Source organism: Coprococcus hominis (ex Arizal et al. 2022) (assembly GCF_040094675.1).
GTDB lineage: Bacteria > Bacillota > Clostridia > Lachnospirales > Lachnospiraceae > Coprococcus_C > Coprococcus_C hominis.
In genome coordinates, this window is record NZ_JBBNHG010000030.1 from 1 (window position 1) to 46,583 (window position 46,583).

A 46,583-nucleotide genomic window follows, 5' to 3' on the forward strand; every position below is an offset into this window, starting at 1 on the left:
GGATTGCTCTTTTTGTTTGCAAACTCCCTAAAATAAAGGTTTTAGAACAAAAAAGAGGTAGTCTTTTGACACTACCCAATAGATGGATGGAGGATAGAAAATGAAAAGTGTAAATGCAGTAACAATCAAGGAATTATATGATCTTTCCCATACGGAGGCAAAACCTTTGATGGAGCAGTATACCTATCCGTGGGAGGTGCTTCCACATATTGGAGAATTTATCGTTAAGCTTGGGGAGTCTCTTCCGAAGGAAGAGTATACCGAAGTAGCGGAGCATGTCTGGGTGCATAAGACAGCGAAGGTATTTGCATCAGCATATCTGGCAGGACCGGCAATCATCGGCGCCGAGACAGAAGTGCGCCAGTGTGCGTTTGTCCGCGGAAATGCGCTGGTTGGAAAAGGCTGTGTGATCGGTAATTCCACAGAGCTGAAAAACGTGATCATCTTTGATAATGTGCAGGTGCCACATTATAACTATGTTGGCGATTCTATCTTGGGATTTAAGTCGCATATGGGAGCAGGTTCGATCACATCGAATGTAAAGAGTGATAAGACACTTGTCCATGTGAAAGGAATTGATCCAGAGACAAATGAGAAGTTTGATCTGGAAACTGGTTTGAAGAAATTTGGAGCAATGCTTGGAAATCATGTAGAGGTTGGTTGTAATTCTGTATTAAATCCTGGTACAGTTATTGGCTCAAACAGTAATGTCTATCCGCTTTCCCCGGTACGTGGATTTGTACCGGCAGAAAGCATCTATAAGACGGGTGGCGTAATCGTAAAGAAACACGCATAAGTGGTTAGTTTGTATCAATCCGGGCAGATTGTGCTGCCTGGCGGGCGGCTTCCAGTATGAGCAGTGTGGTGTACTGGTTGTCGCTTGCATATGTAACAGAATCCAGATCACCGGTGATCTGTAGCTGCTCATTGATGGCATCCACGGAAGGTGTTAAAAGCGGATACATGGCTGTGACGGTTTCGTTTGTGTTTGATACTTCGATGTGTGTGACTGCATGTTTGTCGATGGTCGTCTGTAATTCCAGTGTGGTGCCACCAAGATTTAACTGCGAGGTATAGACACCTGGCTGGTATGTGGCAAATGTTTCCGTTGAGATGCTTGTATCTGTGGTATCCTTTTCGTCCTCCTTTGGCGAGAACATATACCAGAGCAGCAGGATCAACAGGATGCCGAGGACGATAAATATGCCAGTGTAGATGAGTTCTTTTGATTTTAAGACGATAATTTTCGTTTTGGATGACATAATAAAAAACTCCCTGTTCAGAATTAGTATAATATATTCTGAATAGGGAGTTTTTATTACTTTAGAATTAGGAAAATCAACACTTACAGGGAAGAATATCCGTGGCTGTTGATGATTCCCTTGATTGGTATGCCGGCTTTGCAGAGTGGGCAGTCAGCAGCAGAGTGTGTTTCGTAATTCGGGATATCCTCGGTACGGAAGATGGTGTTGATCTGCTCGTCGTGAATTTCATCGGCTGCGGAGAAAATCGAAGATACACCGACCACTTCACCACCGTAATATTCGATACACTCGAGTGCGGTCTGCAAGGTCTTTCCGGTTGTAGCAGTTGCTAACAATACAAGGACATGCTTGCCTTTGATCATGGAAAGATAATTCTCACGAAATATAAGCTGTCCGCCAGAGTGCTGCTCCGGGGAAATGATGTATGCAGTATTGTGCAGGTTCGCAGATAAGATACCTGTGTTAAGAAGTTCGTCTGCAAGATAAGCACCGATCACATTTGTACCGTCCAGACAGACGATCGTATCAATGATCGTTGTAGCAGCGTAGCGGGTAGCCAGCACTTTGGCAGCGGCATGTGCTTCGCTTCGACGGCTCTTCAGACTTGTCATATCAATATAGTAGTTGATATGAGAAGAAGATGTTGCGTAGTGACCAGGTGTTACATTCAGTGAGATTAAGTTGCTGGATGTAGACTGTACCTTGAATGTATTTGTGTTTTCCATAAATAGTACCCCTCCTGTGCGTTTTATGACATACTGATATTATAAATGGTATACGGGATTTATGCAAGCAAAGTAGCACAATACACAGAAAATTCACCGTATATTTTCTCCGATTTTTGAGACACCGACATAGATCTGGGAGATCTTATACCACGTTGGAAAATCGACGATTCCACTTACCGGAAGGTTAAAAATAGACTGAAAGGCACGCACGGATTCTGTAGTTGCGGAACCGAAGATGCCATCGACTGTGACAGTTGGAATCGCCGGATAATTCTGCGCGATGCGGTTTAACTGCTCCTGAATCGTAATCACCGGTTCGCCGGAACTTCCAATTGTCAGATCATAGCCCGGATAAGAGGACGGGATTCCGGAGACAATTTCTGCTTCATTTACATACATATCGGATCCGTAATAGTAGTGGATGATATCTATGGCAGAGAAACCATCATCCCCGAGTGCTTTAGAACCCCACTGTGTCATCCAGTTTGGACAGGAGACGCGCTTGCCATCGCAGTATTGTGTGAGAATCGGCTGCTTGACATTTGGACGGGCGAGATAGCGGTTATAGAGCCGGTCCGCAATCTGTGAGATATTCTCGTAAATGGTCTTGCCGTAGATCCATTTGTGATCGTAAGCGGTGGAGGATGTAATAGTGAAATTATAGCCTTTGTTTCGATACCATTCTGTATATACCCGGTTTAAAGTGAAGGACATGATTGCCAGAATATTGGCTTCGATCGTGCTTTCTGGCCAGGTGGAGTAGATCTCGCAGCAGGCGACATTTTTGATGTAGTCGATGTATGGGACATAATAATCGGTAGCAGTGGAGTCGCCGGGGACACCATCATGTACAACGATCGTCTCCGGGACGACGACGCGTGAGAGGACGATCTCGCCACTTTCGGATAAAGGCTTGATCTCCGGCTCGGCGATTTTCGGTGGATAGTATTCCCAGAGCGTGTGTCCGCCGATGACGATTGGGTTATAGACATAGTCGGGTGTCTGCTCGGATGGCTGCAATACGATGGACTGCAATCCGTTTTCGCCAGAGAATATCTGGACGCCCGAGACAAGCCCTTCCTGATAGCCGGGAGCGGAGATCTTTACATTGTATTCAGAATAGGGCTGGTTGTCAGTTGGCTCCATGCTGTATTCACGCGGTGGTGCGGAAAGCTCGATATTTCCGGTCTGTCCGTTTCGGTCTGTGTTGACGGATTCTAAGATCCGGTTTGGCTCTCCTGTGTTTGCGATTTCAATAGTAGCAGAAGAAAGCGGAGAGTAACTGTCTGTGCCTGTGACTATGACATTTAAATTTCCTGTATCACTAGAATATTGATCCATACGAGATACCTTGATTTTTCGTCCATATAATATATGAAAAAGCGTGGAGAATTATGTAAATAAAAATTATACATGTTAAGAAAAAACACTTGACAAGCAGAGAAAAAGCATGTATGATGCAAAAGGTTTGTAAATGAAAAATACTTTACAGGTGATTCAGATGGAGAAGTTTGTACGTCAGTCATTGCTCTATGATTTTTATGGAGAGCTGTTGACGCAGACACAGAAAAGTATATACGAAGATGTTGTGATGAATGACCTGTCCTATTCGGAACTGGCAAGGGAATATGGAATCTCCAGACAAGGCGTGTTTGATATGATGAAGCGCTGTGACAAGAAGCTGGAGGACTTTGAGAAAAAACTGAAATTAGTAGAAAAATTTGAGAATGCCAGAGAGAAGGTAGCCACGATACAGACTGAGATTCAGGCATTGCGGGAACGCAATGAAAATCCGACGCTGGATGGAGCGTTTGCGGATATTGACACGAATCTGACCGGGCTGCTGGATGATTTTTAAAAGTTCGATGTTTGGTTTTGTTTGGGAGGAGACGCATGGCGTTTGACAGTTTAACAGACAAATTGCAAAACGTGTTCCGGAAGTTGAGAAGCAAAGGAACGATTACGGAAGCGGATGTAAAGGAAGCGATGAAAGAAGTAAAGCGTGCGCTGTTGGAGGCGGATGTAAACTTCAAGGTCGTAAAACAGTTTATCAATTCGGTTAGTGAACGTGCGGTTGGAGAGGAAGTCTTGAAAGGATTAAATCCCGGACAGATGGTAATCAAGATCGTAAAAGAAGAGATGGACAAGTTGATGGGCTCAGAGACAACCGAGCTGAAGCTTCTGCCATCCAATGAAATCACGATTGTGATGATGTGTGGTCTGCAGGGTGCAGGTAAGACAACAACCGTTGCAAAGCTTGCAGGCAAGTTTAAAAACAAGGGTAAAAAGCCGTTGCTTGTTGCATGTGACGTTTATCGTCCGGCGGCAATCAAGCAGTTGGAGATTAACGGTGAAAAAGTCGGAGTTCCTGTATTTTCGATGGGAGATGGACATAAACCGGTAAATATTGCGAAAGCAGCGATTGAGCATGCCGCAAAGAATGATATCAATTTAGTATTTTTGGATACTGCAGGTCGTCTGCATGTCGATGAAGACATGATGAACGAGCTGGCAGAGATCAAGGAAAATCTGAATGTGACATACACAATTCTGACTGTCGATGCGATGACTGGTCAGGATGCAGTCAATGTAGCGACATCATTTAATGATAAGATTGGCATTGATGGCGTGATTTTGACGAAGCTCGATGGTGATACCCGTGGCGGTGCCGCACTTTCCATCAAAGCGGTGACAGGAAAACCAATCCTGTATGCCGGAATGGGAGAGAAGCTCACGGATCTGGAGCAGTTCTATCCGGATCGTATGGCGAGCCGAATCCTCGGCATGGGCGATGTGGAGAGTCTGATCGAGAAAGCACAGTCAGCAATCGATGAGGAAAAGGCAAAGGAGATGGAAGAGAAGTTTAAGAAGGCTTCTTTCGATTTCAATGATTTTCTTGATCAGATGGAACAGATGGAAAAGATGGGTGGCATGAATGATATTTTGAAGATGCTGCCTGGATTTGGAAATAAAAAACAACTCCAGAATCTGGAGATTGACGACAATGCGATGAATATGCCGAAGGCAATCATTTTGTCGATGACGAAGCAGGAACGTTCGCATCCGGAGATCATCAATCCGAGCCGCAAGAAGCGTATTGCAGATGGTGCAGGCGTTCCAATCAGCGAAGTAAATAAGCTGATTAAGCAGTTTGAACAGTCCAGAAAAATGATGAAGCAGATGTCCGGTATGATGGGTGGAAAGCGCCGCGGCGGATTCAAGCTTCCGTTTGGATTTTAATTTTTGATAATAGTATAACTATTATATATAGACGAAAGAATTTTAAGGAGGTGAAATTTAACATGGCAGTTAAAATCAGATTAAGAAGAATGGGATATAAGAAGCATCCTTTTTATAGAGTTGTAGTAGCTGATTCCAGATCACCAAGAGATGGTAGATTCATCGATGAGATCGGAACATATGATCCAAATCAGGAGCCAGCATCTGTAAAGATCGACTCTGATGCAGCTAAGAAGTGGCTTGCTGATGGTGCTCAGCCTACAGATACTGTTGCAAAGCTTTTGAAGCAGGCAGGCATCGAGAAGTAAGACTGATGTGCAAGGGAGGTGCAGGTTATGAAGGAATTAGTAGAACTGATTGCAAAATCCCTCGTTGATTATCCGGATGAAGTTGTTGTAAAAGAGACAATCGATGGAGATACCATAACAATCGAACTGAACGTTGCAGGAGATGATATGGGTAAGGTGATCGGCAAACAGGGCCGAATTGCCAAATCCATTCGTACTGTGGTGAAGGCGGCTGCATCAAAGGGTGATAAAAAGGTAATTGTAGACATCAAATAATTCTTAGATTCCCGGTGCCATATGGCATCGGGAATTCTTTTATCGGAGGAATGAATGAACGAAGATATGTTTCGAATTGGCGTTATCACGTCGACACATGGATTAAAGGGTGAGGTCAAGGTATTCCCGACGACCGATGATCCGGCACGATTCAAGAAGCTGAAAAAATGCTTTATTCGTACAAAAAGTGGCGATGTACCAGTGGAGAAAAAATCATGCAAGTTCTTTAAGAACATGGTGATTCTTTCTTTTTCGGAATTTAATGATATAAATGAGATAGAAAAATACAAGGGCTGTGAACTGTATGTAACACGGGAAGATGCAGTTCCACTCGAGGAAGATGAGTTTTATATTGCAGATGTGATCGACGCAGAGGTGTTCGAGGATAACGGCAAAAAGCTTGGGACACTTGTGGATGTGATGCAGACAGGTGCGAACGATGTGTTTGTCGTGAAGATGGAGAATGGCAAGGAAGTGTTGCTTCCGGTCATTAAGGATTGCGTGTTGGATATCAATGCAGAAGAAAAAAAGATTGTTGTTCACATGATGAATGGACTGCTGGACTAACGATATCGGAGGCAGATATGTATTTTCATATTATGACATTATTTCCGGAGATGGTGCTTGGAGGATTAAATGAGAGCATTACCGGAAAGGCAATTGAAAAAGGACTAATCGGTGTAGATGCTGTGAATATCCGTGATTTTGCAGGTAATCGGTATGGGCACGTTGATGATTATACCTATGGTGGCGGTGCAGGTATGCTGATGCAGCCGGGACCGGTGTATGATGCGTACCAGCATGTGCTTGCGCAGATTGCAGTACGTAAGGAAAAGAAAGGGACATCGGCACAGGCGAAAAAAGTACGTGTGCTTTATATGACACCGCAGGGACAGCCGTTTAAACAGTGCATGGCAGAAGAGTATGCGAAAGAAGAAGATCTTGTGCTTTTGTGTGGACATTATGAGGGCATTGATGAGCGTGTGCTGGAGATGATTGTGACCGATTATGTGTCGATTGGCGATTTTGTACTGACGGGTGGCGAACTTCCGGCGATGATGATTGTGGATGCAACAAGCCGTCTTGTGCCGGGCGTGCTTGGAAGCGATGAAAGTGCGGTATATGAAAGCTTCTATGATGGCTTGCTGGAATATCCGCAGTATACCCGTCCAGAAGAATTTATGGGGAAGAAAGTACCAGAGGTGCTGCTTTCCGGACATCATAAGAACATCGAAGAGTGGCGGTATGAACAGTCGATGCAGCGGACACAGGAACGGCGCCCGGATCTGTATGAGATCTATGTGGAGGCACACCGGGAAGAGCTGGAAAAACGCAGACGAAAAAAAGAAGAAAAAGAACGAAAGCGGCTCCGTCGGGAGCAACGTGCAAAAATGCAGACAAATGAATAACTACTGCTTGTCTTGCAGAGAAATATGGTATATAATTTTTATAATATCGAAAGAAAAACGGGAGAGAAAAACCATGAAAAAAAGAGTATATATTGCAGTTGTTACACTGGCACTTGCCAGTCTGTTTGCAGGCTGTGGAAAGAAATCTGCGGATGCAGCCGTTTCGGTAAAAGATGATGTTGTGGAATTCGTAAATGAAGAGCTTCCAGCAGCAAAGGCAGATCATGACAATGCGATTGGCATTTACAATGCATATTTTACAGGAAGCAGTGATCAGGATCTTGATGCATTTAAGACATCTTTGCAGGATACCGCAATTCCAGCAATGGAGAATTGTATCACAACGATTTCTAATATCGAGGTTGCAACAGATGAGGTAAAAGCGTTAAAGGATTCCTATCTGCAGAGCGTACAGAAAGAATGCGAAGCCATGAAGATGGTTGTCTCAGCGATTGATGGAGAAAATGCAGACTATCTGACACAGGCAGACAGCTTGATTGCAGAGGCAGCTACACTTCGGAGTGACTACCAGACAAAACTTCAGGCAATTGCGAATGAGCAGGGAATTGTAGTAAATCAGTAATGGTAAGAAAGCTGTCGGTGAAACATCCGGCAGCTTTCCTGCGTTATATGAGGAATTTGCGTATGGAACAGACAGAACGTGAAAAGAAAGAACAGGCATATATCACACAGTTAAAGAAGAATATGAACCCGGAGGATGTCGCTGGACTGTATCACCTCTATCAGAAGCTGACAGAGAAAAGCTATTTTCGGACAGATGTGGGATTTGGATTTTTGGCGGAGCTGCGCGATTATCTGTTGAAAAATGGTTACCAGATTGATGCTTATACAATGCCGCAGTTACAGGCAAATAAAAAGGTATCAGAGACGCACACAGATGCACATTTGCGCAGGAAATATGAGCGGCTGTGTGAGAAACAGGAACAGACGGAGAAGGAAGTGGAACGTTTGAATCTGCTTCGTATCCGGCTGACAATCGCGGTTGTCGCACTTGCGGTGGCTGTGATTGGTATGATATTTATTGCAGTGACAAATAAAAATGTTGGATACTTTCATGCTGAACAGAAAGTGCAGGATAAATACGCATACTGGGAGGAACAGTTGGATGCACGCGAGAAGGAATTGCAGGAGTGGGAAGAAGAGCTGAGTGAACAGGCAGAAAAAAACAATGACGCAAAGACACAAAATTGACAAAAATACATGCTATAATCGGGTACAATAAATGATAGAAAATGGTAGTTAGGAGGAACTGGGATGAATGATTTAAAAGTACTGGTCGTGGATGATGAGAGTCGTATGCGGAAACTGGTTCGTGATTTCCTTGTGAAAGACGGATATTCGGTTGTGGAGGCTGCGGACGGTGAAGAAGCGGTCGATGTATTTATGTCGGACAAGGACATCTCATTGATTATTCTGGATGTTATGATGCCGAAGCTGGATGGATATGGTGTTGCGGAGGAAGTACGGAAAATGTCCGATGTGCCGATTATCATGCTGACGGCAAAAAGTGATGAGAGAGATGAGCTGCGTGGATTCGATCTTGGAATTGACGAATATATTACGAAGCCGTTTTCTCCCCGGATTCTGGTGGCAAGAGTAGAGGCAGTGCTTCGCAGAACGCAGGCAGATGCAGATTCAAATGTGATCAGCGTAGATGGAATCGAGATGGATATTGCAGCCCATCAGGTAAAGGTGGATGGGGAACCAATCGAACTTTCCTATAAGGAATTTGAACTGTTAAATTATTTCTTACAGAATCGTGGCGTAGCTTTGTCCAGAGAAAAAATCCTGAACAATGTCTGGAACTACGATTATTTTGGAGACGCCAGGACAATCGATACCCATGTGAAGAAGCTTCGTAGTAAGCTTGGAAGCAAGGGTGACTATATCAAGACAATCTGGGGTATGGGTTATAAGTTCGAAGGCTAAGACCCGAAACTCAATTCGGGTCAAGATATCCATGATGGTTGTTTTTTTCTCAGTATTTATAATTGCGGCATCCTGGCTGCTTTGCAGTTATGTACTTGGAGGAGTATTTCGTTACAGCATCAAAAACAACTTGATCACAACGTACAATTCCTGCAATGAGTTGTTTCAGGATGAGAGCGGAGATTTGTTTGAAAATGGTGATCTGTTTGGACAGATTAAAAATCCGCAGGATGCAGTTGTGATGATCGTGGATTCAGATAATGGAAAATTATATACATCTATCAACGACGAAGGTCAGATGATGGAGGGTATGCGCAGTCTTATGAACAGCATCCGCAGTGAGGATAACGAAAGTCAGTTTGGCACGGGTGAATATATCATCCGAAGAAACCATGATACAATAACGAATGCGGATTATTATGATCTGATTGGAAGACTGAACAATGGATATGAGGTTTTGCTGCGTACACCGATTGCACGTGTCGAATCGGTTATGCAGGTTATGACGCATTTGTTTATCTATATCTGTATCGGGCTTATGGTATTTGGAACATCCTTTATGCTGTTGTTCAGCAATATTTTCGCGGCACCGATCAAGCGGATGTCCAAGGCTGCAAAAAGGATGAGTGAACTTGATTTTGACGTAAAGATTCCGGTTACAAGTAATGATGAGATCGGAGAACTTGGCAACAGTATGAATGAGATGTCCGAGAAGCTGGAACAGACAATCTCGGAACTGAAAGCAGCCAATATCGAGTTGCAGCGGGATATTGCAGAACGTCGTAAGATCGACGATATGCGGAAGGAATTTCTGTCACATGTATCGCATGAATTAAAGACGCCAATCGCTCTGATCCAGGGCTATGCAGAAGGTTTGAAAGATGATATGTGTGACGACAAGGAAAGCCGTGATTTCTATACGGATGTTATCATTGATGAGTCACATAAGATGAACACAATGGTCAAGCGTCTGCTTACGTTAAATGAGATTGAATTTGGCGATACGAAGCTGAATATCGAGCGGTTTGAACTGGTTGGTTTTGTGAATTCGATTCTGGCATCCACCAAGATTCTGGCAGAGGAAAAGGGTGCGGAGATTATATTCGAGGAAGAACCACCTGTGTATGTATGGGCAGATGAGTATATGATTGAGGAAGTCTTTACGAACTATCTGACAAATGCAATCCATTATGTACGAAAAGATGGTGTGATCCGTATCTCATTTAAACCGATGGGCAACGATATCCGTGTCTGCGTTTACAATCAGGGTGACTGGATCGCCGAGGAAGATATTGGACGTGTGTTTGAGAAATTCTATAAGGCAGATAAGGCACGGACAAGAGAGTACGGTGGTAATGGAATCGGTCTTTCCATTGTTGCGGCGACGATGGAAGCACATGGAAAGAAATATGGCGTGGAGAATGTAGCAGACGGAGTGCTTTTTTACTTTGATTTGGATGCTAATGTGCTTGCCGATAAGTAAAATAAGTGGTAAAATTATTTTATCCTTGTGGGTAAAGAAATAGGCAATGCATATGACATGAGAAGATAGAGTATGAGAAAAAAGCAGGAAGCAAAACACGCAAATAAAAAAATATGGAAACGGCGGCTACTGGCAGGGCTGATCGCATGCGGCATATTTGTGACAACTGGTTGCGGACAGGTGATTGACCTGACCGATGAAGAGAATCATCTGATCGCAGAATATGCGGCAGAGCTGTTGCTGAAATATGACCGGAATTATGATACCCGTTACAATCCAGATGAACTGGAGGATACGACGGAGACTATGACCGAGACCGATGCGACGACAGAAGCAACTACAGAGGTGGTGTCGACAACGGAGGCTGCAACTACAGAGCAGGATGCACCTGCGGATGGTCAGACGACGCAGGCACAGCCGGTGACAGACGAAGCAGTTAAGGAAGACATCGGAGCAACTGTGGATTCGGATTTTGATATCGCTGCATTTGTCGGGGAGAGCCGCATCTCTGTCCGGTATGCATATTACATGGTGGTGGACAGTTATCCATCGTATGATCAGGATGGTATGTATATCGAGGTGCAGGCACCGGAAGGGTATAAACTGTTAGTATTGAAGTTCGAGGTAGAAAACAAGACAAACGAAGAACAGGCTGTTGATCTGTATAATAAAGATGTCAATTATAATATTGTCGTGGATAACAGCCGGACAACCAAGCAGATGCTGACGATCTTAGCAGACGATCTGTATACTTATGACAAGACGATTCAGGCGAGCAGCCGGGAAGAAGCGGTGCTTTTGTATACGGTTTCTGATTCCGTGGCAAACAAATGGACGGACTTGAAATTACAGATAAAATATGGCGGAACAAGTGCTGTGTTACAGCTTGAACAGTAAGAGCGGTCTTACATAGAGGGCTTGCATAAAGGAGGGTACATATGGATTCAAATATTTTATTGGAGAGCGGTACAAACGAACTTGAGGTTCTTGAGTTCATCATAAATGGCAATCATTATGGAATCAATGTAGAAAAGGTGCGGGAGATTCTTCCATATCAGGAGATTACACCGGTTCCAAATTCACACCCATGTATTGAAGGAATCTTCATGCCACGTGGGGATATCATTACAGTTATTGATCTGTTCCAGACGCTGGGATTCCCGAATCCGGATAAGCAGAATAACTTTTTGATTGTGACGAACTTTAACAACTTAAATATTGCATTTGATGTACAGGCAGTGCTTGGTATCAACCGTGTATCATGGAAGGATGTTGTGAAGCCAGATGCAACGGTCAGTGGCCCGGGAACTGGAATCGCGACAGGTATTATTAAGAATGCGGATAATCTGTTGATCATTCTTGATTTTGAGCGGATTGTGGAGGGTATCTGTCCGGAAACAAGTTTGAAGATTTCTCAGGTGACAGAGTTGGAAGATCGTGAGCGTAACAGCATTCCAATTCTGGTTGCAGAGGATTCTATGATGCTCTGTAAGCTGATTGAGGATGCACTGCACAGAGCCGGTTATACAAAGCTTACAATCAAGAACAACGGACAGGAAGCATGGGATTATCTGTGTGAACTGAAGAAGAATAATGGTGTAGAATATGGCGCGAAGTGTCTGATTACAGATATTGAGATGCCGCAGATGGATGGACATCATCTGATCAAGAAGATTCGTGAGACAGAAGGATTAAAGCAGATTCCGATTGTGATATTCTCGTCTTTGATTAACGATGATATGAAGCGGAAGGGTGATCTGCTTGGCGCAGATGCACAGATCAGCAAACCGGAAATCGGTCAGTTAGTAGGAATTCTGGACAGTCTGGTGGCAAGCCAGATATACGGAACAAATAAGTAATATTATGCCGGCAGGTTTCCTGTCGGCATCTGAAATTTATAGCATATGAGGTGAGAGAGATGGATTTGAAGAGTACCGGAAAGACAAAAGAAGAAATCAAAGAGATGTATAACAAATACTTCTATGAGACATTTCAGCGTTTTGATTTCATTGCAGAAAAAGGCGAGGATGACTATGTCATCGATGAGACTGGAAAACGGTATCTCGATTTTATGGCGGGTATTGCGGTTAATTCAGCCGGACATTGCAATAAGAAGGTTGTGGAAGCAATCATGGAGCAGTGCCAGCAGATGATGCATGCGTCCAACTATTGTTACACGATTCCGATGGTTATGCTTGCACAGCGTATCTGTGATGCTATCGGTATGGAGAAGATTTATTTCCAGAATTCCGGGGCAGAGGCAAATGAAGTTATGATCAAGCTTGCCAGAAAATATGGAAAAGATAATTTTGGACCAAACCGTTATCATATTGTAACAGCCAAGAACAGCTTTCATGGACGGACACTTGCGACTCTGGCAGCAACCGGACAGCCGGGAACAGCAATCCAGAGAAACTATGATCCGATGATTCCTGGATTTTCTTATGCAGAGTTTAACAATGTACAGGCATTTGCAGATGCGTGTACGGACGATACGATTGCAATCATGGTAGAGCCGGTACAGGGAGAAGGCGGTGTGATTCCTGCAACGAAGGAGTTCTTACAGGGCTTGCGCAAATTGTGCGATGAGCGTAATATGCTGTTGTTATTTGATGAGGTACAGACTGGCTGGGGAAGAACCGGAAGTCTGATGGCATATATGGGATACGGTGTGAAGCCGGATTGTGTCAGCATGGCGAAAGCAATGGGCGGCGGAATGCCGATCGGTGCAATGTGTACAAGTGCGAAGCTGGCGCTTACATTTGGACCAGGTGCACACGGAAGCACCTATGCAGGAAATCCGGTTGCCTGTGCGGCAAGTTATGCACAGATCGGAGAAATCATAGATCAGAAGCTTCCGGAAAATGCAGATAAGATCGGTGCATATTTCCGTGAGAAACTATTGAAACTTCCATGTGTGAAAGAGGTACGTGGACGTGGACTTATGATTGGCGTTGAGTTCAACAAGGATATTGCAACTGACGTGAAGTATCAGTCTGCCGACGAAGGTCTTCTGATCACAGCGGTTCGACCAAATGTGATCCGTCTGGTTCCACCACTCAATATTACAGAGAAAGAATGCGATGAAGCATTTGCAATTTTACATAAGGTTGTATCAAAGTTGGTATAATGAAGGTAAAGTGTTTTTGACAGGAGGCTATGACAATGAGACGTAAAAATGCATGGACAACGTACAATAAAAAGCAGTTAGATGAGCTGGAGAAGCTTTGTAAGAACTATCTGAAGTTTCTGGATAAAGGAAAGACGGAACGTGAGTGTGTAAAGCAGATTGTAAAGCAGGCAGAAGAAAAAGGCTATGTGAATCTGGCAGATATCACAAAGGATAAGAAAGCACTCAAGGCAGGTGATAAAGTATATAGCGTCTGCATGGACAAGACAGTTGCCCTGTTCCAGATTGGAAAGAAGAAGCTTGAAAAGGGTATGAACATCTTAGGTGCACATATTGATTCGCCTCGTATGGACGTAAAGCAGAATCCGTTGTATGAGAGCGAAGAGTTTGCATATCTGGATACACATTACTATGGTGGTATCAAGAAATATCAGTGGGTAACATTGCCACTTGCATTGCATGGTGTGGTTGTAAAGAAGGATGGAACTGTGATCACAGTCAATGTCGGTGAGGATAAGAATGATCCGGTCTTCTGTGTGACGGATCTGTTGATCCATCTGGCTGGTGAGCAGATGGAGAAAAAGGCAAACAAGGTAATCGAGGGAGAAAACCTGGATGTCCTCGTAGGCAGTAAGCCTTTGGAAGGAAAGGAAAAGGATGCAGTGAAAGAAGGTATCCTTGAGATTCTGAAAGAGAAATATGATATGACAGAAGAGGACTTCATGTCTGCAGAGATCGAGGTTGTTCCAGCCGGACATGCACGGGAGGCAGGTCTGGATCACAGTATGGTTATGTCTTATGGACAGGATGACCGTGTCTGCGCATATACATCTCTGGCAGCGATGCTGGAAGTGGAGGAAGTAGAAAAAACAACCTGTTGTCTGCTTACAGACAAAGAGGAGATCGGAAGTGTCGGTGCGACAGGTATGCAGTCCCGTTTCTTCGAGAATTCCGTGGCAGAGCTGATGGATGCAATGGGAGAATTCAGCGAGTTATCGTTGCGCAGATGTCTGGCAAACTCCAGCATGCTTTCATCCGATGTAAATGCAGCGTATGATCCTTTATTTGCAAATGCATTTGAGAAAAATAACGCGTCTTATTTTGGACGTGGTGTTGTATTCAGCAAGTTTACCGGTTCCAGAGGAAAATCTGGAAGTAACGATGCAAATGCAGAATACATTGCGCGTATTCGTAAGATGATGGATAAAAATGAGGTCTGCTTCCAGACGGCAGAACTTGGAAAGGTCGATGTCGGTGGTGGCGGAACGATTGCCTACATCCTGTCATTGTATGGCATGGAAGTGATCGACTGTGGAGTTGCGGTTTTAAATATGCATGCACCTTGGGAAATCACATCCAAGGCAGATATTTACGAGGCGTACAAGTGCTATAAAGTCTTCTTAAAAGAAGCATAAAAAATGAAAGATAAAGATTGATACCAATATGATAAAGAATAAGTGGAACAATCATAAATTGGCAGCAGAAAGTATGGCATTCCTTATGGTATGCCTTTTTCTGCTGTTTTCTTTTTGGAATCCGGTTATGTCCTATGCGAAGGATTCTTTTCTGGCTGGTTATATGCAGTCTGTATATAATCAGAAATCAGGCATCGGCAGCAATGAGGTAAATTGCTTGTTTCAGTCGTCGTCTGGATATATATGGGCAGGAACCGATGGCGGACTTTATCGTTCCAATGGTTCCGGATTTCAGAGCATTGACCTGTGGGATACGGATCGTACGGATCTGTATTCGATCAATTGTATCATGCAGGATCAGGATGGACGGATGTGGATTGGCACGGACAACTATGGATTGTTTTATATCGAGGATGGACAGACCCATCATCTGCAGGAAGAATATTACAATGGAAATAAAACGATTCTTGCAATCACGGAAGGACAGGATGGGACAATCTATGTGGCATGTACAAGTGGCTTGTTTGTGGTTGCGCAGGCAGATCAGGATAAACGTTCAGATACGTCGGCGTATTGTCTCGCTGCGTATTCGGATGCAGTGCTTGCAAGTATGGAATTCCGTGGGCTGACTGCAAAAGACGATGAGATCTGGGGACTTGCTGCAGGTGGAAAAATCTATGTATTTAATCAGGAAGGTGTGCTGCACGAGATTACAGAGCAGGAAGAGTCGGGAGAAGAATGGAACACGATTCAGACCTGTCAGGATTATGTCTATGTAGGAAGCAGCGGCAGGGAAGTCCGTGCGTACCGGACAGCAACAAGCAAACGGACGCTGGCAGCCGGTGTTGAGGGCATTAACAATTTCATGCAGGATGCAGAAGGCAGACTGTGGGTGTGTGCAGATAACGGGTATGGATATTTTGATAAGCAGTCAAATTTTGTACGCATCAATGACAGCCAGATTGATACGTATATCTCCGATATGATTCAGGATTACGAGGGAAATTATTGGATTGCATCTTCTCGTCTTGGACTGCTGCTTTTGACGAAAAGCAAATTCTCTGATTACAATATGGCAAGTGGCATGGCTGAGAGCATGGTAAATGCTGTATATGAATATCGTGGGAAGAAATACATTGCAACGGATGATGGACTTTATATCTACAATGCAAAGGAAGAGCAGGAAGTCAATGATCTGACAGAACTTCTGAAGAATGTTAGTGTACGGCATATCACTGCAGACGATTCTGGTACATTGTGGATATCGACCAATCGAAAATATGGCGTTGTGAAATATCAGGCAGACGGAACGATCACGGTGTACGGAAGATCGGATGGATTGCCGGGTATGGCGGTGAATTGTACGCTGCCATTGTCTGATGGCAGGCTTGCGGTTGCTACGACAGAAGGACTTGCAATTCTGGATGAGACTGGAAAAGTGGAACAGGTTTATCATAGCGGGGAGGAACTTGCTGAGGTTAATATATTGTCGCTGTTTGAGACACGGGAGGGCGATATACTGGCAGGAACGGACGGTGAAGGAATCTATGAATTGGAAGCTGGAAAGGATACATTACTGCATTACAGCACCGAGGATGGTTTGAATTCGGATGTTGTATCCTGTTTTGCACAGGGCGATCAGGGTGTCTGGATTGGGACAGACAGTGGTTTGTGCTTCTATAGCGAAGCGTTTCGTATGATCAGTAATGTAGAATATTCAAACAGTGTGTATGATATCGAGATCGCGCGTGGGTCTGTCTGGCTGATTGGTTCGATGGGCGTGCTTCGCTCTTCGGAAGATGAGCTGCTTGGAAGTAACGGAATATCCGGGCGGTATTTTGCGACAGGAGACGGTCTGACGAAGACGATCAATACGACCGGAAATGCATGTATTGATACAAAAGGAAAACTGTATATTTGCTGTAATGAGGGCATTTCAGTTTTAGATACGGAACATATCTGGTACAACGAAGTGCAGCCGATCATTAAGGTTACACGGATTGATATTGATGGAACTTCCTATGAATTTGATGATCTGAATGATGGTCTTGTGATCAAAAGTGATGCATCGAAGGTGACAATTGATTTTGCGGTATTTTCCTATACAAACCGGTCGAATATCAAGGTGGAGTACCGGTTGGAAGGATTTGAGTCCAATCCGACCGAACTGCACGGTGACGATGTGCTGCAGGCCGTTTATACGAATCTGGACGGTGGTGTTTACACATTTACTGTGAACGCGTATAATGGCGACGGAACTGCGTGTGCAGAGCCACTTTCGTTCGTGATTGAAAAGGAGAAGAGCGTCTTTGAAAGTCCGATGGCACGTATTATCCTGATATTCAGTCTGGTAATTGTATTTTTACTTCTGTTCCTCACGGTGATCCGTGTCAGACGGATGCTGAAATCCAAGACCTCTGCGTTGGAGCAGTTGTCGAGAGAGCATGAAGAAGCGGTCAAGACAAGTACCGCGAAGAACGATTACTTAGCAAACATGAGTAATGAGATCAAGACACCAATTCATGCGATGATGGTGAAGGCAGATGAACTTCTGCATATGGTAGATAAGGATTCTCCATATCGAAAGGATATCCGCGGTATCTATGATATCGGAAATGATATCCTGGCGAGTGTCGATGATATTATATTGCTTGCCAAACTGGAATCTGGACGTTTTGAGTTGGAGGAGAGTAATTACGCAATCTCGGATCTGGTAGCGGATATGTCGGAACTTGCATTGCAGGAGCTTGCCGATAAGGATAAGTCTGTAAAGTTCTTTGTAGAGCTTGGTGAAAATGTAACAGACAATCTGATCGGCGATGTTGATAAGATCCGAAATATTCTGGTGCGTCTGCTGGACAATGCGATTCGCTATACGAAGCAGGGAAGTATTACCCTGTCTGTGGACAGCTATGGGTATACGGATCATGCACATCAGGATATGTTAAATATTGTATTTACGATTGCAGATACTGGTATTGGAATTCAGGAAGAGCGGCTGGATAATATATTTGATCTGTATGAGAGTGGAGACAGCATGAAAAACAGTACCCATCCGGGACATGGCGTTGGACTTGCAATTGCGAAGGGTTACGCGGATATTCTGGATGCGGAGTTATCTGTGGAAAGTGTATATGGCGCTGGTTCGACCTTTGTTTTGTCATTGAACCAGAAGCCGGCTGTAAAGCTGAGCAGTGGACAGGTTGTATCGAAGATCGAGGATACCGTATCCAAGGAGGATGCGGAGAAGCTGTGGCTGCCGGAGGTATCCGCACTGCTGGTCGATGATGATGAGGTCAGCATTGAGGTTAGCCGCAAAGTGCTTACATCCTTTGATATGAAGCTGGATGTTGCGACATCGGGACTTAGCGCAATTGATATGGTATTGAATCATGAGTATGATGTTGTCTTTATGGATTTGTCAATGCCGATCATGAATGGTATTGATGCAATGAAGGAAATTCGGGAACTGGATGATATCAGGTATGCGATGTTACCGATTATTGCGCTTGATCCAGATGCTATTGAGGGAAATCGTGGCAGTCATATATCGGCTGGATTTACAGACAGTATGGTAAAACCGATCGAACCACGACGGGTGGCAGCCATATTAAAGGATTGTCTGCCAGAGGATAAGTTACAGGAGCGTTCGGATGATATCCGCCTTTTGATCGAGGGCTCACGGTTCCGGGAAGGACTGCTTCGCCTACAGGAATCGCTGGATGTGGAAGAAGCAATTCAACGTATCGGTGGAAGTATCGAAGTGTATAATAAGCTGATACAGGCATTTTATTCACAGAACAAAGATGTAGCGAACACCCTGGCAGAGAAGTCAACGCGGGATATCCGGGCATTTAAGACGAAGATTCATTCGATTCGTACGTTATCGAATAGCATTGGCGCATATGAGCTTGCAAGATATGCAGCAAGAATGGAGACGTCAATCAATGTTGGAAAGCGTGACCAGCTGCGGCAGAATCTGCGAGGATTCATTGACGAGCTTGTATATCTGCTTTTGATCTTGGAGGATTATGAGCGGTTTGTTGATGAGGTATCCGGTATGACGGATGAAGAGTATGCGGCAAAGATGGCACAGCAAAGTGAAAAGGAAGCCGTCGTGGAAAATGAAGATGCTGACCAGGCAGAATCCGACGAAGCTATGCAGATACCACAGGATCTGACGGTAATTTCAATCGCGGTGCTTGATAAGATGACGGAATTTGCCAAGACAGGGGATTTTGAACAGGTAAGAACACATCTGGATCGCCTGAAAAGCTATGGCTATGATGGAGATAATCTGGAGTTTTTACAGGCACTTTCTGAGGCGGCAGAATCAGAAAATGCCGATATGATCACAGAGCTTGTGAACACATACCGGGATTTGAAACTGTAAATAAAAAGGGGATGAAAAAATGGAGCATGAACAATTTGATGAGGCTTTGATGCAGTGTATCCATACACTTCGTGCGGGAAGTGATATGGATCACGCAATTCAAAATCTGCTGGAAATCATTGCGGAATTTCACGATGCAGATCGTGCGTACATTTTCGAGTTTGCAGAAGATGAAATTCATATGGATAACACCTATGAATATTGTAAGGCTGGAATCACACCAGAGAAAGATATGCTGCAGAACCTTGAGATATCCACGATCGACCGGTGGTTGGTTTTATTTGAGGAGCAGGGAGAGGTGTACTTAAATTCCAGAGATGGAGAACTGGATGAAAACTCTGAGGAGTACCGGCTGCTTAAAATGCAGGGCGTAGAGAGTCTGATGGTGGCACCGCTTTATTCAGAGACGAAGCTGATCGGATTTATCGGTGTGGATAATCCGAACGAAAACACTTATACACTGTCATTGCTCCGGTCTGTTGCTTCGCTGATCGTAAACGATATTCAGAAGCGAATCACACTGGAACAGCGTGTGATCAATGCGCTGGCACGTATATATATTTCCATGTATCTGGTGAATATTCCGGCGGATACACAGAAAGAATTTAACAGTAACAGTGATGTGCGAAAATATGTCAAGCAGACGGAGCATGCTTCAGAACAGATGCGTACCGCGATGGAGCATATGACAGATGCGCAGTATTGGGGTGGCACACTTGCATTTTCCGAGCTTACAACGTTAAATGAGCGGATGAAGCACTGTGACTATATCAGCCATGAGTTTTACAGCTCCACAGACAAGTGGTGCCGTGCGAATTTTATCGTCGTTGACCGACTGGAAAATGGTGATCTGAATAATGTAATTTATGGTGTGCAGTTGATTGATGATGAGAAAAAGAAGGAGCTCGAATATCAGGCAGCCCTCGAACATGCATTGGCAAATCAGAATGAGATTTATGGAGAACTGCTTCAGATGCAAAGTGGCGGTGTGATTGCCGTCGAAATCAAGACGAACCGGATTCTTGTGATTAACCGTGCGTTGTTGGATATGCTTGGAATTGATGAGACAAAGAAAAACCAGCTTACACATGAGGATTTTCTGTCCCATTTTGTGGATAAAAAGGCGATGGAAAAGTATCTGGCAGTACGCGATACACTTGTGGAGCCGTATGTGCGGGAATATGAAGTCATGCGCGGCGATGAGCATGTGTTTGTGCTCTGTCATACAAAGCTGATTACGCTGGCAAATGGAGATCGTGTCAGTCTGACAAGCGTCATGAATATTACAGAGAATAAAAAGTTTGAACAACGTCTGCTTGTACAGTCCCGGATGGATGCTTTGACAAAGATCTGTAATCGCGGATATGGAGAAGCACAGATTGAAAAGTTGTTAAAGGCGAAGAAAAATGGTATGTTCCTGTTGTTTGATGTCGATAAGTTTAAGCATATCAATGATACATATGGACATAGTATTGGTGATGAGGTTTTGATACAGGTTGCAGATGCATTAAAGCAGACCTTCGAACAGGCGGGTGTCTGTATGCGGCTTGGTGGAGACGAGTTTGCGGTATATGCACCGGAGATAACGGAACAAATGCAGGCGGAAACGATGATACAGGCATTTTTTGAACGGATTCGGAATATTGCAATCCCTCAGATGGAAGGGGATGCTATCTCTGTCAGTCTGGGTGCAGTACTTTGTGCGCCAGATAGGGAGCATGTATTTGAAAAGGTATACCAGCGGGCAGATGCTACGATGTATACCTGCAAGAAAGTAATAGGAAACAGTTATGATTTTTATACAGGGAGGAACCCCGCATGAATATAGAATTATCTGGGAAAAATAAAACAGTTGCTGATGGAATCACCGTTGCAGAACTGATTGCGCAGGAGCAGTTAGAGACGCCAGAGCATGTGAAGGTGGCAGTGAATGATGATTTTGTGGAACGCGAACAATTCGCAGATACCAGATTGCACGACGGCGATGTGGTAGAATTTCTGACGTTTATGGGTGGCGGATGCAGATAACTGAAAAAGTACGGACATAAAAGGGGTAACAGTTTTGATTCGAAGCGTGTTACCTGGATTTTAGCTCGGAGGATAAGGACATGTACGATATTTCACCAGAAGAATTAAAGGATTATAAGGCATATACGATTGTGGATATCCGGGACAGTATGTCGTATGCATATGGACATCTGCCGGATGCGATTTCCGTACCACAGGCAGAGCTTTCCACGTATATTGATGAGTGGAAAGATGCAGGCAAGATACTGATCTACTGCAAACGTGGAGAGGCAAGTCTGGATGCGGTGCTGATGTTACGGGAACAGGGTGTGGAAGCCTATAACTTAGACGGCGGCTATATGGCGTGGCTGATGCTTGCCATGCAGGAACCAGCAGATCAACCAGATACGGATTTTGCGAAGGATGTGGAAGAGAGCATACGGAAGCGGTTCCGGAAGAAAATCTGGTGCAGGTTCACGAAAGCAATCAATGAATATGAACTTGTGAAACCGGGAGATAATATCGCAGTCTGTATCTCTGGTGGCAAGGATTCAATGTTGATGGCGAAGCTGTTCCAGGAGCTGAAAAGGCATAATAAGTTTCCTTTTGGTGTGCAGTTTCTGGTGATGGATCCGGGCTACAGTCCGGAGAACCGTCAGGTGATCGAGACGAACGCGAAGAACTTAAATATTCCGATCACGATATTTGAGTCGGATATATTTGAATCAGTCTTTCATGTCGAGAAATCGCCGTGTTATCTGTGCGCGCGTATGCGGCGCGGACATCTGTACAGTCAGGCGAAGGCACTTGGCTGTAACAAGATTGCCTTAGGACATCATTATGATGACGTGATTGAGACAATCCTTATGGGAATGTTATATGGGGCGCAGGTGCAGACGATGATGCCGAAACTCCATAGCACGAATTTCGAGGGCATGGAACTGATTCGTCCGCTGTATCTCGTGCGTGAGGACGATATCAAAGCTTGGCGCGATGCGAACCATCTGCATTTTATCCAGTGTGCGTGCAAATTTACAGATACCTGTTCTTCATGTGATAAGGATGGACAGAGTAATTCCAAACGTCTGGAAGTGAAGAAACTGATCCATGAGCTTGCGAAGACGAATCCATTTGTGGAAGGAAACATCTTCAAGAGTGTGGAGAATGTGAATCTGAGTACGGTGATCGCATACAAGCAGAATGGTGTGAAGCATCATTTCTTAGATGACTATGATAAAGAGTGAAAATACAAGAGAAAAAGGAGACGAGAAAAATGGCAACAATGATGGAACTGGCAGAGGAAATCATAAAGGGAAGAAGAATCACAAAGGACGATGATCTGTCTATATTTCTGACATGTGATCTGGATGAGCTGCGGGCAGGTGCAGATAAGATCCGTGAATATTTCATTGGTGATGATGTAGATCTGTGCTCGATCATCAATGGTCGAAGCGGCAGATGCCCGGAGGACTGTAAGTTCTGTGCACAGTCTGCGCACAATCATACAAACTGCGAGGTGTATGATTTCTTGGACGAGGAGAAGATCATGGAGGCATGCCGTTTCAATGAAGAGCATGGGGTACACCGGTTCTCAATCGTAACAAGTGGCCGTGCGCTGACCGGAGAAGAGTTCGAGAAAGCCATCCATGCATTTGAGCGGATGCATAATGAATGTAAAATCGATCTCTGCGCGTCTATGGGATTTCTGACACCAGAGCAGTTGCACCGTCTGCATGAGGCAGGTGTGACAAGTTACCATCATAATATCGAGACTTCGAGAAGAAACTTCCCGAATATCTGTACCACACATACTTACGATCAGAAGATCGAGACTTTGAAGGCGGTTAAGGCAGAGGGCATGTGTCCTTGCTCTGGTGGTATCATCGGTATGGGTGAGACATGGGAGGATCGTCTGAGCATGGCAGTGGATCTGGCAGAAGCAGGCGTAGAATCTATTCCTATCAATGCATTGATGCCAATCAAGGGAACACCGCTTGAAGACCGGGAGTCTCTGACCGAGGATGATATCCTTCGTACAATTGCATTCTTCCGATATATAAACCCGGAGGCAAATATCCGTCTGGCAGCCGGACGCGCCCTTCTGACAAACGATGGTGAGATCGCGTTCCAGTCCGGTGCATCTGCAACGATCACAGGTGATATGCTGACGACCGTTGCCTGCGCAACAATTGCAAGCGACAAGGAAATGCTGGCAAAGCTTGGAAGAAATGCAACCCCTGGTTATGTGAAAGAAAAATAGTATGCGTGATTATTCTATATGCATAGTATATTCGCAAACGGTTGACACTTGAAAAATCTTATCAAATAGTGAACTTGACAAATACCCCCTACCGGTATATATTATATACCCGTAGGGGGTATTTGACGTATGGAAGAAAATAAAGAAGAAAAGAATTGTCCTTGTTGTTCTGGGAAACATAAAGAACGACAGGAAAAAGAAAAAAAGGATCTGATGAACCGGCTGAAGCGGATCGAAGGACAGGTGCGAGGCATCGAGAATATGCTGGAGAAGGATGCATACTGTACGGATGTATTGATACAGGTTTCTGCGGTCACATCCGCACTCAACAGCTTCAATAAGGTACTGCTTGCCAACCACGTAAAAACCTGTGTGGCTGACAACATCCGCCAAGGAAACGACGAAGTGATTGACGAGTTAGTAACACTTTTACAAAAGTTAATGAAGTGAAGATGGAAATATATGTTAGGTAATTCCATACAACTCATTGGAAAGGAGAAAAATTATTACATGGAACAATATAAAGTGAAGGGTATGAGCTGCGCCGCCTGCAGTGCCCGTGTCGAGAAAGCGGTCTCCGCGGTGGATGGCGTGACAGATTGTACTGTGAGCCTGCTTACCAATTCGATGAGTGTGGAAGGAACGGCAGATGCAGCGACGATTATCCGGGCGGTCGAGAAAGCCGGCTATAAAGCCTCGAAGATGAAGGCTGGAAAGCAGTCTGGCGGTGCGACGGATGAGGATGACGCACTCAAAGACACCGAGACACCGTTGATGCGGAAACGTTTGATCGCATCGGTAGTTCTGCTGATCCCGCTCATGTATGTGTCAATGGGACATATGATGTGGAACTGGCCGTTGCCACCGTTTTTCGAGGGCAATCACGTAGCGATGGGACTTGTACAGCTTCTGTTCACGGTTGCGATCATGGTCGTAAACCAGAAGTTCTTCGTAAATGGTTTCAAAGGACTCATACACCGGGCGCCAAATATGGATACGCTCGTGGCACTTGGCTCTGCGGCGTCGTTTATCTACAGTGTGTATGCGCTGTTTGCAATGACCGATGCAGTTGTCAAGGGACAGGAGACACAAGTCATGCATTATATGCATGAATTTTACTTTGAATCCGCAGCGATGATTCTCACACTGATCACAGTCGGAAAGATGCTCGAAGCAAAGTCAAAGGGCAAGACGACCGATGCATTAAAGGGCTTGATGAAGCTGGCACCGAAGACCGCAGTCTTAGTCAAGGATGGCGTGGAGCAGACAGTGCCAATCGAGCAGCTCCATATCGGCGATTTGTTTGCAGTCCGTCCGGGTGAGAATATTCCGGTGGATGGATTTGTTAAGGAAGGAAACAGTGCAGTCAATGAATCCGCACTGACCGGAGAGAGTATCCCGGTTGACAAGAATCCGGGCAATCCAGTATCTGCTGCGACACTCAATCAGTCCGGATATCTGCTCTGTGAGGCAACCCGTGTCGGCGAGGATACGACGTTGTCACAGATCATTCATATGGTAAGTGATGCAGCGGCAACGAAAGCACCGATTGCGAAGGTCGCAGATAAAGTATCCGGCGTATTTGTACCAATCGTTATCAGCATTGCAATCGTGACATTTGTGATCTGGATGCTCGTAGGAAGACCGGTAGGATATTCGCTTGCAAGAGCGATTTCCGTTCTGGTTATCAGCTGTCCGTGTGCACTTGGACTTGCAACTCCGGTTGCCATCATGGTTGGAAATGGTGTGGGTGCAAAGCATGGAATCCTGTTTAAGACGGCCGTTTCGCTGGAGGAGACAGGCAAGGTACAGATTGTTGCACTCGATAAGACCGGTACGATCACGAAGGGTGAACCGCGTGTAACGGATATCTTTCCGGTAGGCTGTGAGGAAGCGTATCTGATGCATGCCGCATATGCGCTGGAACAAAAAAGTGAGCATCCGCTTGCGAAGGCGATTATCGCATGGGGCGATGCGAACAACCAGACGGAGGCAGGTGTCGGGGAGTTTCAGGCAGTTTCCGGAAATGGTCTGATGGGCGTCCGCGATGGAAAGCATTTGCAGGGTGGAAACTGGAACTATATTTCCGGGCAGATCAGGATAGCAAAAGAGGAAGAAACTGAACTTCGGAAGCAGGCAGAGGTCTATGCATCCGAAGGAAAGACACCATTATTCTTCGCGGAGGATGGCAAGATCCTTGGAATGGTGGCAGTTGCCGATGTGATGAAGGAGGACAGCCCGGAAGCAATCGCGGAGCTTAAAAATATGGGAATCCATGTTGTCATGCTGACCGGTGATAACGAGCAGACGGCTCAGGCAATCGGCAAGCAGGCAGGTGTCGATGAAGTGATCGCAGGTGTGCTTCCGGATGGTAAGGAGGCTGTGATCGCCAATCTGCAGAAGAAAGGAAAGGTTGCGATGGTCGGTGATGGCGTGAACGATGCTCCGGCACTCACACGTGCAGATATGGGTATCGCAATCGGAGCAGGAACCGATATTGCTATTGACGCGGCGGATGTCGTGTTGATGAAGAGCCGGTTATCGGACGTGCCTGCAGCAATCCGGCTTAGCCGGGCAACCTTGCGGAATATCCACGAGAACCTCTTCTGGGCATTTATTTACAATATTATAGGAATCCCGCTTGCGGCAGGTGCGTGGGTTCATTTATTTGGCTGGACATTGAATCCGATGTTCGGTGCAGCAGCGATGAGTCTGTCAAGCTTTTGTGTTGTGACCAATGCACTTCGTCTGAATCTGTTCAAATTCGGAAAGAAGCAGCGGGAGACAGCATAGGAGAGGTTGACATTCTATATAAATTCATGTAGTTTAAGGAGGAAAACAAAATGGAACAGATTATTGCAAAAATCGATGGTATGATGTGTGGTATGTGCGAGTCGCATATGAACGACATGGTAAGAAATAATTTCAAGGTGAAGAAAGTCACTTCTTCCCATGCGAAGAAGGAGACTGTGATCGTAGCGGAAGAAGGCTTTGATGATGCAAAATTTACAGAAGAAGTTGAGAAGCTTGGCTACAAGGTGCTTGGCATCGAACATCAGCCTTATGAGAAGAAAGGGTTATTTCACAGAAAATAGCAACTAGCAGATGAACGTGGGAAAGAAACTAAGAAAGTTCATATTTTTAAATGTATTTGCGATGATGGGCATGTCGTGCTACATCCTCGCAGATACATTTTTTATCTCCGTGGCAAATGGAACCCTTGGTATTGCAGCATTGAATCTGACACTGCCGGTTTATGGGTTGTTATTTGCCATTGGTTCGTTAATCGGGATTGGTTCCGCAACGAGGTATTCGCTCTGCAAGATGACCGATAATGAGACATCGAGGCTGTATTTCTCAAATGCTGTGATGTTCGCGGTTCTGATCGGAATCGGATTTACACTGCTTGGAAACTTTTTCCCGGCAGAGATTTTGAAGCTGATGGGAGCGGATGCGGATATCCTGTCGATCGGAACGGAATATCTGCAGATTGCGATGCTTTTTTCTCCATTTTTTATTGCAAACTATACCTTTACTGCGTTTGTAAGAAATGATAATGCACCGAATATCGCGATGGCGGCAACGTTACTCAGCAGTTTGTTCAATATTGTATTTGATTATGTATTTATGTTCCCGATGCACATGGGAATGCGTGGCGCGGCACTTGCAACCGGCGTGTCACCGATTATCAGCATCGGTATCTGCATGATCCATTATCTATCGAAGAAAAATACGATCGTATTCAAATGGCATCTGCCGAGCTTCAAACTGCTTGCTTCCGCAGCAGGTCTTGGCGTAGTGGCATTTGTCGGTGAAATCGCAAACAGTATCACAACGCTTGTGTTTAATTTTATTCTGCTTGCGTTATCCGGAAATAATGCAGTTGCCGCATACGGTGTGATCGCGAACATTGCACTCGTCGGAACGGCAATCTTTAATGGTGTATCGCAGGGCTTACAGCCACTTGCGAGTACCTCGTACGGACATGGCGACAAAGAGGATGTCAAGAAGATCTTACGTCAGTCGCTGGTGATCGCAGTTATCCTGTCAATCGTGCTTGTGTCTGCGGTATGGGTGTTCGCACAGGGACTGGTTGGTATCTTCAACAGTGCCCAGTCGGCGGAGCTAGCGAAGTTTGCCGTGCCGGGACTCCGGATTTATTTCTTAGGGTTCTTAGTGGCGGCGGTCAATATTGTACTGGCGGGATTTTTCAGTGCGACCGGACAGGCACTTGCATCTTCCCTGATCGCGGTATCGCGTGGAATCATTGTGATCAGCCTGATGGCATTCATGCTGTCGAAGCTTTTTGGTGTAACTGGTGTCTGGATGGCATTTCCGGTTACAGAGGTCGTGACATTTGGTATTGCGATGGGAATTCAGGGTGTGAGTAAAAGAAAAGAATAGGAGTGGCATATGACATTACAACAGCTACGGTATGCAGTGACAATTGCAGATATGAAGTCGATGAACAAGGCGGCGAGCGAGCTTTTTGTATCGCAACCGGCATTATCGAATACAATTCATGATTTAGAGGAAGAATTACAGATAGAGATCTTTCTGCGGACGAACCGCGGTATCGTTGTGACAACCGAGGGCGAAGAGTTCTTAAGCTATGCCAGACAGATGGTGGAGCTGCAGCAGATGATGGAAGAAAAATATATGGGTGCTGCAGAACACAAGCGGAAGTTCAGCGTATCCATGCAGCATTATTCCTTCGCAGTGGAGGCGTTCATCAAGCTGGCGCGGAATTTCTCACTGGACGAGTATGAGCTTGCTGTCCATGAGACGAAGACCGGTGAGGTTATCGAGAATGTCAAGAATTTCCGGAGTGAGCTTGGCATCCTGTATCTGAACAGCTTCAACCAGAAAGCCATGCAGAAGGTATTTGATGCAAATGAACTGGAGTTTAAACCGTTGTTTGACTGTGCGGTTTATGTGTATCTCGCAAGTGGACATCCACTTGCGGGGAAGGAGTCCATTTCCTTCTCGGATTTAGAACCGTATCCGTGCCTGTCATTTGAGCAGGGCAATAAGAATTCCTTTTATTTTGCGGAGGAGGTATTAAGTAACCTCGAATATAAGCAGACGATCAAGGCGGACGACCGTGCGACGATGTTAAATCTGATGACAGGGTTAAACGGCTACACCTTATGTTCCGGTATTATCTGTGAGGAGTTAAACGGCGATGGGTATACGGCAGTACCGTTTGCAGCCGAGGAGACGATGACGATTGGGTATTTGAAACGGAAGGGAATCCCGCTCAGCCATCTTGGAAGCCGCTATATTGAGATCTTGAAGCAGTATGAAAAGCACTGCAAATGAAATTTATTCTCATTATAAATGAGGGTGGTTTCGTTGACTTTTGAAACATGTCTGATTATAATTTTTCATGGACAAAAGTAAAGAATTAAGGAGGCATTCATAGCAATGAGTGAGTTAATTTATTTAGATAATGCGGCGACAACGAAAGTTGCACCGGAAGTATATGAAGCAATGAATCCGTATTTCGAAGAGTACTATGGAAATGCGGCAAGTGTATACCGCTTTGCCGGCGAGAGCAAGAAAGCGGTGGAAGATGCCAGAAAGGAAGTTGCGGATTTTCTTGGCGCAAAGCCAAATGAGATTTATTTCACGGGTGGCGGAAGCGAGTCAGATAACTGGGCTTTGAAAGGAATCGCATTTTCCCAGAGAAAGAAAGGAAAACATATCATCACGTCTGCCATCGAACATCATGCAATCCTGCATACATGCGAGTATCTAGAGAAGCTTGGTTATGAGATTACGTATGTCGGCGTGGATGAAAATGGTATCATCAAATTAGATGAGCTTGAAAAATCAATCCGCGAGGATACAATTCTGATTTCGGTGATGTTTGCAAATAACGAGATCGGAAGCATCCAGCCAATCAAGGAGATTGGCGAGATCGCGAAGAAGCATAAGGTTCTCTTCCATACAGATGCGGTACAGGCATATGGACATGTGCCAATCAATGTGGATGAATGCCATATTGATATGCTTTCTGCCAGCGGTCATAAGATCAACGGACCAAAAGGAATCGGTATCATGTACCTTAGAAATGGTGTGCAGATTGAGTCCTTTGTCCATGGTGGTGCACAGGAGCGTGGAAAGCGTGCCGGTACACACAATACACCGGGTATCGTAGGCTTTGGCCGTGCGACAACACTTGCAAAAGAGAAGATGGAAGAGCGTACAAAGAAGGAAGTCGAGTTGCGTGATTACCTGATCAAGCGTGTCTTAGATGAGGTTCCATATACGAAGTTAAATGGCGACAAGGTAAAGCGTCTGCCAAACAACGTAAACTTCAGCTTCCGGTTCATCGAGGGTGAGTCACTTCTGATCATGCTCGACCAGAAGGGTATCTGTGCATCCAGTGGTTCCGCATGTACATCCGGATCACTCGATCCATCGCATGTATTGCTTGCCATTGGTCTGCCACATGAGATCGCACACGGATCACTTCGCCTGACATTATCCGATGAGACAACAAAGGAAGAAATCGACTATACAGTAGAGGCAATCAAGACGGTTGTAGAGCGTCTGCGCAGTATGTCACCGCTTTACGAGGACTTCGTAAAGAAGAACAAGCAGTAAGTTCATACACGGGATACTGATTATATTTAGGAGGTAATGACGATGAGTCAGATTATAGATTACAGTGAAGAAGTTATGGAACACTTCACCAACCCAAGAAACGTAGGAGAAATCGAGAACGCCAGTGGTGTCGGTACAGTCGGAAATGCGAAATGTGGCGATATTATGCGTATTTATCTTGATGTCGATGACAACCAGATCATCCGTGACTGCAAGTTCAAGACATTTGGCTGCGGTGCCGCTGTTGCAACAAGCAGTATGGCAACGGAGATGATCAAGGGCAAGTCCATCCAGGAAGCATTGAAGCTTACGAATAAGGCAGTTATGGAAGCACTTGGCGGATTGCCACCGGTCAAGGTACACTGTTCCCTGCTTGCAGAGGAGGCAGTTCATGCAGCACTCTGGGATTATGCACAGAAGCACAACATCACGATCGAAGGCTTAAAGCCCCCGGTGAATGATATCGATGAGACCGAAGCTTTCTACGAGATGCCGGGTGCAAATGATTAGAAATTTAATTCTATGAGAAGGCTTGCCACAGACGATTATGTATTGATTTACCGGGGATAGATATATGGGAGGAAATCTGTGATTTATACGAGTATGACAATCAAAGCAATGAAGCTTGCTTACAAAGCACACGAAGGTCAGGTGGACAGAAGTGGTGTGCCGTATATCTTTCATCCGATTCATCTGGCAGAACAGATGGATGAGGAGATAAGCTGTACGGTGGCACTTCTTCATGATGTTGTGGAAGATACGGAAGTCACACTTGCGGAGTTAGAACAGGCGTTTCCTCCGGCAGTAACGGAAGCTGTATGTCTCCTGACACATGACAAATCCGTTGATTATTATGATTATGTCCGGAATCTGAAACCGAATGTGATAGCAAAGAAAGTAAAACTCGCAGATCTCGCGCATAATTCCGATGAGATCCGCTCGAAGGCGGCCGGCTGCTCCGAAAAGCAGATTCTGCATTGGAGAGAGAAGTACAGCCGGGCAAAAGAAATTTTGTTATCTGAGTAAAACTATCAGCAGTTCTCTTTGACGCGGGCGCAGGATTCCCGGATGACAAGCGGACATGGAATTTTAGCTTTTAAAGGTGTCTTGATGCTTAAGTTCGATGCAACATAGACAAGATTCGCACCATGCTGTCCCATATCATAGGATGGGGCATGAATGGTCGTAAGCGGAGGGGTTATGAACGTACTGGACTCTTCGTCGTTGAATCCAACGATGGAGATATCCCGTGGGATTTTATAACCTCTTTCTTTGATTGCTTTCATAGCACCTAATGCAATCGCATCGTTTGCTGCAAATACAGCTGTTGGCAGGTTGCCGCTGTCGAGCAGATCCATCATCATATCATAGCCGGATTTGGCAGTGAAACTGCCTTCCCGCACATATGTCTCGGCATCCATTTCCCGGTGTTCCATGTATTTCTTATAAGCAACAGTTCTTGCGTCAATAAGACGTTCCCCATCTCCGACATATTCACATCCGACAAGCAGGGCAATCTTCGTATGACCAAGTCCGGTCAGATAGTCCATGACGTCATAGACGGCACGTTCAAAATCAAGCGTTAAGGATGTAATGTTATATTCATCGACAACCATATCCAGAAATACAATATTGCTGCAGATACCAAGAAATGTATCAATTTCTTTTTTGGAGAACTTGCCAAGACAGATTAATCCATTCACGGAGGCAAGCTGCTTAAGACCATCCGGTTCATTTGGAAAAATACGTACGACGCGGATGGCATTTTTCATACAAAAATCTTCCACACCCTGTCTGACTCGGAGATAGTAGCTGTCCTTTAATTCCTGCTCCGCCGTATACCAGAGTACGATTCCCATTGTAAATGTATTTTTTGCCATCGCTTTTGTGCGGGAGGATTTGGTATAGTTTAATTTTCTGGCAATCGCAAGCACATGTTCCCGCGTTTCCGGAGCGACACTTAAGGTAGCATCATTATTTAAAATTCTGGATACGGCACCTGCCGATACGCCAGCTTCTTTTGCAATATCACGAATGGTAGCCATAGAAAACTCCTTTCAATATGTTTACTAAACAAAATATACCACATATAATATGAAAAAGTCTATATTAATTTGAAAAATATTATAGTAAACTTTAGTAAAAAGGTTGACACGTTTACTAAACACATGATATATTGGGTGTAACAAGGAGGAACCGGTATGATTGTATTCGGAACCGGTTCTGGCGACTTACTGCAACGAGATAGTTATACATGTGATTAAAGGAGGAACGATATGATACAGACAACAGAATTAAAGAAGAATCTACAGGCAGGTGCATATGATGATGTATTGCTTGATATCTATGTGGATGCAGATGTGCTTCCATATCAGAAGGATCGTTATGTGGCAGCGATTGAAACGTATGAGAAGTTATATGGAGCAGATGCAGTGGAAATCTATAGTGCACCGGGCAGAAGTGAGATTGGCGGAAACCATACTGATCATCAGCATGGTGAGGTACTAGCAACATCCATCAACTTAGATGCAATCGCAATCGTGAAGAAGCTTCCGGACATGCAGATTCGTCTTGTATCGGATGGCTATGATGAGATCGTAATTGACGGAAATGATCTTTCTCTTAAGGAAGAGGAGAAGGAAACGACAACCGCTCTGATTAAGGGTGTGCTTGCGGGAGCGAAGGAACGAGGCTACGCAGTTGGCGGATTCCAGGCATATATCACAAGTGATGTCTTAATCGGTGCAGGACTTTCCTCTTCAGCGGCCTTCGAGACAGTGATTGGAACAATTGTTTCTTATCTATATAATGATGGCACGATTGATGCAGTCACAATCGCAATTATCGGACAGTATGCAGAGAATGTGTATTTCGGAAAGCCTTGCGGATTGATGGATCAGATAGCATGTTCGGTAGGAAATCTTGTACACATTGATTTTGCAGATGTGAAGAATCCAAAGGTGGAGAAAGTAGCGTTTGACATGAATGCATACGGATACAGCCTTTGTATCACAGATACGAAGGGCTCCCATGCAGATCTGACCGCCGATTATGCAGCCATTCCGACAGAGATGAAAGCCGTTGCATCATATTTTGGCAAGGAAGTCCTTCTTGGACTTACGATTGAGGATATCTTAAGCCACGCACAGGAGCTGCGCGAGAAGCTTGGTGATCGCGCCGTATTGCGAGCCCTGCATTTCTTATGTGAGGATGTGCGTGTAGAAGAGGAAATAGATGCGTTAAAGGCAGGTAATATCGATGCATTCCTGCAGAAGGTAAAGGAATCCGGCGATTCTTCGTTCAAATATCTGCAGAATGTCTACACAAGCCATGATGTGATGCATCAGAACGTGTCACTGGCGCTGGCGGTCAGCGAGATCGCGCTTGCAGGTGGAGCTGGCGTTGCCCGTGTGCATGGCGGTGGATTCGCAGGTACGATTCAGGCATTTGTGAAAAACGAGGCTGTATCCGGATATCGTGCAGCGATGGATCGGTTGTTCGGTGCAGATGCGTGCAAGGTGCTTAAGATCCGTAAGTATGGTGGTATGAAGGTGCTGGCGTAATTTTTGCGATGGTAGTGATGTGACAGGAAAGAATGTTGATATAGAAGCATGATGATTTGAAAAGCATGTGACATCACATATATAAAACCGCCGGTTTAGATGAAACGGACGTTTTGCTTGTAAAATAAGATGGAAGATAAAGAATGGAGGAATCACTATGATTACAGATCTGATTCGTGAATTAGTGATATATGGTAAGAACAATGGTCTGATCTGCGAGGCAGATGAGGTGTATGCGACGAACCGTCTGCTGGAGTTGTTTGATGTAATGGAGTATGAGGAGAACCCGGAGATTACAGAGTCAAGAGCTGTCTGTGAGATTTTAGAGGACATGATGACATATGCGCATGAAAATGGCATCATGAAAGAAGATACCATAACAGCAAAGGATTTGTTCGATACGAAGATTATGGGCTGTATTACGCCACCGCCAAGTGTGGTACGGGCAGAATTCGCGAAGCGTTATGCGGAAAGCCCGAAGGAAGCAACCAATTATTATTACCAGTTTAGTCAGGCGACGAACTATATCCGGAAAGACCGTATCGCAAAAGATGAGAAATGGGTGACTGACACTGAATATGGTCCAATCGACATCACGATCAATCTGTCCAAACCGGAGAAGGATCCGCGCGATATCGCGAAGGCCGGACAGGCGAAGAAATCCGGATATCCGGCTTGCCTGCTTTGCAAGGAGAATGAAGGCTACGCAGGACATTTCTCACACCCGGCAAGACAGAATCACCGTGTGATTCCAATCAAGCTGGATGGACAGAACTATTATTTACAGTATTCGCCATATGTATATTACAACGAGCATTGCATCATCTTCAATGAGCAGCATATCCCAATGAAGATTGATTATGCGGTGTTCCGCAAACTTTTGGATTTTGTCAGACAGTACCCACATTATATGGCTGGTTCCAATGCAGACCTTCCAATCGTCGGTGGTTCGATCCTGAGCCATGACCATTTTCAGGGTGGTGGCTATGTGTTCGCAATGGCAAAGGCAGATTATGAGCGTAAGTTTGTGATTCCGGGATTTGAGAGTGTCACAGCCGGTATTGTGAAATGGCCGATGTCAGTCATCCGTCTGCAGGGCGATGATATGGAAGTGATGGCGAAAGCTGCCGACCATATCCTTACAAGCTGGCGGGCATACACGGATGCGGATGCATTTATCTTCAGTGAGACGGACGGTGTCCCACACAATACGATTACACCGATTGCGCGGATGCATGACGATAAGCTCGAATTGGATCTTGTACTCCGTAACAACATTACAACCGAGAAATGTCCGTGGGGCGTTTATCATCCATCGGCAGACCTGCATCATATTAAGAAGGAAAATATTGGTCTGATCGAGGTTATGGGACTTGCCGTACTTCCAGCACGTCTGAAGGGCGAGATGGCAGAATTATCCAAGGCAATATTAGCAGGCGAGGATATCCGCAAGAATGCACTCATTGAGAAGCACGCAGACTGGGTAGATTCATGGATTGGCAATTATGAGATTACCGCGGAGAATATCACAGAGATCCTGCACGACGAGATCAGCAAGGTATTCGTAAAGGTACTTGAATGTGCAGGCGTATATAAGCGGACAGAAGAGGGACAGGCTGCGTTTATGCGGTTTGTGGATTCTTTGTAGGAATAAGGACTGAACATTCTGATAATTATAGTTTTGATTGTGGATATGATTATTAGATGTGATTATATAGGGCTTTTTAGAAATTATGGTGGAGACAGGAATGCGGTTTATGAAGGCATTCCTGTTTTCGCTTTATGAATTCCTGCTGGCAGGCTGAAATTTTAATCAGTAGCAAATTTTCTGTTTGGAGCAAGTATATGAAAAAAGAAGAGAATACTCCAAACGCGGACTCAAACGGACTCAAATTGCATAAAATAAAAAATCCGTAAAGCTAGTATTATCAATGCTTTACGGAGAATAAAAAAGAGCGCGAGACGGGGATCGAACCCGCGACCCCCTCCTTGGCAAGGAGGTGCTCCACCGCTGAGCCACTCGCGCAAATAAAACAAACTATTTAATTTTTGAGAGCGCGAGACGGGAATCGAACCCGCGACCCCCTCCTTGGCAAGGAGGTGCTCCACCGCTGAGCCACTCGCGCATTTTGTCGTTTTGTACTTCGTACCGACGACGTGTTATATATTAGCATAGTAGTTCTATATGTGTCAACAACTTTTTGAAAAAAATTTTAAAATTGTAGCTTGCTTTATACAGGCATTTCTCCTATAATTGAGTATCATTATAAAGATTATTATTGAAGGGGCGGTAAAATGTCTGAGAAGATAATAAAGGATCAGGAAGAAACAAAAGAAGAAACGAAAATCGGGTCTGAAGAAATCGTAAAAAATGGAGAAACGAAAACCGGGTCTGAAGAGATTGTCAAGAATGAAGAAAAAGAAGTACCTGAGAAAGTGGATGCAAATTCATCGTTCTGGTCAAAGGTAAAGCATTTTTTGAAATATTCGATTCAGACATGGATCGCACGGTGTTTTCTGATTGCATTTGGCCTGGAGCTTCTCATGGAGATATTGGGAAGGCGGTCGCTTGTACTTGGTGTGAAGTTTATGGTGTCTTCGCCAATCGTATTTTTGTATAATACCTCCATTATATTCTTTACTTTATTGTTTGCGTTGTTCTTAAGAAAGCGGGTATTCGGTATCGTGTTGATCAGTATTGTCTGGCTGATCTGCGGTTTTGCAAACTTTGTGGTACTTGGCTATCGTATCACACCATTTGCGGCGATTGACCTTCTGATGGTGAAGGACGTGATATCCATGCTGGACGTATATTTCTCTAAGGTACAGCAGGTGCTTTTGGTCGTGGCAGCGGTGGCGGTGATCGCCGGAATCGTGATTTTGTTCCGGAAATCTCCGAAGTTTGAGGGGAAAAAGCATGTCATGCGGACGATGGTTGTTTGTATTGTTATGTGGATAGGCATTATGCTCTTTACGAACTTTAATGTGAGCCATAACATCATCTCGGACGATTTTGCAAATCTCGGTATGGCATATCAGGATTATGGATTTGCTTATTGCTTCACGAACAGTATTATTGACAATGGTATTTCAAAGCCGGATGATTACGATGAAACGACGATGCTCCATTTGCGGAATAAGCTGAACAGTGAGGAACTGGAAGCAGATACATCGAAGAAAAAGACACCCAATATTATCTGTGTACAGTTAGAATCGTTCTTTGATCCTAAGGTTGTGAAGGGATTGACGCTTTCGGAAGATCCTGTTCCGAATTTTACAAGATTGAAAGAAAAATTCCCGTCCGGATATCTGACGATGCCTGCACTCGGTGCAGGTACCGCAAATTCGGAATTCGAGGTTTTGACAGGCATCCGATCGGCGTATTTTGGAGCAGGAGAGTATCCATACAAGACGACGGTGAATAAAAAACCGATTGAAGGCATGTGCAGCCTGCTTGAGAAGGAAGGCTATCATACTTTCGCCATGCATAACAACAAGTCCTCGTTCTATGACCGGAAGGATGTCTATAATGAGATGGGGTTTGAGCGCTTTATCTCGCTTGAATATATGTACAATGTAGAGAAGACTTCAACCGGTTGGGCGAAGGACGAAATATTGGTCAACAATATTAAAAACTGTCTGCGGAGTACGGAAGGTCAGGATTTTGTATTTACAATCAGTGTACAGGGACATGGAAAGTATCCGGAAGAGTTAGGCGCCTGTGATGAGAAAATCAAGGTCAGTTATCCGCAGGATCCGGTAAAGGAAAACCAGCTCACATACTATGTAAATCAGATTCATGAGATGGATCAGATGATCCATGACCTGATCAATGCTCTTGATAGTATAGGAGAAGATTATATTCTGCTTTTATATGGAGATCATCTGCCAACGATCACATTTGATGATGATCAGTTACCGCACAGCCAGTTTCAGACAGAATATATTCTGGTCAATAATATGAATCTGGATATCCCGGATGAAGATATCCGGGCGAGCGAGGTATCGACAAAAATATTTAAAGCATTGAATCTGAATATGGGATATGTGCAGCGGGCACACTGCTTGTATCAGGATAACGAAGAAGAACTTGACCATGCGGTGACATTGCTGGCATATGATATGCTGTTTGGAGATGATTATGTCTATGATGGTCAGTCGCCGGTTCCGGAAGTTGGGGAAAAACCGATGATTATGGGACTGGAGGAGATTGGAATCAGCCGGGTTTCCAATGAGGGCGATCATGCCGTGGTACGGGGAAGAAACTTCAATGAATATTCCAAGGTGTATGATGGCGAGGATCAATTAGAAACGGTCTATGTTGATCGAAATACATTGATGGTACAGGATCAGACATTAAGCGATGGAGCCTTAATCACAGTCAAACAGGTGGATGACTCGGGACATGTTTTAAGCTCATCTTCGGACTATACATTTCATTGAGGTACAGATACACGGATTTAATGACAAAATTAACAACAATTTGGATTTAGTGTTTGAATACTCGATAGAGGTATGCTATAATTATCGTTAACCTATTTCAAATTAATACTAAGGAGAGGGCACATGGTACCTGCAATTGATGTAAAGCACATTAACCCTTTTTTGCAGTCGAGTATTTCTATTGTAGAAAGTGTTACTCAGGTGAAGTTGACAGTTGGCAAGCCTGAGATGACAGATTTTCATTTACATGACAAATATTATGCAATTCAGGTCGGCGTAGTGGGAGAAATGAAAGGTCAGGTAATTCTGGCAATCCGGGAGAACAATGCAAAGGATATTGCATCCCGTATGATGTTCGGAATGCCAGTGAATGAGTTGGATGAGATGGCATCCTCCGCATTAAATGAACTGGGGAATATGATTATGGGGAATACGGCAACGATTTTTTCCACACTTGGAATTATCATCGATATTACGCCGCCGCTTGCTGTATATGGCAATGACTTACAGTTGAAGTCGGATATAGATGGAATTAAAGTACCTTTGATGTATGGCGGGGAAGAATACATCGGACTTTACATCTGCGTTTACGAGGATAAGTAATACCTGAACCTTCATCGGTTCGAATTACCTAATATAATCAGACTAAAGAAAGGAAAGGAAAAAGACAAATGGGTAAGATTATTGGTAAGGGAATCACATTTGATGATGTTTTATTAGTACCACAGTTTTCAAGTGTTATTCCAAATGACGTTGTTCTATCAACACAGCTCACAAAGAAAATCAGGTTGAATATTCCTCTTATGAGTGCCGGTATGGACACTGTCACAGAGCACAGAATGGCAATCGCCATGGCCAGACAGGGTGGAATCGGAGTTATTCATAAAAACATGTCGATTCAGCAGCAGGCAGAGGAAGTTGATAAAGTAAAACGTTCAGAGAACGGAGTTATCTCTGATCCATTTTCTCTTTCACCGGAGCATACACTTGATGATGCAGATAAGCTGATGGCGAAGTTCCGCATTTCCGGTGTGCCGATTACAGAAAACGGCAAATTGGTAGGTATTATCACGAACCGTGACTTGAAGTTCGAGACAGATTACTCAAAGAAGATCAAGGAGTCCATGACATCTGAGAATCTCATTACAGCAAAAGAGGGTATCACACTCGAGGAGGCAAAGGCAATTCTCGGAAAAGCCAGAAAAGAGAAGCTTCCTATCGTCGATGATAACATGATGTTGAAGGGACTTATTACAATCAAGGATATCGAGAAGCAGATCAAGTATCCAAATGCAGCCAAGGATGCACAGGGCAGACTTCTCTGTGCCGCAGCCGTTGGTGTTACACCGGATATCTGCGACAGAGTAGACGAGCTTGTAAAGTCCAAGGTAGATGCAATCGTTATCGATACAGCACATGGACATTCTGAGAACGTTCTTAAGACATTTGCCATGATCAAGGAGAAGTATCCGGATCTTGATGTTATCGCTGGTAACGTAGCTACAAAGTCCGGTACACAGGCTATGATCGATGCAGGCGTGGATGCCGTAAAGATCGGTATCGGACCTGGTTCTATCTGTACAACGCGTATCGTAGCCGGTATCGGTGTTCCACAGATTACAGCAATCATGCAGGCATATGAGGCAGCACATGCAGCAGGAATCCCAGTTATCGCAGATGGCGGTATCAAGTATTCCGGCGATATCACAAAGGCACTTGCAGCCGGTGCGAATGTATGTATGATGGGTAGCCTCTTCGCGGGTACGGATGAGAGCCCTGGAGATTTCGAGCTGTATCAGGGAAGAAAATACAAGGTATACCGTGGTATGGGCAGTATCGCAGCGATGGAGAATGGTAGTAAAGACCGTTATTTCCAGGCAAATGCAAAGAAGCTTGTACCGGAAGGTGTCGAAGGCCGTGTGGCATACAAGGGTACGGTTGAAGATACTGTATTCCAGTTGATTGGTGGACTTCGTGCAGGTATGGGTTACTGTGGTGCGAAGACAATCGAGGAGCTTCATGAGAAGGCAGAGTTCGTTGAGATTTCAGCCGCTTCTCTGAAGGAGAGCCATCCACATGATATCCAGATTACAAAGGAAGCACCAAACTACAGTGTGGAGTAATCGGAAAATCTCTATATAAAAATCAGAGACATTCTGTGAGAGAAATCTTGCAGGATGTCTTTTTTATGCATTTTTTTCCGTATGTATGATTGTATCAAATTCTATACAATTATCCCCCAAAAATATATTTACAAATGATAATTGAAATGTTATATTGCGAAATGGATGGTATTCGAGAGAAACTATACTGGGAAATGAATATGGTGCACACCCCTTTGGTCAGAAAGAAGAGGTGATGGTATGAAGATTGGATTGATTGGAGCTGGCAGAATGGGCTTTACGCTCGGCAGACATTTATCCGATTTCGCAAAGTCACATGCAGAGATGCTCTGTGTGGAGGGCTTCTATAGTCGGAATCCGGAGAGTGCGAGAGAGGCAGCGAGATTTACTGGTACGAAATACTATGAAGACATGGAGACATTGGTTCAGGCGTGTGATACTATATTTTTAACGGTTCCGGACGGACAAATCGCGAACGTGGCAGAAGAAATTGCAACTAGTTCGGTGTGTCTGGATGGAAAAACGATGATTCATACAAGTGGGGCTCTTTCCTCACGTATATTTTCTGGTATGGGTAGTCGCGTAAGCGGGTATTCAATACATCCTATTTATGCAGTGAATTCGAAGACGGATTCCTACATACATTTCCAAGACTGTTACATGACGATTGAAGGCGAAGGAACGAAGACGCAGGAACTCATATGCCTGTTTGAGAAAATGGGACATACGATCCGGCAGATTTCCGCAGACCAAAAGGCGAAATATCATGCATCGGCAGTATTTGCAAGCAATCTGGTGATCGGACTATATAAGATGGGGACAACCCTTCTTTCGGAGTGCGGATTTACACCGGAGGAGGCAGAGCACGCACTGATGCCGCTCTTTGCAAATAATGCAGAGAATATGGAACACTTTGGCTGCGAGAAAGCATTGACGGGACCGGTCAGCCGCGGCGATGTGGCAACGGTGGAGAAGCATCTGCAGGCACTTGACGGCGATGCGCGTGAGGTGTACCGGCTGCTTTCGAAGCAATTGTGCAATGCGGACAGTCAGGCAATTCAAACTATATTGGATATGAAGGAGTAAACCATGAAAAAAACAGTAACTACTTTTGCAAAGGCAAAGGCTTCCGGCGAGAAGCTTACAATGTTGACAGCGTATGATTATTCGACAGCCAAACTGATGGATGAGGCAGGTGTGGATTCGATTCTGGTTGGCGATTCCCTCGGAAATGTCGTGCTTGGATATGAGGACACAGTTTCCGTAACAATGGAAGATATGATCCATCACGGAGCGGCAGTTGCACGTGGTGCGAAGGAAGCCTTGGTCGTGATCGATATGCCGTTTATGTCTTATCAGACATCGGTCTATGATGCAGTTGTTAATGCGGGACGTCTGATGAAGGAAGGTCGTGCCAATGCAGTGAAATTAGAGGGTGGTGTAGAAGTAGCACCACAGATTAAAGCAATCACACAGGCAGGTATCCCGGTGTGTGCACATATCGGACTTACCCCACAGTCTATCAATGCATTTGGTGGATTCAAAGTACAGGGAAAGACGGAAGCGGCTGCACAGAAGCTGATCGACGATGCGCTGGCTGTACAGGATGCGGGTGCATTTGCAGTGGTACTCGAATGTGTACCGGAGAAGCTGGCTACGCTTGTGACAGAGAAGTTAGATATTCCGACCATCGGTATCGGTGCCGGAAATGGCTGCGACGGACAGGTGCTTGTATATGCAGATATGCTTGGCATGTTCAGTGATTTCACACCGAAGTTTGTGAAGCGTTTCGCAGAGATTGGACCGCAGATGACCGACGGGTTCAAGTCGTATATCAAGGAAGTGAAAGATGGCACATATCCTTCTGCAGAGCATACATATGCGATTGCAGATGATGTAATCGAGAAATTGTACTAAGGTGCGAAAACATTTACGTGTTCTAAAAGAGTTGTACATAATTTCAAATTCCACGCAGACGCGCTCTCGCTCGGTTCAGCACGCAGTGGTACTAAACTCGTGACAACAGGTTGTCACTTGTTAAGTACCAGCGTGCTTCAACGGTCTGCGCTAAAATTTGAATTATGTACAACTCCATATACACCTATTATGTTTTCGTTGCTTTACAATAAAACTTTGAATATTGAAAGGAAGAAATAACATGGAAATCGTAACAACAGTGAAGGAAGTTCGGGATAGAGTCAAGGCTTGGAAGAAGGAAGGCAAGCAGGTTGGTCTGGTGCCGACAATGGGATATCTGCATGAGGGACATAAGAGCCTGATCGACAAGGCAGTTGCAGAAAATGATGCGGTTGTAGTCAGTGTATTTGTCAACCCAATGCAGTTTGGACCGACTGAGGATCTGGCAAGCTACCCAAGAGATTTAGAGGCAGATGCAAAGCTGTGCGAGGCAGCCGGCGCAAGTCTGATATTCCATCCGGAGCCGGAAGAGATGTACAAGGATGGATTTTGTTCTTTCGTTGACATGAATGGACTTACCAATGCACTGTGCGGATTATCCCGCCCGGTTCATTTCCGTGGTGTATGTACCGTGGTGAATAAACTGTTCAATATCGTACAGCCGGATAAGGCATATTTTGGAGAGAAGGATGCACAGCAGCTCGCTGTAATCAAGCGTATGGTTACCGATCTGAATATGGATATCGAAATCGTTGGATGCCCAATCATCCGTGAAGCAGACGGACTTGCAAAGAGCTCAAGAAATACATATCTTTCTCCGGAGTCCAGAAAGCAGGCAGTAATCCTGTCCAAGGCCATCTTCCTTGGTAAGAAGATGGTAGAAGATGGCGAGCGTGACGCAGCGAAGATCAAGAAGGCTATGACCGACCTGATCAACACAATGCCGCTTGCAACCATCGATTATGTGGAGATCGTAGACGGTATGACCATGCAGAGCATCGACACATTGAAGGGTGACATCCTGTGTGCAATCGCTGTCAACATCGGCGGCGAAGCAAGACTTATTGATAATTTCCACTATACAGTTTAGAGGAGGAACCATGTATGACAGTCAATATGCTGAAAAGTAAAATACATCGCGCAACGGTAAAGCAGGCGGAACTGCAGTACGTCGGCAGCATCACGATCGATGAGGCACTGATGGAGGCGGCTGGCATCTTCGAATATGAGAAGGTGCAGATCGTCGATATCGAAAATGGAAACCGTTTCGAGACGTATGTGATCGCCGGTGAGCGTGAGAGCGGCATGATCTGCTTAAACGGCGCTGCCGCAAGACAGGTGTGTGTCGGAGATAAGATCATCATTATGTGTTATGCAGATATGACGCCGGAAGAGGTACAGACACATAAGCCGAAGGTTGTATTTGTGGATGAGGAGAATAAGATTTCGAGACTGACAAATTACGAGAAACATGGTAGACTAGAGGATATGTAGAACAAATGTGAAGCCAACTGTAATTAACAACATATATTTCAACATGATTCACTTCATATACAATGTATTGAGAGTAAGAAGTTCTAAATGTTCTGATGAACATATGATAAATATGCGCCACCGCCACCAATTCGCCATCCATGGCTCAGTGGTGGCTTGTTTGAACATCGTGTTCAAACATGGCTGGTATAATTACAGAACATTAAGAACTTCTAACTCTCAAACATATCGTATATGAATATGAATCAATATTGAAATATATGTATATATACAGTTTGGCTTCATATTTGCTGGAGAAAATATACCTTGGACTAGGAGGAACATTATGCTTACAGGAAAGAAGATCGTGCTCGGTGTAAGTGGTGGTATCGCAGCCTACAAGATGGCGAATGTTGCAAGCATGCTTTCCAAGCTGCATGCAGACATCCATGTTGTGATGACAGAGAATGCGACACATTTTATCACACCGGAGACATTTGAAGTACTGACAGGAAACCACTGTTATACAGATACATTTGACCGTTGCATGGAACTGCATGTACCGCATATCGCGCTCGGCACGCAGGCGGATGCAATTCTGATTGCACCTGCAAGTGCGGATGTAGTTGGCAAGATTGCAAATGGAATTGCGGATGATATGCTCACGACCTGTGTGCTTCCTGCAACCTGTCCGGTTATGCTTGCCCCATCCATGAATGTACATATGTACGAGAATCCAATCGTGCAGGATAACATGAAGAAGCTTGCCTCCTATGGATATGAAATCATCGAGGCGGACGAAGGATATCTGGCATGCCGGGATATCGGCAAAGGAAAGCTTCCGCCGGAGCATGTACTTGTGGATTATATTATCCGTGCCTGCGCAATGGACAAAGACCTTGCAGGCAAGAAGGTGCTTGTGACAGCCGGTGCCACACAGGAGTCCATCGATCCGGTCCGTTATATCACGAATCATTCGACTGGTAAGATGGGGTATGCATTGGCACGTATGGCGGCATTCCGTGGTGCGGAAGTTACACTTGTGGCTGGACCGACGAAGCTGGAGGATCCATTGTTTGTCGATATGGTGAAGGTTGTCACAGCGGAAGATATGTATGAGGCAGTGACAAGCCGGAGCGCGGACATGGACATCATCATTAAGGCAGCGGCGGTTGCCGATTACCGTCCGGAAAATGTCAGCGAGGAAAAGATCAAAAAGCAGGATGGCAACATGACTATTCCGCTCACAAGAACAAAGGATATCCTGTCATATCTTGGCGAGCATAAGAAGGACGGACAGTTTATCTGCGGATTTTCTATGGAGACGGAGCATATGGTAGAAAATTCGAAGAAGAAGTTAGATAAGAAGCATATTGACATGGTTGCTGCGAACAACCTGAAGGTAGAGGGTGCCGGATTCGGCGTGGATACGAATATTATGACACTCATAACAAAAGAGGGAGAAAAAGAACTCCCTCTGATGAGCAAAGAAGATGTCGCAAATGCGATATTGGATGAAATCGTTGCAAAGATAAATTAATCATTTGGTATATCATGAAATCTGCCAGCGAGTTCTTCGGTTTTGACGATATTGATAAACGCATGTGAATCAATCGAACGAATCAGAGGAATGAGCTGGCGTTTTGCTTCTGTATTGATGACAGAGTAGATCAAAGTTTTCTCTTTTTCTTCATAACAGCCGATGCCCTGAAACAACGTCGCGTCGTGGTTGGTTGTTTCCCGTATTGCTTTATAAATCTGTTCGGAGTAATCCGAGATGATAAATAATGTTTCTTTTTTGTATCGTTTATAAAGAATCTGAATTGCCTGTGTGCTGCAGAACTGGAAGATGATCGAATAAAGCGCAATCGACCAGCCGAAGAGGTAACCGGCCAGAATCAGCAGCATGACATTTCCGAACAATATATAGTTCCACGCATCAATTCCTTTGCGCTGGGACAGATAGATGCTGATAAAGTCTGTACCGCCGGTTGTCGTGCCGACATTTAAGCACAGGCTGATGGCAAATCCGTTGATCAGACCGCCGAACACACTGTTCAGCATGGCATCCTGCGTAAATACATAGGCAGGCAGTATGTCGACGAAAATACTCGACAGAATGATCGTGAGGATCGAGTAGAGGGTAAATTTCCGTCCGATGAATTTGAACCCGATGTAGACCGGGATGATATTTAACAGGACATTCAGCAGTGTATATGGAACATGAATGTGCAGGAATTTCTGGAAGATCTCCTGCAGAAGCAGAGATAAACCGGAGAAACCGCCCGGAAATAATCCCGCAGGACGTGCGAAACAGCACAGATTCCATGCGAAGATGATGGACGCGAGGATAACGATGAAGATCCGGAATACCTGATAGAATTTCGGGTGTTTGTATTCAATGGACTGGAACATGGGGAACCCTCCTTTGCGGTGTGTGGTATTTGTGAATATGTTGGCATTTCATTGCAGTAATATGAGATGTATTGAAACTAAGAAGTACTAGATGTTCTGATATAGATAGTTGTAATTGTACGCAATCGCCGCCAATTCGCCATCCGTGGCTCAGTGGCGGCTTGTTTGAACATCGTGTTCAAACATTGCTGATT

General features: G+C 44.8%; 43 protein-coding genes and 2 tRNA genes. 38 read left to right on the forward strand and 7 right to left on the reverse strand.

Going from position 1 to position 46,583, the window contains the following annotated elements:
- Nucleotides 1–100: 100 nt before the first annotated feature.
- Nucleotides 101–796, forward strand: coding sequence for a transferase (locus AAAT93_RS05395; protein ID WP_021985183.1), 696 nt, complete (start codon nucleotides 101–103; stop codon nucleotides 794–796).
- A gap of 4 nt (nucleotides 797–800) precedes the next feature.
- On the opposite strand, the gene AAAT93_RS05400 is transcribed toward AAAT93_RS05395, so the two are convergent.
- The 3 genes from AAAT93_RS05400 to AAAT93_RS05410 all read right to left on the reverse strand — a co-directional run bounded on the left by AAAT93_RS05400 (nucleotide 801) and on the right by AAAT93_RS05410 (nucleotide 3,334).
- Nucleotides 801–1,262: a hypothetical protein gene (locus AAAT93_RS05400; protein WP_118373427.1), complete on the reverse strand. Its 462-nt coding sequence runs from the start codon at nucleotides 1,260–1,262 to the stop codon at nucleotides 801–803.
- Between the two features lie 83 nt (nucleotides 1,263–1,345).
- Entirely contained in the window at nucleotides 1,346–1,990 is a 645-nt protein-coding gene (locus tag AAAT93_RS05405) for an orotate phosphoribosyltransferase (RefSeq protein WP_118544861.1), read from the reverse strand.
- Between the two features lie 93 nt (nucleotides 1,991–2,083).
- Entirely contained in the window at nucleotides 2,084–3,334 is a 1,251-nt protein-coding gene (locus AAAT93_RS05410; protein WP_195540930.1) for a peptidoglycan-binding domain-containing protein, read from the reverse strand.
- A 133-nt stretch (nucleotides 3,335–3,467) separates the two neighbouring features.
- On the opposite strand from AAAT93_RS05410, the gene ylxM reads away from it, so the two are divergent.
- From ylxM to AAAT93_RS05545, 27 genes are all read left to right on the forward strand, one after another.
- Nucleotides 3,468–3,851 carry a YlxM family DNA-binding protein gene (gene ylxM / locus AAAT93_RS05415; protein WP_021985179.1) on the forward strand — a complete coding sequence of 128 codons (384 nt, stop codon included), beginning with the start codon at nucleotides 3,468–3,470 and terminating at the stop codon, nucleotides 3,849–3,851.
- 35 nt (nucleotides 3,852–3,886) lie between these two features.
- On the forward strand, nucleotides 3,887–5,233 hold the full coding sequence (gene ffh / locus AAAT93_RS05420) for a signal recognition particle protein (RefSeq protein ID WP_021985178.1): 1,347 nt from the start codon (nucleotides 3,887–3,889) through the stop codon (nucleotides 5,231–5,233).
- Between the two features lie 62 nt (nucleotides 5,234–5,295).
- Nucleotides 5,296–5,541: a 30S ribosomal protein S16 gene (rpsP, locus tag AAAT93_RS05425; RefSeq protein WP_021985177.1), complete on the forward strand. Its 246-nt coding sequence runs from the start codon at nucleotides 5,296–5,298 to the stop codon at nucleotides 5,539–5,541.
- 27 nt (nucleotides 5,542–5,568) lie between these two features.
- Nucleotides 5,569–5,796, forward strand: coding sequence for a KH domain-containing protein (locus tag AAAT93_RS05430; RefSeq protein WP_021985176.1), 228 nt, complete (start codon nucleotides 5,569–5,571; stop codon nucleotides 5,794–5,796).
- Between the two features lie 54 nt (nucleotides 5,797–5,850).
- Nucleotides 5,851–6,363 carry a ribosome maturation factor RimM gene (gene rimM / locus AAAT93_RS05435; RefSeq protein ID WP_021985175.1) on the forward strand — a complete coding sequence of 171 codons (513 nt, stop codon included), beginning with the start codon at nucleotides 5,851–5,853 and terminating at the stop codon, nucleotides 6,361–6,363.
- A gap of 17 nt (nucleotides 6,364–6,380) precedes the next feature.
- Nucleotides 6,381–7,205, forward strand: a complete 825-nt coding sequence (gene trmD, locus AAAT93_RS05440; protein ID WP_021985174.1) for a tRNA (guanosine(37)-N1)-methyltransferase TrmD — start codon at nucleotides 6,381–6,383, stop codon at nucleotides 7,203–7,205.
- Nucleotides 7,206–7,278: 73 nt separating this feature from the next.
- Nucleotides 7,279–7,788 carry a hypothetical protein gene (locus AAAT93_RS05445; protein ID WP_118734246.1) on the forward strand — a complete coding sequence of 170 codons (510 nt, stop codon included), beginning with the start codon at nucleotides 7,279–7,281 and terminating at the stop codon, nucleotides 7,786–7,788.
- 62 nt (nucleotides 7,789–7,850) lie between these two features.
- Nucleotides 7,851–8,417 carry a hypothetical protein gene (locus AAAT93_RS05450; RefSeq protein ID WP_227573484.1) on the forward strand — a complete coding sequence of 189 codons (567 nt, stop codon included), beginning with the start codon at nucleotides 7,851–7,853 and terminating at the stop codon, nucleotides 8,415–8,417.
- Nucleotides 8,418–8,480: 63 nt separating this feature from the next.
- The gene (locus AAAT93_RS05455) at nucleotides 8,481–9,155 is read left to right on the forward strand and encodes a response regulator transcription factor (RefSeq protein ID WP_021985171.1); all 675 of its coding nucleotides are present in this window, start codon (nucleotides 8,481–8,483) and stop codon (nucleotides 9,153–9,155) included.
- Between the two features lie 31 nt (nucleotides 9,156–9,186).
- Nucleotides 9,187–10,638 (forward strand): sensor histidine kinase, encoded by a 1,452-nt coding sequence (locus AAAT93_RS05460; protein WP_117780614.1) that lies wholly within the window; start codon nucleotides 9,187–9,189, stop codon nucleotides 10,636–10,638.
- 72 nt (nucleotides 10,639–10,710) lie between these two features.
- Nucleotides 10,711–11,535 (forward strand): hypothetical protein, encoded by an 825-nt coding sequence (locus AAAT93_RS05465; RefSeq protein ID WP_118670602.1) that lies wholly within the window; start codon nucleotides 10,711–10,713, stop codon nucleotides 11,533–11,535.
- A gap of 41 nt (nucleotides 11,536–11,576) precedes the next feature.
- The gene (locus tag AAAT93_RS05470) at nucleotides 11,577–12,497 is read left to right on the forward strand and encodes a chemotaxis protein CheV (RefSeq protein ID WP_021985168.1); all 921 of its coding nucleotides are present in this window, start codon (nucleotides 11,577–11,579) and stop codon (nucleotides 12,495–12,497) included.
- Between the two features lie 59 nt (nucleotides 12,498–12,556).
- Nucleotides 12,557–13,768, forward strand: a complete 1,212-nt coding sequence (locus tag AAAT93_RS05475; protein ID WP_227573485.1) for an aspartate aminotransferase family protein — start codon at nucleotides 12,557–12,559, stop codon at nucleotides 13,766–13,768.
- A 35-nt stretch (nucleotides 13,769–13,803) separates the two neighbouring features.
- Nucleotides 13,804–15,183 carry an aminopeptidase gene (locus AAAT93_RS05480; protein WP_021985166.1) on the forward strand — a complete coding sequence of 460 codons (1,380 nt, stop codon included), beginning with the start codon at nucleotides 13,804–13,806 and terminating at the stop codon, nucleotides 15,181–15,183.
- A 28-nt stretch (nucleotides 15,184–15,211) separates the two neighbouring features.
- The gene (locus AAAT93_RS05485; RefSeq protein ID WP_227573486.1) at nucleotides 15,212–19,576 is read left to right on the forward strand and encodes a two-component regulator propeller domain-containing protein; all 4,365 of its coding nucleotides are present in this window, start codon (nucleotides 15,212–15,214) and stop codon (nucleotides 19,574–19,576) included.
- 19 nt (nucleotides 19,577–19,595) lie between these two features.
- On the forward strand, nucleotides 19,596–21,398 hold the full coding sequence (locus AAAT93_RS05490) for a sensor domain-containing diguanylate cyclase (RefSeq protein WP_117780610.1): 1,803 nt from the start codon (nucleotides 19,596–19,598) through the stop codon (nucleotides 21,396–21,398).
- Complete coding sequence (thiS, locus tag AAAT93_RS05495; RefSeq protein WP_021985163.1) at nucleotides 21,395–21,604, forward strand: sulfur carrier protein ThiS; 210 nt, start codon at nucleotides 21,395–21,397, stop codon at nucleotides 21,602–21,604. The genes AAAT93_RS05490 and thiS overlap by 4 nt, the downstream gene beginning before the upstream one ends.
- A gap of 80 nt (nucleotides 21,605–21,684) precedes the next feature.
- Entirely contained in the window at nucleotides 21,685–22,827 is a 1,143-nt protein-coding gene (locus AAAT93_RS05500) for an ATP-binding protein (RefSeq protein ID WP_117780609.1), read from the forward strand.
- Nucleotides 22,828–22,856: 29 nt separating this feature from the next.
- Nucleotides 22,857–23,843: a biotin synthase BioB gene (gene bioB / locus AAAT93_RS05505; RefSeq protein ID WP_021985161.1), complete on the forward strand. Its 987-nt coding sequence runs from the start codon at nucleotides 22,857–22,859 to the stop codon at nucleotides 23,841–23,843.
- Nucleotides 23,844–23,972: 129 nt separating this feature from the next.
- The gene (locus AAAT93_RS05510; protein WP_021985160.1) at nucleotides 23,973–24,293 is read left to right on the forward strand and encodes a metal-sensing transcriptional repressor; all 321 of its coding nucleotides are present in this window, start codon (nucleotides 23,973–23,975) and stop codon (nucleotides 24,291–24,293) included.
- 60 nt (nucleotides 24,294–24,353) lie between these two features.
- Nucleotides 24,354–26,636, forward strand: a complete 2,283-nt coding sequence (locus AAAT93_RS05515; protein ID WP_331682262.1) for a heavy metal translocating P-type ATPase — start codon at nucleotides 24,354–24,356, stop codon at nucleotides 26,634–26,636.
- Between the two features lie 50 nt (nucleotides 26,637–26,686).
- Complete coding sequence (locus tag AAAT93_RS05520; RefSeq protein WP_021985158.1) at nucleotides 26,687–26,938, forward strand: heavy-metal-associated domain-containing protein; 252 nt, start codon at nucleotides 26,687–26,689, stop codon at nucleotides 26,936–26,938.
- Between the two features lie 10 nt (nucleotides 26,939–26,948).
- Entirely contained in the window at nucleotides 26,949–28,247 is a 1,299-nt protein-coding gene (locus AAAT93_RS05525; protein ID WP_117780607.1) for an MATE family efflux transporter, read from the forward strand.
- Between the two features lie 9 nt (nucleotides 28,248–28,256).
- The gene (locus tag AAAT93_RS05530; protein ID WP_117780606.1) at nucleotides 28,257–29,165 is read left to right on the forward strand and encodes a LysR family transcriptional regulator; all 909 of its coding nucleotides are present in this window, start codon (nucleotides 28,257–28,259) and stop codon (nucleotides 29,163–29,165) included.
- Between the two features lie 105 nt (nucleotides 29,166–29,270).
- The gene (nifS, locus tag AAAT93_RS05535) at nucleotides 29,271–30,455 is read left to right on the forward strand and encodes a cysteine desulfurase NifS (protein ID WP_021985155.1); all 1,185 of its coding nucleotides are present in this window, start codon (nucleotides 29,271–29,273) and stop codon (nucleotides 30,453–30,455) included.
- A 42-nt stretch (nucleotides 30,456–30,497) separates the two neighbouring features.
- The gene (gene nifU / locus AAAT93_RS05540; protein WP_021985154.1) at nucleotides 30,498–30,965 is read left to right on the forward strand and encodes a Fe-S cluster assembly scaffold protein NifU; all 468 of its coding nucleotides are present in this window, start codon (nucleotides 30,498–30,500) and stop codon (nucleotides 30,963–30,965) included.
- 78 nt (nucleotides 30,966–31,043) lie between these two features.
- Nucleotides 31,044–31,481: an HD domain-containing protein gene (locus AAAT93_RS05545; protein ID WP_021985153.1), complete on the forward strand. Its 438-nt coding sequence runs from the start codon at nucleotides 31,044–31,046 to the stop codon at nucleotides 31,479–31,481.
- Nucleotides 31,482–31,486: 5 nt separating this feature from the next.
- Here AAAT93_RS05545 and AAAT93_RS05550 read toward each other — a convergent pair whose 3' ends face one another.
- Nucleotides 31,487–32,500, reverse strand: a complete 1,014-nt coding sequence (locus AAAT93_RS05550) for a LacI family DNA-binding transcriptional regulator (RefSeq protein WP_227573487.1) — start codon at nucleotides 32,498–32,500, stop codon at nucleotides 31,487–31,489.
- A 231-nt stretch (nucleotides 32,501–32,731) separates the two neighbouring features.
- Between AAAT93_RS05550 and AAAT93_RS05555 the strand changes: the two genes are divergently transcribed.
- Entirely contained in the window at nucleotides 32,732–34,018 is a 1,287-nt protein-coding gene (locus tag AAAT93_RS05555; RefSeq protein ID WP_117780602.1) for a galactokinase, read from the forward strand.
- Between the two features lie 157 nt (nucleotides 34,019–34,175).
- On the forward strand, nucleotides 34,176–35,666 hold the full coding sequence (gene galT, locus AAAT93_RS05560) for a UDP-glucose--hexose-1-phosphate uridylyltransferase (RefSeq protein WP_118373411.1): 1,491 nt from the start codon (nucleotides 34,176–34,178) through the stop codon (nucleotides 35,664–35,666).
- A 306-nt stretch (nucleotides 35,667–35,972) separates the two neighbouring features.
- On the opposite strand, the gene AAAT93_RS05565 is transcribed toward galT, so the two are convergent.
- Nucleotides 35,973–36,044, reverse strand: a tRNA-Gly gene (locus AAAT93_RS05565).
- 28 nt (nucleotides 36,045–36,072) lie between these two features.
- Nucleotides 36,073–36,144: transfer RNA gene (locus AAAT93_RS05570), tRNA-Gly, on the reverse strand.
- Nucleotides 36,145–36,313: 169 nt separating this feature from the next.
- On the opposite strand from AAAT93_RS05570, the gene AAAT93_RS05575 reads away from it, so the two are divergent.
- From AAAT93_RS05575 to coaBC, 8 genes are all read left to right on the forward strand, one after another.
- Nucleotides 36,314–38,461, forward strand: a complete 2,148-nt coding sequence (locus AAAT93_RS05575) for an LTA synthase family protein (RefSeq protein WP_227573488.1) — start codon at nucleotides 36,314–36,316, stop codon at nucleotides 38,459–38,461.
- Between the two features lie 123 nt (nucleotides 38,462–38,584).
- Nucleotides 38,585–39,064, forward strand: coding sequence for a chemotaxis protein CheX (locus tag AAAT93_RS05580; protein ID WP_021985147.1), 480 nt, complete (start codon nucleotides 38,585–38,587; stop codon nucleotides 39,062–39,064).
- Nucleotides 39,065–39,132: 68 nt separating this feature from the next.
- Entirely contained in the window at nucleotides 39,133–40,584 is a 1,452-nt protein-coding gene (gene guaB, locus AAAT93_RS05585; RefSeq protein ID WP_117781685.1) for an IMP dehydrogenase, read from the forward strand.
- A 240-nt stretch (nucleotides 40,585–40,824) separates the two neighbouring features.
- Nucleotides 40,825–41,670: a Rossmann-like and DUF2520 domain-containing protein gene (locus tag AAAT93_RS05590; RefSeq protein WP_227573489.1), complete on the forward strand. Its 846-nt coding sequence runs from the start codon at nucleotides 40,825–40,827 to the stop codon at nucleotides 41,668–41,670.
- A 3-nt stretch (nucleotides 41,671–41,673) separates the two neighbouring features.
- Nucleotides 41,674–42,501 (forward strand): 3-methyl-2-oxobutanoate hydroxymethyltransferase, encoded by an 828-nt coding sequence (panB, locus tag AAAT93_RS05595; RefSeq protein ID WP_021985144.1) that lies wholly within the window; start codon nucleotides 41,674–41,676, stop codon nucleotides 42,499–42,501.
- A gap of 241 nt (nucleotides 42,502–42,742) precedes the next feature.
- Nucleotides 42,743–43,591 carry a pantoate--beta-alanine ligase gene (panC, locus tag AAAT93_RS05600; protein ID WP_117781682.1) on the forward strand — a complete coding sequence of 283 codons (849 nt, stop codon included), beginning with the start codon at nucleotides 42,743–42,745 and terminating at the stop codon, nucleotides 43,589–43,591.
- Nucleotides 43,592–43,605: 14 nt separating this feature from the next.
- Nucleotides 43,606–43,995 (forward strand): aspartate 1-decarboxylase, encoded by a 390-nt coding sequence (gene panD, locus AAAT93_RS05605; protein ID WP_117781681.1) that lies wholly within the window; start codon nucleotides 43,606–43,608, stop codon nucleotides 43,993–43,995.
- A 325-nt stretch (nucleotides 43,996–44,320) separates the two neighbouring features.
- On the forward strand, nucleotides 44,321–45,514 hold the full coding sequence (gene coaBC, locus AAAT93_RS05610; RefSeq protein WP_117781680.1) for a bifunctional phosphopantothenoylcysteine decarboxylase/phosphopantothenate--cysteine ligase CoaBC: 1,194 nt from the start codon (nucleotides 44,321–44,323) through the stop codon (nucleotides 45,512–45,514).
- On the opposite strand, the gene AAAT93_RS05615 is transcribed toward coaBC, so the two are convergent.
- Complete coding sequence (locus AAAT93_RS05615; RefSeq protein ID WP_117781679.1) at nucleotides 45,511–46,389, reverse strand: YitT family protein; 879 nt, start codon at nucleotides 46,387–46,389, stop codon at nucleotides 45,511–45,513. The two genes, coaBC and AAAT93_RS05615, sit on opposite strands and share 4 nt — an antisense overlap.
- Nucleotides 46,390–46,583 lie beyond the last annotated feature (194 nt).

Bases quoted from the DNA above. Each gene is read 5' to 3' on its own strand.
- AAAT93_RS05460 (WP_117780614.1), top strand. From the start codon at position 9,187: ATGATGGTTGTTTTTTTCTCAGTATTTATAATTGCGGCATCCTGGCTG.
- AAAT93_RS05555 (WP_117780602.1), top strand. From the start codon at position 32,732: ATGATACAGACAACAGAATTAAAGAAGAATCTACAGGCAGGTGCATAT.
- AAAT93_RS05395 (WP_021985183.1), top strand. From the start codon at position 101: ATGAAAAGTGTAAATGCAGTAACAATCAAGGAATTATATGATCTTTCC.
- AAAT93_RS05470 (WP_021985168.1), top strand. From the start codon at position 11,577: ATGGATTCAAATATTTTATTGGAGAGCGGTACAAACGAACTTGAGGTT.
- galT (WP_118373411.1), top strand. From the start codon at position 34,176: ATGATTACAGATCTGATTCGTGAATTAGTGATATATGGTAAGAACAAT.
- AAAT93_RS05590 (WP_227573489.1), top strand. From the start codon at position 40,825: ATGAAGATTGGATTGATTGGAGCTGGCAGAATGGGCTTTACGCTCGGC.
- AAAT93_RS05550 (WP_227573487.1), bottom strand. From the start codon at position 32,500: ATGGCTACCATTCGTGATATTGCAAAAGAAGCTGGCGTATCGGCAGGT.
- rimM (WP_021985175.1), top strand. From the start codon at position 5,851: ATGAACGAAGATATGTTTCGAATTGGCGTTATCACGTCGACACATGGA.
- AAAT93_RS05500 (WP_117780609.1), top strand. From the start codon at position 21,685: ATGTACGATATTTCACCAGAAGAATTAAAGGATTATAAGGCATATACG.
- AAAT93_RS05485 (WP_227573486.1), top strand. From the start codon at position 15,212: ATGATAAAGAATAAGTGGAACAATCATAAATTGGCAGCAGAAAGTATG.
- guaB (WP_117781685.1), top strand. From the start codon at position 39,133: ATGGGTAAGATTATTGGTAAGGGAATCACATTTGATGATGTTTTATTA.
- AAAT93_RS05615 (WP_117781679.1), bottom strand. From the start codon at position 46,389: ATGTTCCAGTCCATTGAATACAAACACCCGAAATTCTATCAGGTATTC.
- rpsP (WP_021985177.1), top strand. From the start codon at position 5,296: ATGGCAGTTAAAATCAGATTAAGAAGAATGGGATATAAGAAGCATCCT.
- AAAT93_RS05580 (WP_021985147.1), top strand. From the start codon at position 38,585: ATGGTACCTGCAATTGATGTAAAGCACATTAACCCTTTTTTGCAGTCG.
- ylxM (WP_021985179.1), top strand. From the start codon at position 3,468: ATGAAAAATACTTTACAGGTGATTCAGATGGAGAAGTTTGTACGTCAG.
- AAAT93_RS05410 (WP_195540930.1), bottom strand. From the start codon at position 3,334: ATGGATCAATATTCTAGTGATACAGGAAATTTAAATGTCATAGTCACA.
- AAAT93_RS05405 (WP_118544861.1), bottom strand. From the start codon at position 1,990: ATGGAAAACACAAATACATTCAAGGTACAGTCTACATCCAGCAACTTA.
- AAAT93_RS05465 (WP_118670602.1), top strand. From the start codon at position 10,711: ATGAGAAAAAAGCAGGAAGCAAAACACGCAAATAAAAAAATATGGAAA.
- nifS (WP_021985155.1), top strand. From the start codon at position 29,271: ATGAGTGAGTTAATTTATTTAGATAATGCGGCGACAACGAAAGTTGCA.
- AAAT93_RS05530 (WP_117780606.1), top strand. From the start codon at position 28,257: ATGACATTACAACAGCTACGGTATGCAGTGACAATTGCAGATATGAAG.
- thiS (WP_021985163.1), top strand. From the start codon at position 21,395: ATGAATATAGAATTATCTGGGAAAAATAAAACAGTTGCTGATGGAATC.
- panB (WP_021985144.1), top strand. From the start codon at position 41,674: ATGAAAAAAACAGTAACTACTTTTGCAAAGGCAAAGGCTTCCGGCGAG.
- AAAT93_RS05515 (WP_331682262.1), top strand. From the start codon at position 24,354: ATGGAACAATATAAAGTGAAGGGTATGAGCTGCGCCGCCTGCAGTGCC.
- trmD (WP_021985174.1), top strand. From the start codon at position 6,381: ATGTATTTTCATATTATGACATTATTTCCGGAGATGGTGCTTGGAGGA.
- AAAT93_RS05480 (WP_021985166.1), top strand. From the start codon at position 13,804: ATGAGACGTAAAAATGCATGGACAACGTACAATAAAAAGCAGTTAGAT.
- AAAT93_RS05475 (WP_227573485.1), top strand. From the start codon at position 12,557: ATGGATTTGAAGAGTACCGGAAAGACAAAAGAAGAAATCAAAGAGATG.
- AAAT93_RS05510 (WP_021985160.1), top strand. From the start codon at position 23,973: ATGGAAGAAAATAAAGAAGAAAAGAATTGTCCTTGTTGTTCTGGGAAA.
- AAAT93_RS05455 (WP_021985171.1), top strand. From the start codon at position 8,481: ATGAATGATTTAAAAGTACTGGTCGTGGATGATGAGAGTCGTATGCGG.
- panC (WP_117781682.1), top strand. From the start codon at position 42,743: ATGGAAATCGTAACAACAGTGAAGGAAGTTCGGGATAGAGTCAAGGCT.
- bioB (WP_021985161.1), top strand. From the start codon at position 22,857: ATGGCAACAATGATGGAACTGGCAGAGGAAATCATAAAGGGAAGAAGA.
- AAAT93_RS05575 (WP_227573488.1), top strand. From the start codon at position 36,314: ATGTCTGAGAAGATAATAAAGGATCAGGAAGAAACAAAAGAAGAAACG.
- AAAT93_RS05525 (WP_117780607.1), top strand. From the start codon at position 26,949: ATGAACGTGGGAAAGAAACTAAGAAAGTTCATATTTTTAAATGTATTT.
- ffh (WP_021985178.1), top strand. From the start codon at position 3,887: ATGGCGTTTGACAGTTTAACAGACAAATTGCAAAACGTGTTCCGGAAG.
- AAAT93_RS05445 (WP_118734246.1), top strand. From the start codon at position 7,279: ATGAAAAAAAGAGTATATATTGCAGTTGTTACACTGGCACTTGCCAGT.
- AAAT93_RS05490 (WP_117780610.1), top strand. From the start codon at position 19,596: ATGGAGCATGAACAATTTGATGAGGCTTTGATGCAGTGTATCCATACA.
- AAAT93_RS05450 (WP_227573484.1), top strand. From the start codon at position 7,851: ATGGAACAGACAGAACGTGAAAAGAAAGAACAGGCATATATCACACAG.
- AAAT93_RS05400 (WP_118373427.1), bottom strand. From the start codon at position 1,262: ATGTCATCCAAAACGAAAATTATCGTCTTAAAATCAAAAGAACTCATC.
- panD (WP_117781681.1), top strand. From the start codon at position 43,606: ATGACAGTCAATATGCTGAAAAGTAAAATACATCGCGCAACGGTAAAG.
- AAAT93_RS05520 (WP_021985158.1), top strand. From the start codon at position 26,687: ATGGAACAGATTATTGCAAAAATCGATGGTATGATGTGTGGTATGTGC.
- nifU (WP_021985154.1), top strand. From the start codon at position 30,498: ATGAGTCAGATTATAGATTACAGTGAAGAAGTTATGGAACACTTCACC.
- coaBC (WP_117781680.1), top strand. From the start codon at position 44,321: ATGCTTACAGGAAAGAAGATCGTGCTCGGTGTAAGTGGTGGTATCGCA.
- AAAT93_RS05430 (WP_021985176.1), top strand. From the start codon at position 5,569: ATGAAGGAATTAGTAGAACTGATTGCAAAATCCCTCGTTGATTATCCG.